The sequence below is a fragment of the Ferruginibacter sp. HRS2-29 genome (assembly GCF_024343615.1).
Classification (GTDB): domain Bacteria; phylum Bacteroidota; class Bacteroidia; order Chitinophagales; family Chitinophagaceae; genus Ferruginibacter.
This window is the reverse complement of the sequence record NZ_RJUB01000156.1, coordinates 173,015-230,685: the sequence shown is the minus strand read 5'-3', so window position 1 is coordinate 230,685 and position 57,671 is coordinate 173,015. Positions and strand designations below refer to the sequence as shown.

The window sequence follows — 57,671 nt, the reverse complement described above, 5'->3', positions numbered from 1 at the left end:
TCTGTGCACCCTGGTAAGATTGCAAAGTGGAAATGCCCATTTTTGAAAACACTTTCAACAGGCCATCGCAGACTGCTTTGATATAATTTTTGCGCAGTTCATACGCCGTATAATCCGTTTCCAGAGTGCCGTTGTATTTCATGCTGCGGATAGTAGACAAGGCCAGGTATGGATTGATGGCCGTTGCGCCAAAAGCGAGCAGGCAGGCGAAGTGATGTACTTCCCAAACGTCGCCGGCTTCTACGATGATACCCACCTGTCCACGCAACCCCTTCCGGATCAAATGATGGTGAACAGCAGCGGTAGCAAGCAATGTAGGAATTGATGCGTGATCGCTATCCACCGCACGATCGGTCAGTATCAATACTTCAAAGCCATCGTTCACCGCATCTTCCGCATAGCGGCACAAACGTTCCAGCCCTTTTTGCAGCGAGCCTTTTTTGCCATCTGCCCGGAAATAAGTCTGCAATGTTTTTGCCTGGAAAATTCCGGTATCGATACTCCTTATCTTTTCCAATTTGTTGTTGCTGAGTATCGGTTGCTTCAGCGCCACGTTGTGGCAATGCAGCGGCGATTCATCCAATAAGTTGCCGATATTTCCTACGAAAATAGAAAGGCTCATCACCATCTTTTCGCGAATGGGGTCGATCGGCGGATTGGTTACCTGCGCAAATAATTGTTTGAAATATGAACTGAGGTGTTGCGGCTGTTCGCTCAATATCGCCAGCGGCGTATCCGTGCCCATTGAACCTATAGGCTCTTTAGCATCCAGCGCCATCGGCTTGATGATGTTCTCGATATCTTCTGTTGTATAACCAAAAGCCTTATGGTATTTAAGGATGGAAGTGTCGGACAAATGCGAAAATGTAACCCTTGGTTCAGGCAGGTCTTCAAGACGTATCTTGTATTGGTTCAGCCAGTCGCCATAAGGCTTTTGCGAGCAGATCGTTTGTTTCAGTTCTTCATCGCTGATGATACGCCCCTGCTCCATATCCACCACAAACATCTTACCCGGCTGCAGCCTTCCCTTTTCTTTTACCAGCGAAGGTTCTACCGGCAATGCTCCTGCTTCGGATGCCATGATCACGCGGTCATCGTGCGTTACACAATAACGCGAAGGCCGAAGGCCGTTCCTGTCGAGCGTTGCGCCGATTATTTTTCCATCGGTGAAGGAGATGGAAGCCGGGCCATCCCAGGGTTCTATCATCGATGCGTGAAATTCGTAGAAAGCTTTTTTCACCGGGTCCATCTGTTCGTTGCCATCCCATGCTTCGGGAATGAGCATCATCATAGCATGTGGCAGGCTTCGTCCGGAGAGCGCCAGCAGCTCGATCACATTATCGAGACAGGCAGAATCGGATTGCCCGTTGGTGATGATCGGAAAAAGCATGTCCATTTCTTCCTTGGAAAAATAAGGCGAAACAAAGCCGTGGGCGCCGGTTTTGAACCAGTTCACATTTCCCTGAAGCGTATTGATCTCCCCGTTGTGCGCAATGAAACGGAACGGCTGCGCCAGTTTCCAGGAAGGAAAGGTATTGGTGGCAAACCTGGAATGTACTAGCCCGAAAGCGCTTACAACCCTTTTGTCGTTGAGGTCCGGAAAATAATGGCGTACCTGTTTGCTGGTGAGCTGGCCTTTATAAACAATGGTTTTGTGCGAAAGCGATGCCATGTAGAAACCGATGGCATCCTGCCTGACAGTATTTGTAACAGTGTGTGTAGCATAATTGCGCAGTATAAAAAGTTTACGTTCAAATTCGTCGGCATCTGTTATATGATCGGGACAGGCTACGAAAACGTGCTCCATCACTGGTTCTACACTTAAAGCGCTTTCGCCGATATCATTGGTATTCACAGGCACTTCACGGTAAGCGAGTATCTGCAGCCCAAGTTTTTCGGCAGAGCGATTAAAGATATCGCGGCATTCTTCGCGTAAGCGGATCTCTTTTGGAAAGAAAATCACACCGACGCCATATTTACCTGAAGAAGGCAAATGAACGCCAAGACGGATACATTCATCGAAGAAAAATTCGTGTGGGATCTGTATCAATATACCTGCACCGTCGCCGGTATTGTTCTCGCAGCCACAGGCGCCTCGGTGCTCCATGTTTTCGAGGATCGTGAGCGCATCCCCGACATGCTGATGCGACTTGCTTCCTTTCATGTTCGCTACAAAGCCTATACCACAGGAGTCGTGTTCAAATGAAGGGTCGTATAAACCTTTGTTTGCAATCATATCAAAAATTTTCAGATCAATAAAAAACGACTTCGCCCAATGGATCAGTCTCATCCAGGCTATGGTTTTTCAAAAGGTAACAGGTAGGAATGGATTTTATTATTGTGTCGTCAGTCGAGATAACGAGTTTCTAAATATAATTTTAGATAGAAGCAATTAAAAACCAACTATTGAAAGATTTTATTATGTGCAAAGCATTTTCGATATCCGGAAACTCTTTATTGTCAGCACTTTCAGAGGATAAACCCAATTATCGCCAACATCAATTTTTTATTTTTCTTACCAAAAAGAAGGAATAATTATTTCCCCACCTTGGCCGCATGTACTAACTTGATGGCTATTCTGACAAATATCACAGCCCACATTTATGCATTTAACACCCAGGGAATCGGAGAAACTATTGTTGTTTTTAGCAGGGGAGCTTGCTGAAAAAAGAAAGGCCCGCGGACTCAAATTGAATTACCCGGAAGCTATAGCGCTCATCAGCAGCCGGTTGCAGGAAGCCGCCCGCGATGGGCAGTCTGTAGCAGCCTTGATGCAATATGGCACTACGATACTTAGCAGGGAAGATGTGATGCCGGGGATACCGGAAATGATTCATGATATACAGATTGAAGCTACTTTTCCTGATGGGACAAAGCTGGTGACGGTGCATGACCCCATCAGGTAGTGAATGGTGAATAGTTAATAGTGAAACCTTCGAAAGTTTATAATTTTACCCAAGTCCATTTAGTATGTTACTCTTAACTTATACCTGATCTGTAGAATGTACAATTCGTATTCGTAATTCGTAATTTTTAATTGAATTTATGATTCCAGGAGAATACATTTTAGCCGAAGGCGACATCGAGATCAATGCCGGCAGGCGTACTGTAAAAATTGCCGTAACCAACACGGGCGACAGGCCGGTGCAGGTGGGTTCGCATTATCATTTTTACGAAATAAACCAGCAGATGATTTTTGATCGGCAGCAGGCGCTGGGTATGCGTTTGAACATTGCGGCAGCAACCGCAGTACGTTTTGAGCCGGGTGAAGAAAAAGAAGTAGAACTCGTGGAATTTGGTGGCAATAAGATAATATTCGGCTTTCAGAATAAAGTGAACGGACCGGTAAAATAATTTTTCTTAACCGCAGAGAAGAGGAGAGAGCAGAGTTTACGCAGAGGTATGTTGGTTTAGAAATTATCTCTGCGTAAACTCTGGCCACTCTCTTTCTCTGCGGTTGAAAATCCTGTAACAATTAAAAAGGATCATGAAAATAAACAGAATTAAATACGCCAACATGTATGGCCCCACTACCGGCGATAAAGTGAGGCTGGGAGATACGGAACTACTTATCGAGATTGAAAAAGATTTTACCGTATACGGAGACGAAGCGAAATTCGGCGGTGGCAAAACGATCCGCGATGGTATGGCACAATCGGCAACGGCTACCCGAAAAGAAGGCGTCCCCGATTTTGTGCTCACGAGTGTGATCATACTTGATCATTGGGGAATTGTAAAAGCGGACATTGGTATCAAAGACGGGAAAATAATTGCGATTGGCAAAGCCGGCAATCCTGATACGATGGATGGCGTTCATCCGCAACTCGTCATCGGCGCTTCCACTGAAGTGCATGGCGGCGCCGGCCTGATAGCTACTGCGGGCGGCATCGATACGCATATTCATTTTATTTGTCCGCAACTGATCGATCACGCATTGTACAGCGGCATCACCACGATGCTTGGCGGCGGCACCGGCCCTGCAGATGGAACCAATGCCACTACTGTTACCCCCGGTGCCTGGAACCTGCAGAAAATGCTGGAATCGGCAGAGGCTTTCCCGATGAACCTGGGTTTTTACGGAAAAGGTAATTGCTCTTCTACATTACCGTTAGAAGAGCAGATTGAAGCAGGAGCTCTGGGATTGAAGATCCATGAAGACTGGGGGTCCACACCAGCCGTTATCGACGCCTCCCTGAAAGTGGCGGATAAATATGATGTGCAGGTAGCCATTCATACTGATACTCTTAACGAGTCAGGATTTCTGGAAGACACTATTGCCGCGATTGCAGGCAGAGTCATCCATACTTTTCACACCGAAGGTGCCGGTGGCGGCCATGCGCCGGATATCATCAAAGCGGCGATGTATCAGAATGTGCTGCCATCGTCGACAAACCCGACAAGACCTTATACAAAAAATACGATCGACGAACATCTTGATATGCTGATGGTCTGCCATCACCTTGACAAGAATGTACCCGAGGATGTATCATTTGCCGATAGCCGCATTCGCCCCGAAACCATTGCCGCGGAAGATATCCTTCACGATATGGGCGTGTTCAGCATGATGAGTTCCGACAGCCAGGCGATGGGAAGGGTAGCCGAAGTGATCACACGAACCTGGCAGACCGCGGATAAGATGAAAAAACAACGTGGGTTTCTGGAAGCGGATGAAAAGAATAAAAATGATAATTTCAGGGCGAAAAGATATGTGGCAAAATACACGATCAATCCGGCTATATCGCATGGTATCAGCGAACACGTAGGCTCATTGGAAGCAGGAAAGTTTGCAGACATTGTGTTGTGGAAACCTTCGATGTTTGGTGCCAAGCCTGAAATGATCATCAAGGGTGGAATGATCATCGCCAGCAGGATGGGTGATCCGAATGCTTCGATCCCAACGCCACAGCCGGTTCTGTATAGGCCCATGTTCGGGGCTTTTGGAAAAGCATTGCACAAGACCTGCATCAGTTTTGTGTCGCAGGTGTCTATTGACAATAACGTAGTAGCAGGTTATGAGTTGCAAAAAATAATATTGCCGGTAAAAAATTGCCGGAATATTTCCAAAAAAGATCTTATTCATAATGATGCTACCCCGCAGATAGATGTGAACCCGGAAAATTATGAAGTGAAAGTGGATGGTGTACACATTACCTGCGAACCCGCTACAGAAGTGGCATTGGCGCAACGCTACTTTTTATTTTAAAAATGCAACGCTGATCTTTATGATCCGGCAGACAAATTATGATCATTCAAAAAAAGACAGGAAATATCGGATCAATTGATATCTCTAAAAAACAGATCGATAAGGTTCAACTGGAATGGTTTGAATCAGGCAAACGTATACTGCATAAAAAAACGAATGCCGGTATAGCTCTCTCTCTTAAATTTTTAAACGAAAATCAGCAGTTGACGGAAGGCGATATTTTATTTGAAGACACGGATACCCTCATTGTTGTGGAAATAAAACCATGTGATGCCATTGTAGTAAATCCTAAATCGATGGAAGAGATGGCTTCCATATGTTATGAGATCGGCAACAAACACCTGCCGTTATTTTATTACAATGATGAACTGCTGATCGCTTTTGAAAAACCATTATATAATTTATTAATGTCGTCTGGGTACGATGTGAAGCAGGCGCAGCGCAAACTTCTGCATCCTTTAAAAACAACAGTATCGCCACATGGCACAAGCGGCGAAACACTTTTTTCAAAGATCATGAAACTCACCGGTTCAGAATGAATACCAATTTGCTCAGTTTATTGCAGCTATCAGATCCGGCCTTGCCGATAGGCGGGTATGCTCATTCTTCGGGGCTTGAAACGTATATCCAGAAAAATATCGTGCATGATATTACTACTGTGAAAGAATTTGTGATACAAATGCTCACGCAAAGCCTCCAATACACTGATGCAGCTTTTGTTTCACTGGCCTACGATGCCGCTAATGAACATGAGTATGAAAAAATAATATCGCTTGACGAAGAATGCCATGCAGTAAAACTAGCTTCCGAAGTGCGTTCTGCCAGTCAGAAACTAGGGACACGATTGGTGAAATTATTTGAAGGATTGACAGAAGACCCCACTGCAAAAAAATTCTCCGGGGCACTTCAGCAGAAAAAGATCATCGGGCATTATTGCATTGCCTTCGGCGTTTACGGCAATGCGTTAGGTATTGATAAAAAAGAACTGCTTACCGGATTTTATTACAATGCTGCAGCAGGATTTGTAACCAATAGCGTAAAGATGGTCCCACTTGGCCAGCAGGATGGGCAAACGATCCTGTTTGGTCTGCAGCCGTTGATCAATCAATTGGTAAATAACAGCATGCATCCTGATCCGGAATTACTCGGCTTGTGTTGCACAGGATTTGATATTCGCTGTATGCAGCATGAGCAATTGTATTCAAGATTGTACATGTCATGATAATTAAGAATTAAGAATGATGGAAAGAAATTATATAAAGATCGGTGTTGCCGGGCCTGTTGGTTCGGGAAAGACCGCGTTGATAGAGCGTTTGTGCAGGCAATTGTATCCGAAATATAGTATCGGGGTGATCACCAATGATATTTATACAAAAGAGGATGCGGAGTTCCTTACAAAGAATAGCCTGCTTCCGGCAGAAAGGATCATCGGAGTTGAAACGGGCGGTTGCCCTCACACAGCCATCCGCGAAGATGCGAGCATGAACCTGGAGGCTGTGGAGGAAATGGCAGGGCGTTTTCCGGATGTTGAAATAATTTTTATTGAAAGCGGTGGAGATAATTTATCCGCTACTTTCAGTCCCGATCTGGCAGATGTCACCATTTTTGTGATCGACGTTGCCGAAGGTGATAAGATCCCACGTAAAGGCGGGCCGGGCATCACAAGAAGCGATCTGTTATTGATCAACAAGATCGACCTGGCACCTTATGTTCACGCCGATCTTTCCGTTATGGAACGAGATGCAAAGCTGATGCGAAAAGGCAGCCCTTTCATATTCACCAACCTGATGAGCCTGCAGGGGCTTGATTCGGTGATCGGCTGGATCCAAAAATATACTTTGATGGAAGAAATTGCAGAACCGGTTTTGATACGATGAAAGCACAACTGCACATACAAACTGCGTTACGGGAAAAGCGAACATTTTTGAAAAGTTCGTTTTTCACTCAGCCATTCAAAGTGGCGAATATCACCGAAGATAAAAACAGTCCGTTATTAAAGCTCATGCTCATGAGTGCTTCGCCGGGAATACTCGATGGTGACGATTATGAAATAAAGATCGATGTGACCGGCAATAGTTCATTGCAACTGCAGACGCAATCTTACCAACGTTTATTCAACATGAAAAATGGTGCTTCGCAAAAAACAGAAGTGCAGGTGGCAGCAGGTGGTTCGTTTTTTTATCTGCCTCACCCATCTGTTCCGCATGAAGCATCATCATTTTTTTCTAAAAATACTATCTGGCTGCAATCAGGCTGTACGTTGCTTTGGGGTGAAGTGATCACCTGTGGAAGAAAACAAAGCGGGGAGTCGTTCCTGTTCTCAAAATTCCATACGCTCACAGAAATTTATGTTTCGGGCAAACTGGTCATCAGGGAGAATGTGTTGATCCAGCCATCAGTCACCAATGTGCATGCACTTGGTCAGCTGGAAGGGTACACACACCAGGCTACGATGATCTTTTTGAAAGAACTATCACAGCCTAAATATCTGATCGCTGCAATTGCTGAATTTTTATCTGAGAAAAAAGAAATTGAATTCGGGATTACCGCAACTCCTGTAGACGGGATCATCCTTCGTTTGCTCGGTTTTAAAGCCGAACAACTTTTTGATGTTTTACAATCTGTGGCAAATACTTTTTTACTGCAAAACCATCCTGCGCATGTCCGCTGAAATGCAAATACTCATCCTTGCAGCCATCTCTATTGCTTGCCTGCACACGGTTACAGGCCCGGATCATTATATTCCGTTCATTGCTTTAGCCAGATCGAGAGGCTGGTCATTTGGCAAAACCATTTTCTGGACGGTCTTTTGCGGTTGCGGCCACGTATGGAGTTCTGTAATATTGGCTTTGGGGGGTGCGGCCATCGGCTGGTCTTTATCAAAGGTTAAATTTTTGGAAGAAGTGCGGGGTGGTGTTGCCGGATGGTGCATGTTGCTTTTTGGATTAGGCTACGGAATATGGGGGCTCTGGCGGGCGAAGAAAAACCAGCCGCACAAACATTTCGACATGGTGGACGATGGCACTTTATATGTTTATGAACACCGGCATGGCCAGCCAGTGGCTGCACAGGAACGGCATAAAGTAACCCCCTGGGTGATGTTCATCATTTTTCTTTTAGGGCCATGCGAGCCGATGATACCGCTATTGTATTTTCCCGCCGCACAAAATTCCTGGTGGGGAATGATGGTGTTGATCATCGTTTATACTATCTGCACATTGCTCACTATGATATTGATGGTTGTGTTGGGCTATTATGGATTTGCATTTCTCAAAACAGAAAAACTGGAAAGATATATGCACGCCATCGGCGGTGCAACGGTTTTTATTTGTGGCGCCGGAATGGTATTCATGGGGTGGTAATCGCCTCTTTTAATCCTGATTATATTGTTCATATATCTTTTCAAACAATGGACTTCCTTGAAAAAAATCCACCGGAATATAGGTCAAAATTTTTCGATCAAGTATACTTTCATACAGTGGGTTATTCAATGGAATCTTTACTGGTGGGAATGAATATTTTTCAGGAGCCATCATAAATAGTGCCCGCTTGCAAAACTCCGAACAGTACAACAAGCTATCTCCATTGTCAAGATCAAACATATTATCAAACTTAGGATTAAGTACCGCAATCCCGGAAACGAATTTCCTGATCCTCTCCCGCTCCTCATTACTCGCAACTGTCTTCCAAATACTCCAATAGTAAATATCATTACCTCTCAAAAAATCTGCTATTGAATCTTGCCGGAAACCTTTATCCGGTTGATCATTCACCATATTGTAAATAATCAGCCTGCCTTTCTCTATCCATCCTAATCCGACATGCGTAATATTTGTATCCCTGAGATTGAACTCTTTGCCTATAATCGGAATTTTCGACCTTGTTCCTTTGCATACCATATACACTGCCATACTTTCCAGACGGCATTTACCAAAATCGACCGACACTGGTTTTTCCTGTGCGTAAATACCTGGTAGCAGATAAATATTAAATACTACAAGAAGATACCAATATCTCATTTCCCTAATTTTCTTGAAAGATTGAGGGTGATATAAGATGCACTGACACGGATCTTATTCTGTTTCAATTTATATACAGCCAATAGATTCTTTGTTCCACCAAAACCCAGATCAACCATACTTTTTTTTCCTAATTGGGTTTTGAAACCTGCAAACACCATGATATCGAGGCTATATCCGCCATTGGTATTTTTAATATCGGTATAGAAAGGGTCTGAGTAATCAACCTTATCTGTAAGTTCATATTTGTTGTATGTTCCAAGTTCAACATACGCCTCAGATTTTTTTGACAAAGACGAATATTTTCTTATTCCCAGCGGAACTGTTATGAATTTTCTATGGCTGAAATATTCCAATCCGCTTTTACTGATCCCATGGTATTGAACTTCAGCATAACCTAAACCTGCCCGGCATCGCCAGAAGTAACTAATCATTTTTTCATAATCAAAATCGAAAAATCTGGCCACTGCCAACTTTTTTCCCTGTTCGAATTCGGCGATTCCAAAACCTGCCAGCGAACCTGAAAATTTTAACTCCTGCGCATTTCCTGCAAAGGAATTCATAAAGATGGCGATCATACAAAAGAATTTGTACATAACTGAAGGAGATATATACCGGATGCCTTTGCACCCGGTATGGTTATAAATAAATTTCAACTTAAGGAAATTGCAGTAGCGACACCTGCAATCACGGCACCACCAAGGCCGCATAAAATACCGCACACACCATTCCCTATCAGAAAGCCAACGGTAGCTGCTGCCGTTACGCACCAGCCGTTATCCATAGGAGCGGTACCCCCTTCATCCTGTACCAGGCATCCCCGGCCTCTCGAAAACTCCATACCGGATATTGATGCAAGGCCACTGATTCTCACATTATAAGCGATAGCCGATAAAGTGTACAATATTTCCCTTTCGTTTTCACTGACTTTAGCAGATGCTATCTCATCATTTTTCCTGACAAGAAAATCCTGGAACCTGGCTTCAGATAATGCTTGCTGATTGCGTACAATTTCAATGATGATCTTTTTACTGGCTTCGGAAACAGTCGCGTTATTCACAACGTCACCAAGTTTGGTCTTGCCACTTTGGATGACCTTAAATACATTGGTTGCTGTATTTATAGTGACCTCATTTTTAAGCGGCACTTTAGACGAATAAAACGCCAGCGTCTTCTCATTCAGCGTTTTGATATTCCCGGCGTCATAATCCTTTTTGATCAGGTTAAATGATTCTACAAATTCCGCCCCGCGTTTTGCAAACGGGTTGTTTTTTTGGCTGTATGCCGTCCCTATGCATAGCAATGCCACTACAGATAATATGAAGTATCTCATAATAAAATAATTGAAAAGATGAATAAATAATACAGGGAACCGGTTTAATTCCCTGCTGTTGAAGTCACGGCCGATGACAACACAAAATTGCAGATCTAAATTTTCAATCCATCTTTTTTGGTCTAATGTAAGTTTAGTGCTACTTGATATAATTTTAGTTACCCGGGTTTCGTGTAGCAGCTGTCAAATGTAGGTGGTGAATCAACATGCAGAAATGGTATTTTTCTGCTCAGGCGATGGTGTTTTTCCCGAGATTGCCTGAGGTAAAAAACAAAAACGCAGATCCTATAACAATAAGATCTGCGCCCGATACATGGTATCTTCTGTAATCAATGGTGTAGAAAAATTTCAGACCAGGTAGCCGAAAGCATTGTCCTGGCTTTTTAATTCGGTATAATTGATCTTGTAGTGATCAAGATTTTTGAGAAGTGCCGTATAATCTTCCTTTGCTTTCAATTCGATGCCAACCAGCGCCGGCCCGGTTTCTTTATTATGCTTCTGCATGTACTCAAATCGGGTGATGTCGTCATTTTCACCCAGCACATGATTGACGAATTCTTTCAAAGCGCCGGGGCGTTGCGCAAAACGGATCAGGAAATAATGCTTCAATCCTTCATATTGCAGGCTGCGTTCCTTTATTTCCTGCATGCGGTCAATGTCGTTGTTACTGCCGCTCACCACACACACTACATTTTTGCCTGCAATTTCCGCCGCATAGTCGTCAAGAGCCGCTATGGACAAGGCTCCTGCAGGTTCCACCACGATGGCATCTTCATTGTATAATTTTAAAATTGTGGTGCAGACCTTCCCTTCAGCAACGAGATGCATATCATCCAGCACATCTTTGCAGATGGAGAAAGTGAGGTCACCCACTTTCTTTACAGCAGCGCCGTCCACAAAACGTTCGATATTATCGAGCATTACCGGGTGTCCTGCTTTGAGCGCTTCGGTCATCGACGGGGCACCTTCCGGTTCGATGCCGATCACTTTCGTTTTAGGGGAAAATGTTTTGAAATACGTTCCTACCCCGGCACTCAGCCCACCTCCGCCAACGGGCACAAAAAGAAAATCGACTTCCGGTTGATCTTCCAGAATTTCGAGTCCTACAGTCGCCTGCCCTTCAATGATCCTGATGTCATCAAAAGGAGGAATGAAGGTCATGTTATTTTCTTCCGTATACTTTTTCGCGGCAGCGGCACAATCATCGAAGGTATCTCCGGCTAATTTTATTTTGATAAAATCTTCTCCAAACATTTGCGTTTGCCGTATTTTCTGATTCGGTGTGATCACCGGCATGAAGACTACTCCTTTGCAATTGAGTTTTTTGCAGGAGTAAGCAAAGCCTTGTGCGTGGTTGCCTGCGCTTGCACACACAACGCCTTGCTGCAATTTTTGCTGGGGCAAACTGCTCATCATATTATAAGCACCGCGGAGCTTGTAAGAACGCACCACCTGCAGGTCTTCCCTCTTGAGAAAGATATTGCATTTGTATTTAGCGGATAAATGCTGGTTGAACTGCAAAGCAGTCCTGTTGACCACGGACCGCAGTTTTTCGGCTGCTGCCGCAAAATCCAGGGATGTTATCGTATGTGTGCTGGTGCTCATTTTTATATTTAAACTATTTAACCGATTCTGTAAATTTCTTCGGATTGAAAGCGTTGAGCGGCTGCTCTGATGGCACCGGCTGATTTTCCGGCCTCAGGCTCCTTACTGTTTTTCCTGCCTGCCACAATTCGCTTTCGCGTAATTCTTTCAATTCTTCTTCCAGTTTTTCGCGGTAATCAGCTTTGCTGTTGCTTTCGATTGATTTAGCTGCTTCTTTACCTTCGGCAACGCTATTGTACAGGTCGTTAAAAACAGGCAAGGTAGCATCGCGGAATTTTTTCCACCAGTCCAATGCGCCACGTTGTGCTGTGGTGCTGCAATTCGCATACATCCAGTCCATCCCATTTTCAGCCACCAATGGCATGAGTGATTGTGTAAGCTCTTCTACTGTTTCGTTGAATGCTTCGGAAGGTGAGTGGCCTTTGGAACGCAACACTTCAAATTGTGCCGCGAAGATTCCCTGGATAGCGCCCATCAACGTTCCCCTTTCACCGGTAAGATCGGAGTACACTTCTTTTTTGAAATCCGTTTCAAATAAATAACCCGATCCGATCGCGATACCCAAAGACACTACGCGGTCAAATGCTTTGCCGGTAGCATCCTGGAAGATGGCATAACTGCTGTTGAGGCCACGTCCCTGCAGGAACATCCTGCGCAGGGAAGTACCACTTCCTTTTGGCGCAACAAGAAACACATCTACATCAGCAGGCGGAATGATACCTGTCTGGTCGTTGTAAGTAATTCCGAAACCATGAGAAAAATATAATGCCTTGCCGGGAGTCAGGTGTTTTTTTACAGTCGGCCACATGGCTATCTGTGCAGCATCGCTGAGCAGGTAACAAATGATCGTTCCTTTTTCAAGGGCTTCTTCAATTTCAAATAAAGTTTCGCCTTCTACAAAACCATCTTTCACAGCCTTATCCCAGCTCTTTGAATTTTTACGTTGCCCAACGATCACATTGATCCCGTTTTCTTTCTGGTTCAATGCCTGGCCAGGCCCCTGAACGCCGTAACCAATCACTGCTACTACTTCGTCTTTTAATATTTCCTGCGCTTTCGCTAAAGGAAATTCGTCGCGTGTTACTACGTTTTCCTGGGTGCCTGCAAAATTTAATGTTGCCATGTTTTGTTTTTTAAATTATTAGAAGTTTTTTATTGTTGTATTGTTTTACAAAAAAATTTGAATAAATACGAACCTGTAAATCGCAAAATATTTCAACCCGAAAACATTCTTAATTTTTAATTCTTACATCGTAAAGATTTCTTCCTGCTGATTCAAAAATTCATTCTCTATCAATTCATCTCCGGGAGCGGACGACTCGTACGATTTTAATTTTTCATGGAATCCGCTGCTATCCTTGATTACAGCGATTCGTGCACTGCGTACAAATTCAATGAGGCCATAAGGCTCCAATGCTTTTATCAATCCGTCTGTCTCCTCGCGGTGGCCGGTGGTTTCGAATACTGTGTAATCTTTACGGATAACAACAGCCCTTGCACCGTACTGGCGAAGCAATCTTTCTACTTTTACTTTTTCAGCAACTTCGTCGGTGGGCACTTTATACAATCCCATTTCCTGCCACACCACTTCGTCTTCTGTGTTGTAAAATGCTTTCAATACATCCACCTGCTTTTCGATCTGCCTGCAAAGCTTCCTTACTACATCTTCTGTTTCATTGATAACGATGGTGAACCGATGTACACTTTCCACTTCTGTTGGCGATGTGTTGAGGCTATCGATATTTATTTTTCTTCTTGAAAAAATGATCGCGATGCGGTTCAGCAAACCGATCTGGTTTTCTGTATAAACGGTGATGGTATATTCCTCTTTATTCATAATGATTTTTTTTTGCGTTGTCAGCCTGAGCCCGTAAGGCTTTTCGTTTGCGATAACGGGTTCGACAAGCTCACCCTGACAATTCGGTTCTTATTTCAATCTGATTTCTGAAACACTGCAACCCTGCGGCACCATCGGAAATACATTATTTTCCTTACCTACCATCACTTCCAGCAGGTAAGAGCCATGGTGATCCAGCATCTGTTTCAATGCATTTTTCAACTCACTCCTTTCCGATATTTTTTTACCTTCTATATTATAGGCCGCCGCCACTTTTACAAAATCAGGGCTTTGGATATTCGTGAATGAATATCTTTTCTCCATGAATAATTCCTGCCACTGGCGCACCATCCCGAGAAACTGATTATTCAGGATAAGTATCTTCACATCAATTCCAGTCTGCATGATCGTTCCCAATTCCTGGATCGTCATCTGCACACCACCATCGCCAATCACAGCAACAACGGTAGTTTCGGGCGCCCCATACTTAGCTCCTATCGCCGCAGGCAAAGCAAACCCCATGGTACCCAGGCCGCCACTGGTCACGTTACTTTTGCTATTGTTATATTTTGCGTAGCGACAGGCTACCATCTGGTGCTGCCCCACATCGGTTACAATGATGGCGTTACCTTCGGTCAGTTCATTTAAAGTCTTGATCACTTCGCCCATAGTGAGGGCTTCGGTTGTTGGATTCAACTCGGGCCTGATACAAGTAGCTTCTTCTTCCTTTGCATAATCTGCAAACTTCTGCAGCCATGCGGAATGATCATTTGCCTGCAACAATTCAGTCAGCAGCGGTAATGTTTCTTTACAATCGCCCCATACGGGAACAGTCGTTTTTACATTCTTATCAATCTCAGAAGGATCGATATCAAGATGAATAACTTTCGCCTGCTTTGCATATTTGTCAAGCCTTCCGGTTACGCGATCATCGAAGCGCATACCTACAGCGATCAGCACATCGCATTCGTTTGTCAAAACATTCGGGCCATAATTTCCATGCATCCCCAACATTCCCACACCAAGCGGGTGATCGGTAGGGATGGCACTCATACCCATGATCGTCCAGGCGGCAGGCAGGTTCGCTTTTTCAAGGAATGCTGCAAATTCTTTTTCGGCTTTACCGAGAATAACCCCTTGCCCGAAGATCACGAATGGTTTTTTTGCAGAATTGATCAATGCCGCAGCTTCCTGCACATATTCCTTCCGTATGATGGGCTTAGGCCGATAGCTCCTGATATGCTCACATTTTGTATACCCCTTGTAATCGAATAACTGCAGTTGCGCATTCTTTGTGATATCGATCAACACCGGGCCGGGCCTGCCGCTGCCGGCAATGTAAAATGCCTTAGCCAGCACCGCAGGAATTTCAGTAGCATCCGTTACCTGGTAATTCCATTTGGTAACAGGTGTGGTAATATTGATCACATCCGTTTCCTGGAATGCATCAGTACCAAGCAAATGAGCGAATACCTGTCCGGTAATGCACACGATCGGCGTGCTGTCGATCATCGCATCAGCAAGGCCTGTAACAAGATTGGTAGCGCCGGGGCCACTGGTGGCAAACACTACACCCGTTCTGCCACTTGCTCTCGCAAAGCCTTGTGCAGCGTGGATCCCGCCTTGTTCGTGACGGACGAGAATATGGTTCAGTTTAGTTTCATAATCATACAACGCATCATATATTGGCATGATGGCTCCGCCGGGATATCCGAAAATGGCCGTTACGCCTTCCGCGATCAACGCTTCCAGAACCGCTACCGATCCGGAAACTTCCACCCCCTCCGCCCCCTGAAGGGGGAACTGAGATGCAGTTTGCTCTGCCTTGATTTCTATTACTTCATTTATCGTCTCCATGATCACATTTTAGATTTGTAGTGATAAAGAAAATTTTTACAATTGCGATGCTCCTAAGTTCCCCCTTCAGGGGGCGGAGGGGGTGTTTAGGCCTCATCTGTAACACACCCTTCACTCGCGTCCTTCACACATTGCGCATATTTGAACAACACTCCTTTTGTTGCTTTGAGTGCCGGTTTTTGCCATTGTTGTTTTCGCTGCGCAATCACTTCATCCGAAACTTTAAGATTGAGCGTATTGTTGACGGCATCGATTTCAATGATATCATTATCTTCCACCAGGCCTATCAATCCTCCGTCGAAAGCTTCGGGTGTGATGTGTCCGACGACAAATCCATGTGTGCCACCGCTGAATCTTCCATCGGTGATCAATGCTACCGATTTGCCCAAACCAGCGCCGATAATAGCTCCTGTAGGTTTCAGCATTTCGGGCATACCCGGTGCGCCTTTAGGGCCGATGTAACGTATCACCACCACATCTCCTGCATGCACTTTCCCTGATTGCAATCCCGCGATCAGATCTTTCTCCCCATCAAACACTCTTGCAGTTCCTTCAAAACGTTCGCCTTCTTTTCCGCTGATCTTCGCCACACTTCCTTTTTCAGCGAGGTTGCCATACAATATCTGTAAATGCCCTGTCGCCTTCAAAGGCCTTTCCAGTGGCATGATGATCTGTTGTTTTTCAAAATCAAGATCCGGCGCATCTGCTAAATTTTCTGCTACGGTTTTCCCTGTTACTGTCAGGCAATCACCGTGCAACAACCCTTTGCTCAACAGGTATTTCATTACCGCAGGTACGCCGCCGTGCTGATGCAGGTCTTCCATCAGGTATTTACCGGACGGTTTGAAATCCGCCAGCACAGGAATCTTGTTGCTGATAGCCTGAAAATCATCCTGTGTCAAAGGGAGGTCCACACTTTTTGCCATGGCAATCAAATGCAGCACAGCATTTGTGCTTCCGCCCAACACCATGATCACCGTGATCGCATTTTCAAAAGCTTTCATGGTCATGATATCTTTTGGCTTGATATCTTTTTCCAGTAATATTTTTATTGCGGCACCTGCTGCCTCACATTCTTTTTGTTTGTCGGCGCTTAGTGCAGGATTGCTGCTGGAATTCGGAAGGCTCAATCCTAAAGCCTCAATCGCACTCGCCATAGTGTTGGCCGTATACATTCCACCGCATGCACCGGCACCGGGGCAAGCATGTTTTACGATCGCTTTAAATTCTTTTTCTTCCAGGTTACCTGCGATCTTCTGTCCCAATGCTTCAAAAGCGCTTACCAGATTGAGGTCTTCGCCTTTGTAATGCCCCGGCGCTATTGTTCCTCCGTACAGCATGATCGAAGGCCTGTTGAGACGCCCCATCGCTATCACCGCACCAGGCATATTTTTATCACAACCGGGAATGGCGATCAATCCATCGTAATACTGAGCACCGGCATTTGTTTCAATACTGTCTGCAATCACATCGCGGCTTACGAGGCTATAGCGCATCCCATCCGTTCCCATGCTGATGCCATCACTTACACCGATGGTGTAAAAACGCAGTCCCAGCAAGCCCTCTGTGGCGTTGACGCTATCGCGGACTTTCGTAGCGAGATCATTGAGATGCATGTTGCAAGGGTTGCCATCCCAGCCCATGCTTACCACTCCCACCTGTGCTTTATTGAAATCTTTTTCTTTAAACCCCACGGCATAATACATGGCCTGGGCTCCGGGTTGGGTTTCGTCCTGGGTGAGTGTTTTTGAATATTTATTTAATTCTGACATGTTGTTTTAGTTTGTTCGAAACTTTTTTAATGGGCAGATTTTCTTCACCGCAAAGAAAGGAGCGGCCAGAGTTTTCGCAGAGGTCTCTGCGTAAATTCTGCGTTCTTTGCTCTCTGCGGTTGCCTTACGCCAACTGCTGCTGCAACCTGAAATCTTTTTCCAAAACTTTATGCTGATAAGCCTGTTGGATTATATATCCCAGACTTTCTTCCCAATCTTTTTTAAATACCGAATTATCCAATGATTCCAGTGCTACAATTTCTGCTGCCGTTCCGCAATAGAAAGCCGCATCTGCTTCACGCATTTCTTCCGCGGTAAATAATTTTTCTTGTACTGCAAAATTCAACTCATCGCATATTTCGAGTACAGTGGCCCTTGTGATACCCGGAAGGATATTGCCTTTCGGAGGAGTATACAATACGCCATTTTTTTCTATGAATACATTGGCGCCCGGGCCTTCCGCTACAAATCCGTTTGCGTCGAGCAATATCGCTTCATCAAAGCCTTTGTCCTTCGCTTCCTGGCAAGCCAGGATGGAATTCACATAATGCCCGCTTACTTTGGCGTCTATGTGGAATGCACCGGGATTAGGGCGGGCGAAAGATGAAGTCATCAGCCGCATCTTGTTGGCGAGGTAGCCATTCGTCCACTCCCACGCAACGATCGTGAGATATGATTCACGTCCTTTTGACAACGACATATTCGGCGAGCAAAAGATCACCGGGCGTATATACGCATTCGTGAAATTATTTTTCTCCAACACTTCATATGTAAGCTTCGTCATTTCTTCGGTACTGATGTCAAAAGGCATTTGCATCACCTGCGCAGAATGACGGAGGCGGTCGTAATGTTCCTTCGCCTTGAATATCCTTGTACCATTGGCAGTTTCGTAAGATTTGATGCCTTCAAAAACCGCATACCCGTAGTGCAGGCTCTGGCTGTAGAGATCCATTTTTGCGTCAGCAGCTTTTACAAATTCGCCATTGAAATAAATGACCGTGTCGTTGTTGTAGTACATAATGAATATTTATTTGTTGATGAACAGGGACAAAAAAAGACCCGCCTTTTTGGAGGCGGGTCGCGTTGTATCTTTTCTTAAAATCTTTATACGATAGCTCCTCCTCCGTGCTGTGCAGGAATAATAATAATGACAACCACAATAATTATCGCAGTTATAACAGTCATTACATTATGTACTTTCGCTGTGCGCATGAAGAAGTATTATAATGCTAATCTACGACTGCCCTGTTTATAAACAAAGAACTTTTTTGTTTTTTTATTTTTTATTTTTTGCCTTCGGCAAAATTTAACTCAACGCGGATAATTATGATGATGATTTATTATGATCTGATCATAATAAATCATAAATCAGCGTTACGTTTTATATGATTGTAGATTTTCTCAATTCAATATTCTCGTTGTTCACACGTTCGAAGAAATTCTTGTTGATATAGTCAATCACCAGTTCTCCAACGGTTGAAGTGAAATAAAAATTGATCGGGTCGATGTCTTTTGTAACGAACCTGTTTTCAATTGTCCAGGTCACGGCATTGCGTACCAGTGCTGCTTCTTCAGGCAAACCGATATGATCCAGCAACATGGCTGCCGACAGGATAGAACCTACCGGATTGGCGATATCTTTTCCCGCGGCCTGCGGATAAGAACCATGAATAGGTTCAAACAAAGCAGTGCGATTACCTACTGATGCTGAAGGCAACAACCCAAGCGAACCACTGATAACACTGGCTTCATCGCTGATGATATCACCAAACATATTTTCTGTGAGAACAACATCAAATTGTTTCGGGTTAAGGATGATCTGCATTGCAGCGTTATCCACAAACAGGTAATCAACAGTGACATCTGCATATTGCGGAGCAATTTCCTGTACCACTTTTCTCCAAAGGCGGCTTGTTTCAAGCACATTCGCTTTATCAACAAGTGTCAATTTTTTCTTACGCTGCTGAGCTGCTTTAAAAGCCAGGTGCGAAACACGTTCAATTTCTTCTTTAGTGTAAGAACAATCATCCGATGCACTTTGTCCATCCTCGCTCAATTCTTTTTTGCCAAAATAAATCCCTCCGGTGAGTTCCCTGAATATCACAAAATCCACATCTTCGATATTCTTTGTTTTTAAAGGCGAAAGAAAATGGAGTGTTGGGTAAGTGGTTACCGGGCGGATGTTTGCATACAATTGCAACGCTTTCCTTAATCCCAGCAAACCTTGTTCCGGCCTTACTTTGGCCGATGGGTCGTTATCATATTTCGGATGGCCGATGGCGCCGAATAAGATCGCATCGCTGTCCAGGCAGATATCGATTGTTTCCGATGGCAGAGGTGAACCTGTCTTGTCGATAGCATCTGCACCGATCAATGCTTCTGTAAAAATGAATTCATGGTCGAACTGTTCGGCAATAGCTTTCAACACTTTTACCGATTGGCGGGTCACTTCAGGCCCGATGCCGTCTCCATTCAATACTGCGATCTTCTTAAACATTTTTCTTTCAGTTATAAATTATGAGTTATGAGATATGAATGAAGCATTAGTATTTCACGCTTTCTTCATACGCTTCGATTTCAGGTTTTATGTTGAGTAAATAATCGATGTCGTCGTAGCCATTCAACAGGCATTCTTTTTTATAACTGTTGATATCAAACCTTTGCTGTTCTCCGGTAGAATCAATGGTGATAGTTTGTTCGGGTAAACTGATGGTGATAGTCGATTCGGTTCCCTCTGCGAATATTTTATCTAAAAAATTTTCGCTCACGGTAATTGGCAATACTCCGTTGTTCAATGCATTGTTCTTAAAAATATCTGCAAAAAAACTACTCACCACCGCAGTGAACCCCGCATCCAGTATAGCCCAGGCGGCATGTTCCCTGGAAGAACCGCATCCGAAATTTTTTCCGGCAACTAATATCTGTCCTTTATATTTTGATTGATTTAAAACAAAATCCGGTTTTGGTTTTGTTTCATCATCATTTTCATAGCGCCAATCGCGGAAAAGATTTTTTCCAAATCCATCCCTTGTGGTACCTTTTAAAAACCGGGCGGGAATGATCTGATCGGTATCCACGTTTTCGATATTCAACGGAACGAAAGTGGAATGGATGATATTTATTTTGTTTTTGCTCATTTTAAACTTTTTCTTTCTGTCAACCTGAACTTGTCAAAGGTGTATCGAGTCTTTAGTAAAAATATCCAGGATGCGAAACCCTTCGACAAGCTCAGGGTGACAACATATTCATTCTGGAATATGAATTTTAATTATGCACTGCCAACATCTCGCTTACATCTGTCACTCTGCCTGTAATGGCGGCTGCAGCTGCCGTTAGCGGGCTTGCCAGTAATGTTCTGGCTCCGGCACCTTGCCTTCCTTCAAAATTCCTGTTGCTGGTGCTGATGCAATATTTTCCTGCGGGTATCTTATCTTCATTCATACCGAGGCAGGCGCTGCAACCTGGCTGGCGCAATTGGAACCCGGCTTCTTCAAATACTTTGTCTATCCCTTCTTCTATCGCCTGTTGCTCTACCTGTTTGCTTCCCGGAACAATCCATACTTCCACATCATCGGCTTTGCGTTTGCCTTTTACAAAATCCGCTACCAGGCGCAGATCTTCGATGCGGCTGTTGGTACAGCTTCCGATAAAAACATAATCCACTTTTTGCCCTTTGATAGCAGTCCCTGGTGCTATGCCCATGTATTCCATCGCTTTCACAAAAGAAGGCCTGTCTTTTTCATCGATCGATTGACCGAGCGGCACGAGCCCGTTTACCCCGATACCCATTCCCGGATTGGTTCCGTAAGTGATCATCGGTTCTATGTCAGCTGCGTTGATGGTGATCTCTGCGTCAAATTTTGCATCGTCATCGCTGAATAATGTTTCCCAGTACTGTAATGATTTTATCCAGTCAACTCCTTCCGGCGCAAATGTGCGGCCATGCACATATTGAAAAGTAGTTTCGTCGGGTGCGATGAGCCCGCAACGGGCGCCCATTTCAATGCTCATATTACACACCGTCATGCGTGCTTCCATCGACAAATTGCGGATGGTGCTGCCGGCATATTCCACCGCGTAACCTGTTGCGCCGCTGGCGGAAATTTTTGATACTATATATAACACGATGTCTTTCGACAGCACGCCATCTCTTAATTCACCTTCCACATTGATGCGCATTTGTTTGGGCTTTGTCTGCAACAAACATTGTGTAGCAAAAACCATTTCTACTTCGCTGGTACCGATACCGAATGCGATGGAGCCGAAAGCCCCGTGTGTACTGGTGTGGCTGTCACCGCAAACGATCGTCATGCCCGGCTGTGTGATGCCGAGCTCAGGGCCGATCACGTGAACGATCCCCTGGTAAGGATGGCCAAGGCCATATAATTCGATATTGTGATTGGCGCAGTTTTTTATCAATGTATCAACCTGCAGCCTGCTGAGTTGTTCTTTGATGGGCAGATGCTGATCCAATGTTGGAACGTTGTGATCGGCAGTTGCTACTACCTGCTGAGGACGGAATATTTGTAAACCACGTTTCTCGATTCCCGCAAATGCCTGCGGACTGGTTACTTCGTGGATCAGGTGTTTGTCGATGTATAATACAGAAGGCCCGTCGTCGATGGTTTTGACGATATGTTTGTCCCAGATCTTTTCAAAAAGTGTTTTTCCCATACCCCTATCCCCTGACGGGGAACTTAGATTGTTAGTGAATAATAAAGTTTGTTACAATTCAACGATTGATTTTTTACGCAACCTGGGTAGCATAAGTTTTTGCCATGATTTCCAGATCTTCATCGCTCACTTCTTTTTTGCTGTCGGCAACTTTTACAAATTCATTGTATAAAGCGTCTACATCATTGCGGGTAAACTGGAACCCGAGTTTTTGAAACCTGAATGCAAGTGCGCTTCGTCCACTCCTTGCCGTTAGTACGATCTTCGAACTGTCGGCGCCCACTTCTTCCGGGTTGATGATCTCGTAAGTGAGTGCGTCTTTCAGGAACCCATCCTGGTGAATACCTGAAGAATGGGAAAAGGCGTTGCTGCCAACGATCGCTTTATTGGGTTGCACCGGCATACGCATCACATCGGATACCGTACGGCTCAATGGATTCAGTTGTTTGCTATCTATGTTTGTGTAAAAACCAAGTGTCTTGTGTGATTGGATAATCATCGCCACTTCTTCCAGCGAAGTGTTGCCGGCCCTTTCGCCCAGCCCGTTGATGGTACACTCTATCTGCCTTGCACCATTGATGATGCCAGCGATGGAATTGGCTGTAGCAAGTCCGAGGTCGTTGTGGCAATGACAGGAGATGATCGCCTTGTCGATGTTAGGAACATTATTGGCGAGATAAGCGATCTTTTCACCATATTGATGAGGAAGGCAATAACCGGTGGTGTCGGGGATGTTGACGGTGGTTGCGCCGGCCTTTATAACGGCTTCGATCACACGCGCCAGGTATTCGTTATCGGTTCGGCCGGCATCTTCCGCGTAAAATTCCACATCATCAACAAAATTTTTCGCCCATTTCACCGCCTGCACCGCCCTTTGCAGGATCTCTTCCTGCGTGGCATTAAATTTTGCTTTAATATGAAGATCGGAAGTACCTATTCCTGTGTGTATCCGGGGACGTTGTGCATACTTCAGCGCCTCCGCAGCCACTTCAATATCTTTTTGAACAGCTCTTGTAAGTCCGCACACAGTGGCATTTTTGATCACTTTGGATATCTCGTTCACCGAAGCGAAATCGCCGGGTGAAGAGACGGGGAAGCCTGCTTCGATGATGTCAACTCCCAGGGTTTCGAGTTGCAGCGCCAGTTCTACTTTTTCATTACTGTTCAGTTTGCAACCGGGTACCTGCTCGCCGTCGCGGAGTGTGGTATCAAAAATGAATATCTTATTATCTGCCATGCTTAAATATTAAATATGTAAAACCGTTGTGCTGCCGTAATTTTGGAGCAGTCGTGTAAAGTAGACCTGTTTAGATACCGGAAGAAATCAAAATGAAGGTTGTTTTACGCCGCCGGAAACACCCGAATGTGTCTGAAAAGCCCGTAAATAAAGGGTTTTACAAAAAAAATTTACGATGCCAAACCACCTAAATGATCCTCTTTTTTTATTGGTAAAATCGCTCGTGGGAGCAGAAAAGCGTCATTTTAAGTTATATATATCCAGGAACCAGGCAAATGAGGAGTCGAAATTCGTACGGCTTTTTGATGTCCTGGACAGTTCTAAAGAGTACAACGAAGAGCAGATCCTGAAGAAAGTACCTTCCATAAGCCGTCAGCAATTACCCAATCTTAAAGCACATTTGTATGGTGAGCTGCTCACCGCATTAAGGTTGTTGCACAGCCTTAAAAACATGGAGATACAGATACGGGAGCAGATAGATTTTGCGAAGATATTGTACAACCGCGGACTTATCCTGCAGGCTTTGAAAATACTGGAAAAGGTAAAACTGGTGGCAAGATCAAACAGCCATTTCATACTCACGCTTGAAATATTGCAGTTTGAAAAAGATATTGAGGCAAGGCATATCACCAGGAGCCTGAAGGGGCGGGCTGCGCAACTGATCGATGAAACGGACTTCAGCATCCGGCAGATCAATGAAGTGACACATCTTTCGAATGTGGCGTTGAAGATGTATGAGCTGTACCTGGAAAACGGGCATGTAAATGATGAAAAACACAGCCATGAGATTGAAAAGGTCTTCCGGAAAAGCATTGAAGGGATCAACGAAGCCCAGATCAGTTTTTTTGGAAAAGCATACCTGCACCAGAGTTATTGCTGGTATTACATCATCCAGCTTGATTTTACAAGATATTACCGTCATGCGGAAAAATGGGTGCAATTATTTGACGAGCATCCAGAAGCAAAAAAAGAAGATCCGTTTTTGTATGTAAAAGCGGTGCACAACCTGTTGAATGCTTTGTTCATCATCGGAAGGCATGAAAAAATGAATTTTGAGCTGAAGCAGCTGGAGAAATTTTATGCACTGGCAGGAGGTTTCAGCGAAAACCTGGAGATACAGACATTCGTGTATTTATATACGGCCCGCATCAATCAGCATTTCCTGGAAGGCACTTTTACCGAAGGGCTGGCGCTGGTAAAACCCATTGAAGAAAAGCTGAAGCAATACCAGCAATACATTGATATGCATCGGGTGCTGGTCTTTTATTACAAGATCGCGAGCCTGTATTTTGGTTCTGGTGATAATGAAAAAGCAGTAGACTATCTCAACAAGATCATTCATCTTAAAGTGGGGCAGTTGCGTACCGACATCCAATGTTTTGCCCGCCTGCTGCACCTGATAGCACATTACGAACTGGGGAATATGGAACTGGTGGAATACCTGATAAAATCGGTATATCGTTTCCTGTCAAAAATGGAAAACCTGGATGCGGTGCTCACGGAAATATTCGCGTTCCTGCGAAGGTCATTATCTTCCAAACCGGCAGATATAAAAAAATCATTCATCGCGTTACGGGATAAGCTCGAAACAGTTTCTACCAGTAAATACAACCGCCGCTCCTATCAATACCTGGATATCGTTAGCTGGCTGGAAAGCAAGATAGACGGGATCCCCGTGCAGGATGTGATAAGGAGGAAGTTTGAGAAGATGCAGTAGAACCGATAACATTTCACCCTTCTTAAATCCTCGATTCATCCGCACACACATTGTTCCTACGGAACAAAATGCATATATGCAATCTTTGGTCTACCCACAAGTTGTTCCTACGGAACAAAAACCGATTATATTTTATTATTCGATAACCGGCCCAGAATATGTGATTGTAATCCTTTGCGTAGAAAAGTCTGTGGATAGATAAACCGGCTATCGTATTCAGTTCCGTGGGAAACGGTGTATTGGTAGAAACAATTATCAATCAGCATTTTCGTTCTATAGAATGACCTGTGGGCATAAAAATGCTTTCGCATTCCGTTCCGTAAGAACGGTATACCGGTAGAAACAATTCAATCCGCATTTTCGCATTCCGTTCCGTAGGAACGGTGTGTAGGTAGATGAAAAATATTATCATATTTCGTTCCGTAGGAACGATGTGTAACGCAAAACCGCCGGGAAAAATAACGGCATTTATCGATGTTTTCACCAATTGTTGAATATATGGCATCGATTATTTTTGGTATAAATAAATGGCATGCCAAACACCTATACACAATTACATATCCAGTTCGTTTTTGCGGTAAAATACAGGCAAGCACTGATATCCAGGGAATGGAATACACAATTGCATAAATATATGACAGCTATTTTCCAGGACAATAAACATAAAATGCTACAGATAAACAGCGAGCCCGTTCATATTCATATTTTATTAGGCATGCGGCCGCATCAATCCATTTCCTCATTAATGCAACTGGTAAAAGGAGAAAGCAGCAGATGGCTGAATGAAAAAGAATTTTGTAAAGATAAATTTGCATGGCAGGAAGGGTATGGAGCATTTTCATATGCAAAAAGTGAGGTGCCGAATGTGATAAAGTACATCCAGAATCAGGAAGTTCATCACAAAAAAGAGAATTTTTTAAATGAATACAAAAGGCTTCTGACAGAGTTTGACGTTGATTGGAAAGAAGAATACATTTTCACACTGCCGGAATAGATAGGCATTTAATTACATCACCACTCGGCCCCCGGATAAGCCCGCTGCAAATATTGAAGATCTGCCAATATGTAGCCAAGGTTTTCAGTATGCACTCCCTGTTTGCCGCCGCTATGCATAAAGACATTTTGCGGAAAAGAAAGCGTAGCTTCTTCCAGAACAGATGTCACTTTTTGTGTCCAGGAATCTTGCAATCCGGCGAAATCGAGCTGCTTTACTGCTGTTTCATAATATGCCGGGTTGAAAAATTCACCGGTGTAGGGCCAAAGATTATCGATTGCCTTATTAATACGCTGATTACTCTCTTCGGTTCCATCACCGAGACGGATCACCCATTCGCTGCTCCATTTGATATGGTAGGAGATTTCTTTCAACGCTTTTTCCGCGATAGCTGCAATTTGTTTATCATTACCTCCCATCAGTTGTGTATATAACAGTTGCGCATAAACGCTGTATACAAATTGCCGGAGAACGGTGTGTGCCCAATCATTGTTGGGAAGTTCAGTGATCAGCAGGTTTTTAAATTCCCGTTCGGCACGTAGATAAGCCAGCGAATCCTCGGTGGTACCATTGCCCAGCAGTATTGCTGCATGCTGATAAAAATTTCGCGACTGCCCGATAAGGTCAAGGGATATGTTGGTAATGGCGATATCCTGTTCCAGAATAGGACCATGCGCACACCATTCCGCATTGCGCTGTGCAAGGATAAGATTGGTGTCCGCGAGAAATAAAGTATAATCAATAAGCTGTTGCTGATCCATTTTAGAAACCTCCTTTGAAAAAATTCTTAATTCTTAATTTTTAATTCTTAATTGACTACATGTGTTTGATCTCATCCGGCAAATCGTAGAAAGTCGGATGGCGATATATCTTGTCCTCTGCAGGTTCGTACAGACTTTCCGCATCATCGGGATTGCTGGCATGTATATATTTGCTTTCTACCACCCATAAGCTCACGCCTTCCTGCCGGCGGGTGTATACATCACGTGCATTCTCAATGGCCATCTGTGCATCCGCGGCTTTGAGGCTGCCGGCATGTTTATGGTCAAGCCCTTGCTTGCTACGGATAAATACTTCCCAAAGCGGCCACGCAGTTGAATCTGCTGTGTATTCTTTCGGGACATTTCCCCCGGTTTCCTCACCGCCGAAATCACCATAATAATTTTTTACGATCGCTATTTTCATACCATTAAATTTTATTTATTCAGCTACGCACGTGGGCTGATGATGCACAGGAAAATTAACCGAATTCGCGATGAAACATAATTTATTCGCCCTTGTATGTAATTCATTCGCTCTTGTTATCATCGAAGCCTCTTTCACTTTTACTTCGGGAAATAACGTCACCGATTCAAATCGTCCACCACCATCGGCCGTCTCAACCATCACCGCTTTTGCCGCATCTTTATATCCTGTCACAATCACTCCTGCCTCCGAACACAAATGCAGATACCACAACAAATGGCAACTTGAAAGCGATGCCAGCAGGAGTTCTTCAGGATTGTGTTTTGTTTTGTCGCCCAAAAAAGCGGAGTCCGAAGACCCTTTTATGATCACTTTATTATCACCCATCACTTCATAACTTCTGCCATAGGTGCGGTAACTATCTGTTCCGGTTCCTTTATTGCCCGTCCAGTTGATGGTTATTGAATAATGATGTGATCGCATGATTTATTTTTTTAAATACCCCCAAAAGGAAATTTTCAAATGAACGCGCCCCTGCTATTCGGCGAGACAAGCACAGGCAATTTCAAATGAACGCACCACAGGCACGCTCCTGCTACGCAGCTTTTTCACGGGCGGCTTTTTTTGCCGCATATGCCAATGCTGCTTCGCGTACCCAGGCTCCTTCTTTATGAGCTTTGTTTCTTGCAGCCAGCCGCTGTTTGTTGCAGGGGCCATTACCTTTCACTACGGCCCAGAATTCTTCCCAGTTTATTTCACCAAAATCGTAATTCTTAGTGGCTTCATTCCATTTCAGATCGGGGTCGGGCAATGTCATTCCCAACAGTTTTACCTGTTCCACAGCCATGTTCACAAAACTTTGACGAAGTTCATCGTTTGTTTTTCTTTTTATTTTCCATTTCATGCTCTGGTCGCTGTTGGTGCTCTCACTATCCTTTGGCCCAAACATCATCAGGCTTGGCCACCACCAACGGTTGATGGCATCCTGGCACATCGCTTTTTGCTCGGGTGTACCCCTGCTTAGTACCAGCAGGCTTTCGAAGCCCTGGCGTTGATGAAAACTTTCTTCTTTACAGATACGTACCATCGCTCTTGCATATGGACCGTAAGAAGTACGGCATAACATGACCTGGTTCAATATTGCGGCGCCATCCACTAGCCAGCCTACTGCGCCCATGTCGGCCCAGGTAAGTGTCGGGTAATTAAAAATGGAAGAGTATTTTGCTTTACCGCTATGGAGGTCATCGATCATCTGTTCGCGGCTTGTGCCCAGTGTTTCGGCGGCTGAATATAAATACAATCCATGACCGGCTTCATCCTGTACTTTCGCGATAAGGATCGCTTTTCTTTTCAGCGATGGGGCCCGGCTGATCCAGTTGCCTTCCGGCAACATGCCCACGATCTCGCTATGCGCATGCTGGCTTATCTGCCGAACATTGGTTTTACGATACGCTTCCGGCATCCAATCCTTCGGCTCTATCTTTATTTCCTTGTCAATCTTTTCCTGGAATTTTTTTTCGAGATCGTGTAACTGCATGGCAATAAATTAAGGCATAAAAATACATAAATAAGCTAACAAGTGTTAGTTAAACATCTGCGCATGCTTAATCCTTTGGTAAATAAGAAATAAGGAATGAAAAATAGGGAATAAGAAAGCGGGGGGCACCCGTTAGTCACCCGATTCCTTATTTTGTATTTCTTATTGTATGTTTCTTATTTTGTGTTTCTTGTTTTGTGTTTCTTATTTTATTTTCCCTATTCTTTAAACCATTTGTTCTGGTAGGCCATATTGATGATCTCTGCCCTCGACTGCACATGCAGTTTTTCGTAGATGTTCGCGATGTGTTTACGTACCGTGAGTACGCTTATGTTCAGCACGGAAGATATGCGTTTGGCATCCCAGCCGTTGACCATATGTTTCAATATCTCCTCTTCCCTCCCGGTGATCTTTTCGGGCAGTTGCTGGTGTGGAGAAGGTTCCTGCGAAAAGGAGGATCTGCTTAATAACTGGAGGGCTTTTCGGGCAATGGCCGGGCTCATGGGCGCTCCGCCAAATTCAAGCACATGGCTGATGGCATCCTGGAGAAATGTTGCCGGCTCGTGTTTCAAAAGATATCCTGAAGCGCCGGCCTGTATAGCCTGGAAAATTTTTTCGTCATCATCGAAAACCGTCAGTACTATAAAATGTATCTGCGGGTACAATGCTTTTGCCATCGCGATGGTCTGTATCCCATCCAGCCCGGGCATTTCAATATCCATGAAAATCACTTTGGGCAACTGTTTCACCGGCGTTCCTTTGAGCGCCGCCAGGCATTCGTTTCCATTGTTTGCAACGAACATCAATTCATAACCTTTCAACAAACCGAATTTCTGCAGGAAAGTATTCCTGTTGATCTGGTTGTCTTCTGTAAGCGCTATCTGTATTTTGTTTGTTGATTGCATCCTGCAATGTGATTGAATAAACGATGTTGTACAATAATCAATTTGTAGTAGCGGGCGATATGCTCACGTTTGTTCCCGGCAAAGTCTTCTTCCAGCTTACTTCCCAGCCAAATTCAGCGGCCCGTTTCTGCATGTTTGAGATACCATTGTTGCTGCCTGCCACGTGCTTTTCGTCAATACCGATACCGTCATCAGCCACTTCGATACTCCACTGTTCCTTTGATGTAAGCGTTACCTGAACCCTTTTGCAACGGCTATGTTTCAGTGCATTGATGATGGCTTCCTGCAAGATGCTGAACAGGTGAAACGCCTGCGACGGCGGCAATAACCTGTCATTTTCTATCTGCTCTTCCACATCCATCGCCACCTGCGGATAACTCCGCTGAACGCGTTGAATGAATATTTTTAAGCGGTCGCTGATGTCAGTAAGCGAAAGTGCATCTTTTTTCAACGCCCAGATAGTATCCCCCAGCTGTGCAACGATCGCCTGCGAATTGTTCCGCAGTTCCTGCAATGGAATAGCGGTAGCTTCATTGAGTTCCTGCAACTCTATCTGATCAAGATTGGAAACGATAGAAGCCGCATAAGCACCCAGGTTGTCGTGAAGATCGGCGGCGATCCTCTTCCGTTCTTTTTCTTCAGCTTCCTTTACTGCAACTCCAGACAATATTTTTTCTTTATACAATGCTTTGTCCATCGCCAGCTTTTGCCTGCGGCGGTAATTCTTAAATAACAACCACGACAAGGTCATCACAAAACCAAGCGTGATCAATGAACCGTAAAAAAGATAATTTTTTTGTGTGAGATCCAGTTTTTGCCGGATGATGGTGCTTTCCTTTTTTTCAAACTCGTATTTTGTCTGCAGTTCCGCAATGGAACGTGAATAATTTTCTTCGTAAAACGCATCTTTGGCGGCGATCAGTTTTTCAAGTGTTTCCTCATAATTTTTATCATCCCCTTTTAGCTTGTAACATTTCGCAAGGCTTTTGTAATACGATATCGCCAGCGGATCCATTTTTTGCACCACAGGATTTTGCGCCAGCGCATCCGTCAGTATTTTGATCGCCTTGTCTGTCTGCATCGCATTCATGTAAATATTGGCCAATGCCAGCTGTTCATTGCTATATTGCAGTTTCCCTTCCAGCTTTTCGCGGATGATGATACAATTCAACATGGTTGATTCAGCGAGGTCGTATTGTTTGAGTTGCTTGTAAATACTGGCTTTTACACGGATAGCATTCGCCAGAAAAAAAAGATTCTCACTTCGTTCACAAAGCGGGATCGCCTTGCTGATATAGTATTGCGCCGAATCAAGCTTTTCTACCCAACGATAGGTTTCTGCAAGATTGATATAAAGTGCCGCCAATGGCGCATCAAATTTTTGTGTGGAAGATGTAAAAGAAATGCCTTTGAAATACCAGGAAAAAGCATCGGGAACATGATCGAGATTGTATTGTATCACCCCCACTGTATTCATGTTTTTTGCCAGCACCAGCGAATCGCCGTGCTGTTCGGCTTCATTGATGATCTTATACAATGCAGACAATGCATCCCTGTAGTTGAATGCGTCTCCGAAGCAATCGATCTTTTGCGCAGCAAGCGTAAAATAAATGGAGCGTGTATTGGTTTTCTCCAGGGGGTTCCTGAGGATTTCCGGTTCTATCAACGTGAGTGCACTGTCTGTTTTTCCCAACCGGAGGCAGGCATTGATGACTGCTACTTCCGCGAGGCTTTTTTTGCGCTCGTTATTTTGTGCGGCTGCATATGACCTTGTCATCACAGCATATTTCCAAAGGCTGTCTTTCTGCATGCTGGCATGCTCTTCGCACAAGCGGATAAGCGCCGTAAGCCTTGCCTCATCAGAAGTGGCGGCCTGCACATTTTTCATGCACTGCTCTATGGTTGCAGTCTGGGCTTTTGCAACCAGCGCATACGCTACGAACAAACCGGTAAACAAAAAGCGGCGTACCATACGAAGTGTTGCAGGTTTTAATTTTTGCAACGGGATAAAAGTAGGGATGATTTTGTATAAGTATGTACTACAAATTATGTATTTATTGATGGCCGCTTTTGCATATACACAAAAAAGAAACGGTTTCTTTCGAAACCGCTCTAAACTAAAAAGGCCTACAAGAGAACCCAGTTTACCCATTGCAAGGCGGCTGATTACACCTGGAACCGCAGCCAGCCCGCAGGATTGATTTTAAGGGACACTTCGCCGGAACTGAAGCCCCGCCGAGGTGCTTTGTAAACCTTTACAGTAAATCTACAGGCAAAAGGATTGCTTCGCAATACCCTGCTCAGGGTATTTAGCGCATCTACTACAAACTATGTATTTCCTCCCCGACAACAAAAAGCAAATTTTGACCTTCTTCCGATATCTCCTGCAGACCAGTTCCTGATCATTTATTTTTTAAACGTTATGAAGATGAAAAAGACAATTTTACTCAGTATCGGTTTTTTAATTGCGATCACCCTGGCAAAAGCACAAACCTGGACGGGATCGATCAGTACGGCATGGAATGTTGCCGATAACTGGTCGCCATCAGGGATACCGGCGGCTACGGCCAATGTTACCATACCCGGCAGCCTTACTAATTATCCCAGGCTGAACGCAGCGGTTACGGTAAACACACTTACCATGCAGGCGGGCAGCAAGCTGGACGTGAATGGCTTTCCTTTTAGTATAGAAACCGTGAACGGTTACACCTCTGTAGTGGGCGCTACCATTTCCAACAGCGATGCCACAAAAGATGTCGTTTTCAATGTTAATACGGGAATTAACGGGTACAACGCCACTTTTTCAAGAGATACGCTTACGGATAATGTGATCTTTAATGTAAGCGGGCAGAATAATTTTTTAGAAGGTGCGGAACCAAATAAATATATGTTTGATGCTACATTTAATTTAGCCAACTCCGGCACCAGTTATATTTCTTACCAGGGCGGAGGTTCGCTTTTTTCGGGCAACCTTACTATCAGCCGAACGGCAGCAGGCAATACTGATATATTTTCCGGCGGCGGTACGGTTACGGGAAATTTTGTTTATAATAATACCACCGGAGGCAACTCTACGATAGGCAACCAGGGCAATATTGTTTCTAATATCGCCGGCACCGTAAACATGAATGTTGCACTTCCCTCCGCCAGCAGCTTTCTTTTACACCGCATAAAAAATCAGACCACCGGCGGAACCATCAGCGTTAAAAATTCAGCAGGTTTTGATGTAAGATTTGATACGCTCAAACTGGCATCATTTATCATCGAAGAATATAAGATTCCTTATGCTTATCTCTTCAATAATAATTTTACCGTTACCGGCCAGGTAAAAATATCCGACGACCCGGCTTTTAACAATGGTTACAATACCACTGTCAATGGCAATACTTTTACCGGCGCTACCAATTTTTTCATCAATGGTACTAATATTTTATATGAAGCCAATGCCGCAAATGCATCCAATACTTACAATGGCGCTACCAGCTTTTCTGCTAATGCAAGCGGAGGTTTGTATTTGGGTTATATTGCCGGATCTGCTTTCAACGGGCCTCTTACGGTTACGCGTTCTATAGCGGGCGAAACCAATATCTTCGGAGCAGGTGATTCGCATGTAAACGGGAACTTCAGCTACACCAATCCTGCAGGCGGCAATACCTCTATCGGCAGGCAGGACCTTGGCTCTTATGTTACCGGAACAGTCAACATCAACACCAACAATGCCAGCACGGGTCTTTTCAGGATGTACCGACTGATCAATCAGGCTACCGGCGGAACAATTTCTATCAACAAGGCCAAGGGTATCGATATCCGGAACGATACGCTGAAACAGGCCTCGTTTAGCGTTACTGGTTATCTTGACGGGTATACGCAACTGTTTAACAATGATATCGCCGCAGGTGACATCAGCATATCCGATGACATAACGTTTGGTGGTGGTTATTCTACAAATACCGGCAGCAATATTTTCACCGGCACCTGCAATTTTACGATCAACGGAACCAACTCTTTTTTCGAAGCAAGTGGCTCCACAACATCCGGCAACATCTATAATGGTACTACAAATTTTTTCGGGGCCGGCACAGGACAGTTCTTTACCGGTCAATCGGCCTTATCTACCTACAACGGCAACGTTAACATCAGTCGTACTGTGGCTTCCAATGGCGCTTATTTTCTCAATGGCGCTACCATCACCGGTAATTTATCGTACACAAATAATACAGGCGGAATTTCCACAACCATAGGATCCCTCGCTGCTAAAACTTCAATTGGAGGCACTTTCAACCTGACAGCAAACCATCCTTCGCAGGGCCGTCTGGAACTATATCGTATCATCAATCAAACTACCGGCGGAACTGTTCTTATACAAAACACCGGTGAAACAAATATCCAAAAAGATACGCTCAAACTGGCTTCTTTCACCATTGCCGGTTACAGAAATGCTTATGCAAGGATCTACGATAACTCTATCACCGGCAATTTTAATTTTTCCGATGATGCCAGCAATGGCGGCGGATATAATACCACCATACATGGTAATGAAATTACCGGCGCAACTTCTTATACATTAAACGGATCAAACATTATATATGACCTGGATAATGAACGCATAAACCGCTACAATGGAAATGTTTCTTATAACAAGGTTGGCGTAGGTACATTTAACATAAGTACCCCTGCTGCAGCCAATGAGTATGCCCGCGACCTCACCTTGAATTCTACAACAGGCCTCAATATCTACAGGGCTAAATTCATTGGCGCAGCCAATGGCATACTCCGCCAGTTGGGAACACAGCCTTTATCTCTCCAGAAGATCATCATGGCCAAATCCGGAACCGGAGGAGTAACATTGAACAGCCCGCTCACCATTACGGATTCCTTATTTTTTGGTGTTGGAAATATTTACGCATCAACCGCTAACATGTTGAATTTTGCAGACAACGCAAAGCATACCGGCAGCAATTCCCTCAGTCATGTTGTTGGCCCTGTATCAAAAACGGGCGACGATGCTTTTACATTTCCTGTAGGTGCTGCCAGCTCTATTGATTCTGTTTCCATATCAGCGCCGGCATCCGTAACCGACCGTTTCAGTGCACAATATTTTTATGCAGACCCAACATTGGCTGGTTATGATACCGCACAAAGAGTAACGGCTTTAAAAAGAGTAAGTGGTTGCGAATACTGGGATGTACAACGCGAAGCCGGTACCAGCAACGTTTCCCTTACATTCGGTTATGACGGCGCCTGCACCACCAGTGGCATGTACATCAACAATCCTGCTGCACTGAGAGTGGCGCATTGGACCGGAACAACCTGGGAAGACCTCGGCAACGGTGGCTCTTCAGGAACGACAACTGGAACTGTAAAAACTGCGGCACCCGTATCAAATTTCAGTCCGTTCAGCATTGCATCTACGGATCTGCTTATCAATCCGCTTCCGCTGACATTAATTTCATTTAAAGGTTTCCGCCAGGGCGTGAATATCAGGCTGTCCTGGCAGACAGAAAACGAGTTTAACCTTTCGCGTTATGAAGTGGAAAAAAGTACCGATGGCATTCGCTTCAAATTCATGGAACTTGTGAAAGCTGTCAATCGTGGCGGTATCCATAATTATTCCGGAACGGATGAAACGCCGGCCAAAGGATTTAATTACTACAGGTTGAAACAGATCGATATCGATGGCAGCTTCACTTACAGTAATGTGGCGAAAATAAATTTCGATGGAAAATTATCACTCAGCATTTCACCAAACCCTGTGAAAGAAAAAATGGTGGTCAGCGAAGCCGTTGCAGGAGATGTGATCCGGATATTTGATGTGCAGGGCAAACTATTGCGCAGCTACCAGGTAAGGTCGGTAAACGAACCAATCAGCACAGCAGGATTACCGGCCGGCGTATATGCATTACAGTTATACAACAATAATTCACTACAAACCATTCAATTCATTAAGCAATAAGTGCGTCTTCTTCATACGAAAGGCCTTTGCCGGTGGCGGCGGGCCCTTTTTTCAATTACGAATTGTGAATTACGAATTACGAATGGTTCTTAAGGTTCGAAATGTTATGAGTGTTAGGGCATTCATAATAAGACGTGCTTCATTCGTAATTCGTAATTCGTAATTATTTCACATCAAAGTCTATTACAACCTTATCCGTAACCGGGTGGCTCTGGCAGGTAAGAATGAATCCCTGTTCCACTTCTTCAGGCTCCAGCGCATAGTTGACATCCATGCGCACTTCGCCTTCCACCAGTTTTGCCCGGCAGGTGCAGCACACACCGCCTTTGCAGGCGAAAGGCAGGTCAGCTCCGTTTTTTAATGCCGCATCCAGGATACTTTCGGTATCAAAGCCAAGGTCAAAATCCACGCTTCTTCCATCTACCTTTATGCTCACTTTACTTTTGGGGCCGCTGTCTGCGGCAGTAGTATTCGTTTTGCTTCCGGAAAATGTTTGTCCGGGAGTAGTAAACAATTCAAAATGTATCCGGCTCTTGTCGATCCCTTTTTGTTTCAAAAAATTTTCTGAAGCAAAGATCATTTTTTCCGGACCGCAAATGTATATGTCGTTGAATGAGCTGAACGGAACCAGGTGCGACAATGCCGAAAGTTTTTCTTCATCGATCCTGCCATAGTTGATATCGGCATCTGTCCGTTCCCTGCTGAGGATATTGATGAAATTGAAACGCTCCATAAATTTATTCTTCAGCCCTTCCAGTTCTTCAAAAAATATGATCGAGCCGCGGGTCTTGTTCCCGTATATCAATGTAAAACTGCTGTCGTCATTGCTTTTCAATATATGCTTGATGATGGATATCACCGGTGTTATTCCGCTACCGGCCGCTATCGCGAGATAATTACCTTTATCGGTAACAGCAGATTTTGCATTGAATTTTCCCGAAGGGGGCATGATCTCCAGCGTATCTCCCGCCTCCAGATTTTCATTTGCAAAGGAAGAAAATAAACCCCCATCCACTTTTTTGATGGCCACTTTTAATTCGTTTTCGTGCGGTGCGGTGCAAATGGAATAGGAACGGCGCAGCTCTTCGCCATTGATGGATTTTCGGATGGTGATATTCTGACCTTCCCTGTACAGGAACTGTTCCTGCAGGTTTTCCGGCACTTCAAAGCTTACTGAAACACAATCCGGAGTTTCGCGTCGGATCTGCCTGATCTTTAATGGATGAAAATGAGCAGCCATATTATTTGGTTATTCCGTTTAACAGGTGTTGAACAATGTTGTTTTCGAGCGCTTTGGTATTTATCTGCTCCTTGTATTTCTGCCAGAATTCCAATCCCCGTACGGCAGAAAGGATCGTCAATACAGTTACCTGTGGATGCATTTTTTTAAATTCCTTATTGTTGATACCATCCTTCACTATCTGCACCATCTTGCTTTCGTATGCCTTCCTTTGGTTCAGGAAATTGGCAAGATGAGGCTCTTCCAGGTGTTTCCATTCGTGGTTGGAAACATACACTTCGTCAAAAGAACGCAGCATCAGTTTTATGTGAAAGCGGATCAGCTGCTCTATCTTTTTTGCCGCGGTGTGCGAACTTACTTCCACCGTTTCAATATGCCTGGTAAAATCATCCGCGATATTGAAACAGATATTCTGCAGCAGTTCACTTTTCGAACCGATATGGTTGTAGAGGCTTGGCGCTTCCACCCCCAGCTGCTCCGCCAGTTCCCGCATAGAAGCAGCCCTGAAACCTTTTTTGCGAAAAAGCCCCGCCGCATTTTTACAGATCACGGCATTCTTGGTAGTATTTCTCGCCGCTTTGATTTTTGACATATGCAAAACTAACGCTTATTAGTTAAAGACGACCGACCACGGACAACCCACGTCGGAAAACGGACTACATACAACGCACGACCGGCATGCCAATCAATATGTCATTCTTTTAAAGTTGGGCAGGATAATATTTCTCCACCTGAAAAAACTTCTGTGCCCGGTGGTCTGTGGTCGGTAGTCGGTCGTCGGTTGTCTGTTCTCCACCAATTTTCATTAATTTTGCATCAAATTATTCAAGCATGCAATTAAAGCCTGTCGATATTGTTGAAAGCATCTCTCCTGAAGATTTCAAGAAGAATTATTACGATACCAAAACGCCATTGATCATCAAAGGGTTGGCGAAGGAATGGCCGGCTTATCAAAAATGGAACTGGGATTATTTCATCGATATCGTTGGCGAGCAGGAAGTTGGGGTGTACAACAATGTAAAAAGTGATTCCTACACACCGATCAATACTGCGGATGCCTATATGAAATTTGGCGACTACCTGAAAAAAGTGAAAGCCGGGCCGCTGGATCTAAGGATCTTCCTTTTCAATATTTTTCAGCATGCACCACAGGTTACGAAAGATTTTACCTGGCCGGACCGTTATATGAGCGGGTTTGTAAAAAAATACCCGATGCTTTTTGTTGGCGGACAGGGCTCTGTTACCCATATGCATTTCGACATCGACATGAGCCATATCCTGCACACACAGTTTGTGGGCAGAAAACGCGTGCTGCTTTTCCCCTTTGAAGAGCAATATAAATTATACCGCAAACCATGGGAAGTGTTAAGCCTGGCAAATTATGCCAACTATTCCGAAAGCTTTGATTATGAAAGTTTTCCTGCGGTAAAACTGGCCAAAGGGTACGAAGTGATCCTTGAACATGGGGATACGTTGTTCATGCCGGCCGGCTTCTGGCATCACATGGAATACATCGATGCAGGTTTTGCCATGAGCCTTCGTGCGCTTCAGAGCGATCTTGGTGGAAAGGTGACAGGGCTTTGGAAACTGTTTGGCATGAGAGGGATCGATACATTCATGAAGAAAACCGCACCACAATGGTGGTATAACCGCAAAAAGAAGCAACTATTGAAATACGCCGAGGACGAATTGAAAAAAAATTAAATAAAATCGGTGAAAAAATTATGATAATTCAATAATTGTAGTACTTTTACGGTCTACCCACGCCACACGGCGTACTCCAATTCTATCTTATCTAAAGCTTACCAGGGAAATCAATTTCCATCTCCAATCATCTTGTCTGACTTACTTTAAGTATTTAAATTTTATTTAATACCCCTATATATTATTATTAATACCTCACAAATTTTTTCTTGTGGTTTCAGAGGTAAGCAAGGCCGGTGATTTTTATCACTGGCCATTTTTTTGTGCTGTCAACCCCGCCAGGATTTAATAAATAGCAGGTCCTCCTGAGCTTGTCGAAGTATTAGCACCTTCTATAAGCTCAGGAGGACAGTTGATAAATTTCAGCTTCTTCAATCTCCCGCCCTGTTCAGAAAATCGATCAGCGGTTTCACCGCCTGAAATGTTTTAGTTACTTCTTTGGTAAAATCCTTTGCGGCAATTTCGGCATCCGAAAATGGCCTGCGTACTACATAACTTTTTAGCTTGAGATATCCGATTGCCGGATTCTCTTCCGAATAACCTTTGGGCGGCCGCACCAGCAAATCGGTTTGGTCGATGCCCGAAGGGAAATGTTTTTTAAATGTGGCGGTATTGAATATTTTTTTCCACTCGTCGAAGTTGTAATCAATTTCCTGGCGGATGCCGGACAATTCTGTGGGTTCAGGTTGCCAGATACCGGCGGCCGCAAAACTTGCGCCCGGCTGGATGTGGATGTAATATCCGGCGCCAGTGGCTTTCTTGCCAGCCTTATTGAAGTAAGCCGACATGTTATTTTTGTAAGGCGCTTTATTTTTACTGAACCGCACATCGCGGTTGATGCGGAAAGTACAATTCTTAGCCAGCAACTCGCCGACAGGCGCATCAAATTTTGCTATGCCGTTTATTACATCCTGGGTAAAAACTAAAAAGTCGGCCTTGGCGGCTTCATAACGGCTTCGATTGGCTTCAAACCACGTGCGTTCGTTATTTTTTTGGAGTTCTTTTAAAAATTTAAGGATGTGTGCAGGTATCATAAGAAAGTTTGAAAAAATTGAAGGACAAATTTACTGAAATAAAAAAGGAAACAGCCGTGGCGGTTTCCTTGAATATTTTTAGATGAATGATAATGTTACGATGATTAATTACTTAAATAAAGACCCGGCTAATTATTGAAACATTTACGCTGAAATTATTGATTCCTAATCCTGATCAGTTTCTTATTTTACCTTCCCCCAGTTTTCGCCGCTTTTGATCCTGTACATCGTCATTTCACTCACCCCATATTTCTCCGCCATCTGCTTGTAGGTAAGTTTTCTTTTAGGATTACCGATCGCTTCCTTGATCGCTTTTACCTGGGTGGCCGTCAACTTCAACCCTGTGCTGCGACTGGCCTGTTTCTTTTTGTAAGCTTGTTTTTCAGGGCTTGCCTGCTGATGACTGCTGGCTTCGGCCATAGTAGCCCATTCAAGGTTTTTATAATTGTTATCCGTTTTATTATGATTCCTGTGAATGACGAATTTCTGTTTAGGCGATTTTTTTGTGCAAAATAGTTTTGCCACTTCACGATGCAGGTAGATCGTTCCATTTCCCGAATCCACATGAAGGTTGAGCGTCCTGTATCCCGAGGTGAGTGAGCCGCTCAATAATTTTCCATCTTCTGTTATATCTGCAGAATAACTGGCAGCACGCCCAAGATTAGATACTGCGTACTTTCGGCGTAGGAGCTTATACCCGTTGAACTGAATCTGTTTCCAAATTTCTCCGGCATTTTTCTTAATCATCGCTGGTGATTTTAAGATTTTAAAAAAGGCGGTCAGGTAAGATTTCCTATAAATATAATATTTTTTTACTACGTGTTGATCATTTCTAAAAATTCATCTTCAGTAAGGATTTTAATGGCAGGGATCTTCCGGGCTTTCTCCAATTTGCTTCCGGCATCTTCACCAACAATGAGGTAGTTGAGCTTGCTACTCACCCCGCTGAGTATCTTGCCCCCGTTCTGCTCCACTTTTTCTTCGGCATCGCTCCGCTTGAGTTTGTTGAGTGTGCCGGTAAAAAGGAAGGTTTGCCCATTGAGGCTGCCTTCGGCAAAACGTACATTTTTACTCCGTTCCATGCTGATGCCCGCTGCCTGTAGTTTATGGAGCATTTTAGTATTGTCTTCATTCTGAAAGAATTCGAAAATACTCCTCGCCACTTTTACCCCTACATCGTCAATCGCTTTTAATTGCTCATCCGTATATCCTGCCAGGTCAAAAATGCCTGAAACAGCCTGCGCCAATGTCTTACCGGTAGTTTCCCCTACATAGCGTATCCCCAGGGCATAGATCAGGCGGTGCAACGGCTGTGCCTTACTGGCTTCGATAGCCTGCAGGAGATTTTCAATGGATTTCGCCCCAAAGCCTTCCAGCTGCTTCAAGGCATCGGCAGTGAGTGCATAGATAGACGGTATATCTGTGATGAGGCCCAGGTCGTAAAACTTGCGCACATTGGCTTCGCCAAAACTGCGGATATCCATCGCATCTTTGCTTACAAAATGTATGATGCGCTCCACCACCTGCGCTTTGCAGTTGATATTTACGCAACGCCACACCGCTTCACCCTCCGGTTTCACCAACTCATCATTACATACCGGGCAGGTTTTAGGAAATACGATCACTTCTTCTTTACCGGTACGCAATTCGGGCAGCGAACGAACGATCTGCGGTATCACATCTCCGCTGCGCTCGATCAATATCGTATCGCCTTTGCGAAGATCTTTTTCTTTGATATAGTCTTCATTGTGAACTGAAATACTACCTACCGTAACACCCCCCACCTGCACCGGCTGTATTTTCGCCACCGGTGTAACCGCACCGGTACGCCCAACCTGATATTCAACATCCAGCAACTTGCTGGTTGCCTGCCGTGCTTTGAACTTATACGCTATCGCCCAGCGGGGGTGATGAGAGGTCATGCCCAGCCTGTCCTGCAAAGCAAGGTCGTTTACCTTTATTACCATACCGTCTATTTCATAAGGCAGGTCATCGCGCCGGGTTTCAAAAGCCTGGATGAATGCTATCACCGCATCGATTCCTTTCAGGATCTTCATTTCCTTCTGCGGACTGCGGAAACCCAGGTTCCACAACATTTCGAGCATCCCGGAATGGGTAACAGGCTCTTTGGTGGCTTGCGGATCATCTGCCGTATTGGTATGATAACTTACATGATAAAGAAAAGCTTCCAGGTTGCGGCGTGCCACCTCCCGAGTATCTTTTATACGAAGGCTACCCGCGGCAGCATTACGCGGATTGGCCAGCGGCGGCAACCCTTCTTCTGCCAATGCATCGTTGTACTTTTGAAAGTTGTGCTTGTTGAGCAACACTTCCCCCCTCAGTTCTACCTGTTGTATACCATAACTGCTGAAGGATGCAGACAATGGAACTGAACGTATTTGTTTTATGTTCGGTGTAATATCGTCTCCCACTTCTCCATCGCCACGGGTAGTGCCGCTGGTGAGCATATCGTCTTCGTACACCAGCGAAATACTGGCGCCATCAAACTTTGGTTCGGCGCAATATTCGATGGTATCGAGGCCACTCAGCTCACGGGCTTTCCGGTCCCAATCGTACAGGTCTTCGGCATCATACGAATTCTCGAGCGATAACATGGGAACCAGGTGCTGCCGCTTGGGAAAATCTTTGATGAGCGCCGCTCCTACCCGCTGTGTAGGCGAGTTGGGGGTGATTAAATCCGGATGCTCATTTTCAAAAAGCTCCAATGCTTTGTAAAGGCTGTCATACTCCGGATCGGTGATCAGGTTATCGTTGAGTACATAATACCTGTATTCGTGAAAACGTAGTATGTTGCGCAGCTCTTCGATGTTTTTTTCAGAAGGCGCTTTATCTTTTTTGGCCAGCCATTCGCTGGAAGCTGCCTGGAGTTTTTTTGTCTGATCGTTGGTGTACATAAAATTTTCCTTGGGCTCAAAGGTAAAATTTTTGAGCGCAGAATAATTATTTACCTGCATATAAGACCAGCATTATTCTATCTGTTCTGTAATGGTTAGCGCTTTCAGCCTTTCTGCCAAAGTAGTAAGACGAAGATTCAACATATCCGCATTCCGGCTTTCTTCATACAGGTTTTGCAATACACTTATCGTAATCTCTATTTGTTTTACATCTATGTTTTTGCCGAGATCTTTATTCTGTTGTAAAATTGTTTTTATCTCATTAAAATTCCCTGAGTAGACCTGCTGATATTCATTGAATAATTTTTGTATCCCATACACTATTTCTTTTGCCGTCTTTATTCCATCCCCTGGATATTTGGTGGCAGATCTTTTATGGATGCTATCTTCCAGGGTTTCCTTGTCCATATATTTCAGCAACAATTCTTCCAGGCCTTTTTGACTTAATGATTCCCTGGAATTTACCTTATATAATACTGTTATCATATCCATCAGATACTCTTTGGTGTCAAACTGAAGCTCAGTCAACCTTGCATTCAGTTTATTGATATCCGCGTCGAAACTTTTATTAGCGGTACTGAGTTTTTCATACTGAATAAAATATTTATTCAGCGTTACTACAAAAGAATCAAGGTCTTGCCGCGATATCCTCTTTTCATGTAGTGCCAGATTTCCAACAAGACTGATCAGCGAACTGAAAATCCCGGTTGTAGCAAACATGCCGGCAATGGGCTGGTTTTTGAATTGGGTATTTATAATGGATGAAACGACTCCTGAAAACTTACCCGTATTCGTGTTTTTTGCTTTATCCAGCAACGGTTTCAGCGCATTTTGTATTTCGGCTTGTAAACTGAACCCTAATTCCGAACTCGCCGGATTATTAAATGCGGTGACTTTGTTGCGATAGCTTTCTTTCTTTATTAAGCTGTTTAGAGAATTGATGGAGTTGATCGCGGCATCAATCAGCCGTGCTGTCGCCAGAAATTGTTTCTGCCCGGGATTAAAATTCAACCCGGTATCTGCATTCACACCCATACAAGCCCCATTTTTATAGCCCAGAAAAATAAAAGAGAGGGTGAAACAAATAATTATTTTCCAACGCATGATGCCCGCTTAAAAAATGATAGATGTTATTTTGATATCTGTTGAATATAAATTGGATCCATGCTGATAATATGCAGATCGCAATACTGCTCGTACTTTTTACATACGTCTGTTATCTCTTTATAAAGACCTTTATAATATGTACCGAAAGCATACATATAGATCAGGATTATCGATAGTTTCTTTTCTCCATTAACAAGCTTTACTTTTTGGTCATCCGCCAATCTTAAAAAATTAAGCCGGGAGAGATTGATCCCTGTATCTTTTGCGAAAGAATCTATCTGCCTGGAAATAATAATATTTTCGATCTCTTTATTGATGCGGCCAATACAGGATTGATTATCCAGCAAAAAATCAGATTTTTTAATCGATACCGAATCATTGATAAAACAGCCGTAATACAGATTAATCGACGAAGAGCTTCCGAAAGGTATATAAGAGGCAGAGTCCGGATATAAAAACAGCGATGGGTCAACCGCGTTTTCTATACTTATTTGCCGGAGATATTCTTCCTTTTTTATATCTCCAAACTGACGGCCTAACTTATACTTTTTCACGGCCATTTTAATGCACCCTGAAAAAATTACAAGTACTGCACACATGGTTATCAGGATTTTCATTTTTGAAATCATAACGGGTAGATTAAAAGGTGAAAAAGGCCGCAGCAATTACTGCGGCCATACTATATTTATTCAAGGTCAATCAGCACTACATACTCATTTTCGATGAGTTTAACCGGGTAAGTTCCTTCACGGTTAGTTTTAAATTTTCCGTCAACAATGCCATTCAGCACGCCTTTATCGAGAGTAAAATCAGACATATCGGAAGCATCCAGACTTGCAGATGTTTTTATACCTGCAGGAATACGCAACTCCAGCTTGCCATTTTTCACTTCCGCAATACAGGTGGCTTTTCCATTTTCAATTTTAGTTCCTACAGGAGTCTTTGAAGCACAAGGGCGGCAACCGCTTTCCTGGCGGCCTTTTATACACAACCCAAACCCTGTTTTACAGTCAGTCCGTGGTCTGTGGAAATTAAATGTTTCAAATATGTATTGCCAATAGGCACAAAATCCGGGCGGGCAACTAGGTACCCCTTCTGAACCTGGTGCATTTTTATTAACCTGGCCAAATCCTGCCTGCGCTCCCGCAATAATCATCACGATCAATATTATTTTTTTCATCTTTAAAATTTGAATGTTTCTTAAAATTGTTACATCATCGGCCAATGATTCCACAAAACTCCATCATAAAAAACCGGCTGCAAAATTTTGACGCTAAACAAACTTTAGTGTTACTGCATATTATTTTTTTGCCCATACTCATTGTATAAAAATACCGCCGGAAGGATGTCTTATCTACAAAAATGCCGGGGATTTTTCTTTCAAAAAGCTGTTGTTTTTCCCTTGTATTTTTCGACAGGCCGGTTTAATTTCGTTCTGGAAATAAGATCATACAGAAAGGCATTTAAACTAATCAGCTATGAGTAAAAAAAACACAAAACTGGCGAAAGCTCCCGTTTCTGTGGGGGATAATATACGAAAATGGAGAGAGCTCCGAAACATCAAGCAGCAGTTACTCGCAAGCCAGCTGGGCATTACCGCAGGAGCGATGAGTAATATTGAAAATAACAAATCAACTGCTAACAGCGACAGGCTACAGCAGATCGCCAGTTGCCTGCAGATCGATGTAGGTATGTTATTTTCCAACCCGATCGATCTGATCAATGCCAGAAGAAGATAAAGCGTATCGCTTCATCCGCCATTGATTAAATTGCATCCCAAAAACCGTTGCCATGTCATCCATATTTCACCATCGTTCATTATTTCTCGCCGGCAGTTTTTTATTGCTGGCCATCTCTTCCTGCAAGTTCCGCCAGAAGGCCGATACCATCATTCATCACGCCATCATCTATACCGCCAACGCCAACAATGATACGGCCGAGGCCATTGTGATCACCGATGGAAAGATAGTGCTCACAGGCAGCAACGATGAGGTGTTGAAAAACTACGAAGCCGATAACCTGGTAGATGCCGGGGGCAAAGCGATATTGCCGGGCTTCATAGATGCCCACTGCCACTTTACCGGCTTTGCCACCGATATGTGGAAATGCGACCTTACAGGTACCCGGTCTTTCAACGACATTGTAGATAGGATAGCCGCTTACAGCGATACCTCGCAGGTGCAATGGATATATGGCCGCGGATGGGACCAGAACGACTGGGAGGTAAAAGAGTTTCCGGACAGGCAGATACTCGACAGCCTTTTCAGCGACAGGCCGGTGTTTTTGAAAAGGATAGACGGGCATGCGGCGCTGGTGAATCAAAAAGCGCTGGACATGGCAGGCATCACCGCCGAAACCAAGGTAGCCGGCGGCAGCATCGAAATAAAGAACGGCCGGCTTACGGGCATACTGATAGATAACGCGATGGACCTGGTAGATACCAAAATACCACAGATACCCGATAGCCTGGCGCAACAGTTTTTCCTGCAGGCTCAGCAGCTTTGTTTTGCGCAGGGGCTTGCCGGGGTGCACGACTGTGGAGTGGGAGAGCACACGATAGAACTGCTGGATGCGGCGCAGAAAGACGGTTTGCTGAAAATGAAAGTATATGCTTTGCTGTCGGACAGCGCACAATATTACGATCGCTGGATAAAGAAAGGGCCTTACATCACCAGCCGGCTGCACGTGGGTGGCTTTAAATTATATGCCGATGGGGCATTGGGAAGCCGTGGGGCCTGCCTGCTGCAGGATTATACAGATAAGCCCGGTTTGAAGGGATTCCTGCTGAGCGATACCGGCCACTTTGCCGATGTAGCGCACAAATTGTTCAACTCAAGGCTTCAGCTGTGCACCCATGCCATTGGCGATAGCGGCAACCGCGCTATCCTGAAATTGTACAGCCAAATATTACCCGCCAATAACGACCGCCGCTGGCGGATAGAACATGCACAGGTGGTGGATATAGCCGATATGCATTATTTTAAAGACCATCGTATCATCCCGTCTGTACAGCCCACCCACACCACCAGCGACATGTACTGGGCCGGGCAAAGGCTTGGGCCCGTGCGGATAAAAGAAGCGTATGCCTATAAACAATTGCTGGAAACCAATAGATGGATGCCACTCGGCACCGATTTTCCGGTGGAAGATATCAGCCCGTTCAAAACTTTTTATGCTGCCGTGGTAAGGCAGGATGCCAAAGGATTTCCGGAAGGGGGGTTCCAGATGGAGAATGCGCTGAGCAGGCAGGAGGCACTCAAAGGGATGACCATTTGGGCGGCAAAAGCAGCTTTTGAAGAAAAAGAAAAAGGCAGCCTGGTAGCAGGAAAGTGGGCCGACCTGGTCATGCTCGACAAGGACATCATGAAATGCAAGCCGGAAGATATTTTGAAAACGAATGTGCTTCGCACTTTCATTAATGGAGAGCAGGTTTATAAGAAATAAGAGCGCTGGTGAAAAATGCGCCAACCAATGCTTGTTGGGTTTCAGTAGATCTGTTATCGTGAAAAGCGGTTGACTAAAGCTATTTGCGTTTATCTTGCCAGACCAGTTTTTCGTTGCTTCTTTCCTTTGTAAAATCGGGAAAATTGCCATCGCCCCTGCCCCAAAATCCGCCATCCGGGTGGCCAAGTAACGTGCAGCCGGCATCGTAGAGGTCGCTGAATTGATCGCAACATTCAGGTTGTACATAGTATACAGTGCGGTTTTGGTACGTATAGCTCCATATTTTCCGCGGCGGATTGCCAACGGGAACTGCTGTAAAACCGGCTATCATTTTGCTGATGCAGGCCGGGATGCTATCGTTGCCCATTTTTTCGTCGGGTGCAGGCAAAATAGCCGTATCTCTGGCTATCAGAGTAGTATCGGCATTTTTTATGGGAGATTCCGCAGTTTTTTGGGTGGCGCAACTTACCAGAATGATAACCGTGGCTATGAACGTAACTATTTTCATCGGTTGAGTTTAAGTGCAAAAATACAGCAGTGCGAAAACCCTGCCATTTTAAATTAGCGATGCGAGACCGGCTTATGGATAAAAAAACAGAACTTTGCGCCAATGGAAAGATCAAATTTTGTAGACCAGATCAAGATTTTTTGCCGTACAGGCCATGGTGGCGCCGGCAGCAAACATTTTTTACGCAATAAACTTACTGCACATGGCGGTCCCGATGGGGGCGATGGTGGCCGTGGCGCACATATCATATTAAAAGGCAACGCCCAGCTCTGGACCTTGCTTCACCTCCGTTATTACAAAAACGTATTGGCCGAAGATGGTGGCAATGGCGCAGGGAACCATTCCAGCGGAAAGAACGGAAAAGATATTGTCATTGAAGTTCCGTTGGGCACCATTGCCCGCGATGAAGAAACAGGAGAGAAAGAAGCCGAGATCCTGCACGACGGCGAGGAGATCATCTGGCTCAAAGGTGGCCGTGGCGGACTTGGAAACAGTAACTTCAAATCGGCTACCAACCAGGCTCCCGAATATGCCCAGCCTGGGGAAGAAGGGGTAGAAGGCATCAAGGTACTCGAACTCAAAGTATTGGCCGATGTAGGACTGGTTGGTTTTCCCAACGCAGGAAAATCCACTTTGCTGAGCAGCATTACCGCAGCCAAACCAAAGATCGCCGATTACGCATTTACAACACTGGTTCCCCAGCTTGGCATGGTGGACTACAGGGATGGCAAAAGTTTTTGCATCGCCGATCTGCCGGGCATCATCGAAGGCGCCGCCGAAGGAAAAGGCCTCGGGCATCGTTTCCTGCGACATATAGAACGCAACTCCATCTTGTTATTCCTCATCCCGGCTGACAGTAAAGATCATGCTGCCGAGTTTGAGATTCTCAAAAGCGAACTGGAACAATACAATCCCGATATGCTTCAAAAAGATTTCGTGATCGCTATCAGCAAATCGGATATGTTGGATGACGAGCTGAAAGAAGCGATCGAGCAGGAACTGCCGAAACATATTCCTCATATTTTCATTTCATCCGTAACCGGAAGCGGCCTGCCCCAGCTTAAAGATATTTTGTGGAACACACTCAATACGGCCATCGCGTAACCATCACCCTATGATATATTTAAAATGAAGGAAGATTTTTCTGTCGTCTTTAAATATATCCGTTCGTTTGCCAAAGGCCTGAAATGGCTTTACCTGCTGACGATACTGGCCATGATGGCCGGATTGATATGGTTGAATTATTATGGCCGACTGCCAAAGTTCTACGGTTCAGGCAATCAATGGCAAAATGATTTCATCTCCTCTTACCTGTTGTATTCGCTCCCCTTTGCGGCAGCTTATTTTTTACAGGGATTGTTTTATAACGGTAACGGCTACCTGAAAAACAAATGGCTGCTCCTGATGCTGCTATTTGCCCCGGCTATTTTTGCCTTGCGGGTTAATTTTACATTACATATTCCCCTGGTTAAAAAAATTTTTCAAGGTGATGAATTGTTGTTCTGGCTTAAGTGCACCAACTGGCTGATACGTGCGGTTTTCGTCATACTCATAGTCTGCTTTATTGCGTTGCGAAATAAAATGGCGAATGTTTACAGCATAAAAGGGCTTACTAACAGTAAGGCATACCTGCTTTTAATAGCCCTCATGCTTCCGTTGATTGTAATAGCCGGCACACAACCTTCTTTTTTACATACTTATCCCCGGGCCCAGGTGATAGCCCCGCTGGATATTCCTTTCAAACCTTTGCGCTACCTGCTTTTCGAGCTGAGCTACGCATTTGATTTCATCAGCATCGAATTCTTTTTCAGGGGATTCCTGATCGTCACTTTCATCCGCATCTGCGGAATGCGCTGCATCATTCCGGCGGCCTGTTTTTATTGTTGCATTCATTTTGGCAAGCCCATGGGCGAAGCGATCAGCAGTTTCTGGGGCGGCATGCTGCTGGGCATCATCAGTTATCACACCAAAAATGTATGGGGCGGAATATTGGTGCACATCGGCGTCGCGATGCTGATGGAACTGACAGGCTCTTTGGCGCACGTTTTATAAAATACCCAATGGCAGGTATTTGAATTATGGGGTCTGGGTTATACTTTTAACAAAACTAAAAAGTCATGAAGAAATTATTTGTAGTATGCCTGCTGGCGGCGGCTTCGCTGTCGTCATCGGCCCAGAAAGCCTCCCTCCAGGAAACGATGATCCTCCAAATGCCTACCGATCCAGGGGCGAGGGCATCTTCCATTGCCTGGCACCCGATCCTGAAAAGATATTATGCGCCTAAATCGGGCAACGCTTCTTATTCCATGGGCATTTTTGACCCGAAAGGAAACCTTGTTTCTCCACCGAACCTGAAAACGGACTTCGATATCAGGGGTTTTTGGTACAATCCAAAACTCAAAACTTTTTCTGCCAACGGATACAACGATTATGGCTGGGCCACTTACACACTCGACAAATATGGCATCCCTACCGGTCTTACACACGATGTGGAATACATGAATCAGCCGGATGTGCATAGCGTTGGCTCTTTCGATGCAAAAAATAACTACGTTTATTTTCTCAAAGGCCAGTGGGTGATCGCTTACAATGCCAGCAAATTTGATGAGGCTAAAAAAATAAGGCTGTATGTAAATGCTAAAAATGAAAGTGAAGCGGATGTCTGGGGCGCATTATACGACTCGGACACAACACCTGAAGACGTAAATTATACGACCGTTATCTATACAGGCATTCCAAAAGCTGAATTTGCCTTGCTGAATGTCACAGAAAAAACGATCGATTTTTACGATTCCAAAACAGGCTATATGACCAAAAGTTCGAAGCTGCCGGAAGATGCACCTGCAGAAAATATGCTTTGCTTCAGCTATGCCAACGATATCTTCTGGTTGTTTGACATCACCAATAAGATCTGGCATGGATATAAATAATGGATAATGGATAACTAATGAATGGATAATGCTTTCGGCTTAAAGTGAGTCTCAGTGACAGTTACATCTTTAAGCCGAAAGCATTATCCATTATCCATTATAACATTATCCATTACACTATATCCGTTGTTTATTGTTTATTTTGTGGATATAAATCGATTGGATATGCCACAAACAAGAATTGCCGGGATCGGCTATTACGTCCCTTCCAATGTTGTTACCAACAACGACCTCCTGAAATACATGGATACTTCCGACGAGTGGATACAGGAACGAACAGGCATCAAAGAGCGCCGATATGCACATCGCACCGATGAAACCACTACTACCATGGGTGTGGAAGCCGCGAAGATCGCGATTGAGCGGGCGGGCATCACAAAAGACGATGTAGATTTTATCATTTTTGCTACCATCAGCCCTGATTATTATTTTCCGGGATGTGGCGTGCTGCTGCAGCGTGCAATGAAGATAAAGGAGATAGGTGCGCTGGATGTACGCAACCAATGCAGCGGTTTCGTGTATGCCTTATCGATAGCCGATCAGTTTATCAAGACCGGCATGTATAAAAACATTTTACTGGTGGCCAGCGAAAAACATTCTTTCGGGCTCGACTTCAGTACCCGCGGCAGAAATGTATCCGTGATCTTTGGAGATGGCGCCGGCGCTGTGGTATTGCAGCCAACCGAAAAAGAAAACCAGGGAATACTCAGCACACACCTGCACAGCGATGGAGAAAGCGCCGAAATACTGGCGATGTTCAACCCGGGTACGCACGGCAATCATTGGGTGCCGGAGCCTGTGGCCGATTTTGCGGATGCGCCTATCGGCGAAATGTTTATGAGCCACGAGATGATCGATAAAGCACAGAACTTTCCCAACATGGATGGGCCCGCGGTATTCAAAAAAGCGATCGTCAAATTCCCGGAAGTGATCGTCGAAGCTTTGGAAAAAAATAACCTCAAGGCGTCTGATCTCCACCTGTTGATCCCGCATCAGGCCAATCTGCGCATTGCGCAATATGTACAACAAAAGCTGCAACTGACCGATAGCCAGGTTTACAACAATATCGAACGTTATGGCAACACCACGGCCGCATCCATACCGATAGCATTGTGCGAAGCATGGGAGCAGGGAAAAGTGAAAGAAGGAGATCTGGTTTGCCTGGCCGCTTTCGGAAGCGGGTTTACCTGGGGAAGCGCTTTACTGCGATGGTAGGGAAGTGAATGGTGAATGGTCAATGGTGAAACCTTCGAAGGTTTGCTATTTTCAGAGCATTTTTTATCTCAGTAGTTTTAAGATGCGGATATCATGACGTTTTACTTAATAAAATAGTACAAAGCTTTCACCATTGACCATTCACTATTCACTAAATTGCATGCTCAGTAAAGCGCCCTTACATGCAGAGGAAATTTGTCTATTTCATCAACCCCATCTCCGGTACAAAAAATAAGGACGAATTGTTGGCGCTCATCAAAAGGCGGACCGACAAAAAAAACATCCCGTTTGAAATACTACACACAAACGCCGAAGGCAGATACGATTATCTTCTGGAAAAGATCGCTACAGAAAAAATAACCGATGTAATTGTTTGTGGCGGCGATGGAACTGTGAACCAGATTGCGGCAACCCTGCAAGGCACTGCAGTAAACATCGGCATCGTCCCTATGGGCTCAGGTAACGGACTCGCTCTTGCAGCGGGCATAAAACGTAGTCCCGATAAAGCATTGGATATTATTTTCAAAGGCAATGCTGCCCCTATCGACAGCTTTTATATCAATGGAAATTTCAGCTGCATGCTTTGCGGCCTGGGCTTTGATGCGCAAGTGGCCCATGATTTTGCGAAGCAGAAAAAACGCGGCCTCATCACTTATATCAAACAAACGATCAAAAACTTCATCCATGCAAAAACCTATAATTTCATTTTGCAGATCAATGATATGACGGTAACCACAGAGGCTTTTTTCATCAGTATAGCCAATAGCAACCAGTTTGGAAACAATGTCACAATCGCCCCAAAAGCCAGCATCAGCGATGGTTTGCTGGATATTGTTGTAGTGAGCAAGATGAGTAAGATGAAACTTTTATACGCCATCGCCAAACAGGTAACAGCCGGACAGGTAGATGGTGCACATCAAAAAAAATACAGCGCCAAAGATATTTATTACTACCAGGCCAGGGCCGTAACTATTCAAAACCCTGAGCAGGCTCCGCTGCACATAGATGGCGACCCGGCCAATACTGCAGAAAGTTTCGAAATAAAGATTATTGAAAAAGCATTCAACCTACTACAGCCGTAAAATGGTTAATTAAAAATTAAGGAATCGAACCTTCGAAATATCTTCAAGGGTCAAGTCCTGTTAATTTTTAATCTTTAATTTTTAATTCCCTATCAACGCCTCGATCTTCTTCAGAGCCCCGGAGTTCATCGCATTATTAAAGGATTGTTTCACATCCCGCTTTTCCTGGTTGGTAAGATGAAAATTCAATGCTGCGGTTTTTTCCTCTTTCTCCGCCAGGTACATGATGGTTATTTTTTGCAACATCGAATCGGCGGGAGTTTTATAATAACTAAACTGATCCGTTTGAAAATAATCCTGCAGTTTGAACCAGTTATGCTGCAGCATCGTAGCCGGGGTAACGATCATATCCGTTACTGATTTCGTTTCAAAAGGCTGGATCCAATTATCCGTTGCCCGGTCGCGTATCTGTAATATCAACACGCCACGTGTGTTCTGTTGTATCCAATCCCTGAAATTATCCAGGAAACGCAACGTGGTTTCCTGCCCGTAATTATCCCGCAAGCCCGCATCCATCACATCAATTACCGGGTTGCTGGGAAGCCATACGTTTGGCAACACATAAGGGAAAGTAGCATTCATGCGCAGAGCGGTGAGCATACGCAGGTGCATCGGATCCTGGTATTTGAACAACGCCGCAAAGTCAACCGCATCGGGGCTTACAGTGGTATCGTCCTGAAACTCCTGCGCCTTCATCATAAAACTGAGTGGCTGGGTGCTTACCATCATCTTTCGCCCGTCACTTTTTATCACCGAATTAAAAATGATTAGCGGCACATTTGCCGCAGACTCGTCAGCAACGAGGTCTTTCATCTGTACATCCAGCACACCTTCGGTGTTGGCGGCCAGTTTTTTTTCAAATGCATATCCACGGTCTTTCACATAACGGTAATCCCCCACCGAAAATTTTTGTGTGGGCGTGAGAAGGTCACGCGCCATCAATGAAGTAAAAACCGGGTTGAGCAGATCGCCGGCGATATGATCCGTATACTTCGTATCGTGGAGGTTAAATGTTTTTCCATGAAGATTATTGCGGTACAACTCACGGTAATAGGTAGCCGCTAACATGCCGCCGCTGGCCCCGCTGATGAGGAACGTCTGTTTCATCAGTTTTCCTTTTGTAATGCTGTCGATCTTTTGAAAAGTATTCATCACAAAAGCTGCACTCCGCAAGCCACCGCCGCTGACATTCACAAAGATCATAAGCGGTTTTTCTTCCTGTTGTTTCGCTTTCCAGTTGTTGAGAATATTGATCATATTGGCTTTGTCGGCCGCCAGCTTTTCTGGCATACAAAGTTGCTGCAAAGAATGTTTGTCATATATCGCCCGCTTTTCTTTGTTGATATAATTCAAGCCATAAGCTTTGTTCCGCGGATCGATGATCTCCTTTTTATACAGGTAATTGATAAATATAATGAAGATGATGGCCACCGGCAGGCTCCAGCTTTCGAGGAAATAGGATAATGCACCGATCAATGCGATCATCAGTCCGAAGAATACCAGGATGCTGGCTGCAGCGGGCATTTCAAACAACCTGTGGTCAAGAAAAAAGCCAACGGTGAAAAGAAAAATGAATGCCAGCAATATGCTGGCTATCGCCGCGAGGTGATGCCTTTTAAAAAGCGCATCGATGAATGCCTGGCGGTAATGCCCCACGCTCCTCACTTTATTGATGCCCAGTGTTGCGTTGAGATAATATTTTACTTTCAGCCCGAATTCATCGCGGATGCCCCGTGAACCGTATGTTTTCTTAAATAATTCCGGATTGGAAATGATAGGCGCCATTGTACGTTCGATGGTTTTTCCTGCACCAAAAAAATATCCAAAGGAAACCATCACCAGGGTGACAAAACCAATGATCACACCTAATATCATGATGAACACATCTTTTGTTTCCATCAGTTCTTTTTCAGTATTGAACATATAAAGCCGCACAAAATAATAGAACAGGAAGATCAGCGGCAGTATGGCATTGTTGATACAATATTTTAAGAACGGGTTGGAGGTAGCAGCGAGGAATTTAAATCGTTTGCTATGCAAAATAAATGTGGTGATATTCCAGCTCATCATATAAACACCGAGCGCAACCCCTACAATGAGCGCCCCGACTATATTAACCTTACCAAGATATTCGGGTGAAAAGAAAAGCGCATCAGCGCCGAATGTTTTCATGAAGCCGCTCGAAATGGTACTGAATAATACATACCAGAAGATGAGTAATACCTGGAATTTTCTGAAATGCAGGATAAAGAGCTGCACAGGTAATGAATAATAGATGTTTTTTATAAGCAGCTTCATATAAAATCGTTGCTTAAAAATACGATTAATCCCGCAGCAATTTATGTGGTATTGATGTTTGGAATTTAAACCCGTCAAAATTTTGTCAGGCTGGCAACTATTTTTCCACACTAGGCGATTTCTGCGGCTGCCTCCTTTGTTCTGAGTTGCAATAGGATATTGAGCACCTGCGTAATGCCAAGCGTTGCCAGCAACAGGTGCAATGGCTGCGCCACTGCCGGCATATCCAGATAAAATAATATGATGCCGGTAGCCATGCTCAGCAGGATAATTCCTGTAAGCAGAAAGACCTTGTTTTTTATGGCAGAAAAACTACGGCAATACCAGGTATATGCGAGCGTAGCCAGCAATACAGCCCATGAAAAACTGCGGTGGATAAGGAACGCGACAGGTGTAGATGCCAGCCAGGTTTCACGCTGCTGGTAATCGAGGTGTTTGGAAATATCGTCTATGTATATGCGCACCATCGTTCCCAATACGCTCTGGAATACGAGGAGCACCAGTAACCCTATCAGCAACTTTTTTATTTTAGCTGGTACCGCCAGTGTTTTTACTTTATGCTTCACGCTCAATACCAGCGCCAGCTGCAGCTGCGTGAGGATCAGTGCGAATAACAAATGCACCGAGATGCTGAAATGAGCCAGGTTGAATTTTACCACCAGCGCACCAAACAGCCCGGTAAGGATAACTGTTACCAAAAAAGCGATCGCCAGCCGGTAAGCCGGTTTCATCACCGTTTTTTTGCGGAACAGCAAGGCTACCTGGATGATGGCAAACACGCCGAGCAATGCCCCGAACAGGCGGTTGAAATACTCGATCCAGGTGTGGTATACATTAAAAGTATGATCAATATCCTGCTTGCTGAGGTAGCGTTCAAAATCGGCGGGCAGCTCCGAGGCATTGGTTGGCGGAATCCATTTGCCAAAACACCTTGGCCAGTCCGGGCAGCCCATTCCGCTTTGAGTTGTTCTTACGATGCCCCCGGCAATGATCACAAGAAAAGTCAATATGAAAGTAGCCAGCACCCAGTTTTTGATTGCACGCATGTTGATAAAATTGCTGCAAAGTTAGTAAAGCCATGATTGTTTTTAACAGATATTTGCAGCCGGTATGTTGGAACCCTATTTATATAAAACAAAAGTAGAAGCCGGGCTGGATGAAGCCGGGCGTGGTTGTTATGCCGGGCCGGTTTTTGCGGCAGCGGTCATTCTCCCCAAAAAATTCCATCACCCGTTGCTGAATGACAGCAAACAACTTTCTGAAAAAGAACGCGACCTCCTCCGTCCTGTTATCGAAAAGGAAAGCATCCATTTTGCGGTAGCCTCGGTAGACAATGATGAGATAGACTCCATCAATATCCTGCAGGCATCTTTTAAAGCGATGCACCTGGCGCTCGACAAACTGATGGCCGTTCCGCAATTGCTGCTGGTGGATGGCAACCGGTTCAAGCCTTACAGGGATATTCCTCACCGTTGCCTTATACAAGGAGATGGAAGATATGCGTCCATCGCGGCGGCAAGCGTACTCGCCAAAACTTACCGCGACGAGCACATGTTGCAACTGCACAAAGAATTCAGCCACTACGGCTGGGATACCAATAAAGGATACGGCACGGCTGTACACCGTAAAGCCATTGAAGAAACGGGCATTTGTAAATATCACCGCAGGAGTTTTAATATCCTCAACCCGCAGATAGGTTTATTTTAGGTAGGGAACAGGATCACAGATTTCAAATTGATTAGGCGATTACACAGATTGTTTTGCTTCGCAAAACGAAAAATGCAGTTCATCAAATTTTAAGCTCAGAACAATTCCCCATATTTTACAAGCTGCATTTTGGGGTTTCACGCAGTGAGACAATCTGTGTAATCCCCTAATCAATTTGAAATCTGTGATCCTCTTTCTTCTCTTTTTAAAAATCTTCCTGCCATTAAACTTTTTTAAAAGGCATTGGTCTTAACCCCGCCCAGCACTTTTGCTGATAACTTTTAAATAAAAAACATCATGAAACTAACAAGAATCCTTCTCGCATTTTCATTTTTATTGATGATCGCCGTTTCTGCCAATGCACAGGCTCCGCAGGTTTCGGACAAAGCCAAGATCGCCAACGGCGTAAAAAACGGGGAACTTACCAAAGGGGAAACAAAAAAGCTGGTACGTCAGCAGCGCCGCATACGCCGCACCAAAGTGGCTGCCAAAAGCGATGGAGTAGTTACCGCTGAAGAAAGACAAGACATCCATGCAAAAAAGAAAAAAGCAGACGCTAATATTTACATCAAGAAACATAATAACCGCGACAGGAATTAATCACAGATTTCAGGTGATTACGCGGATTTCGCAGATTGTTTCACTGCGTGAAACTTAAA

Annotated in this window: 52 protein-coding genes (1 of these 52 cut by a window edge); 21 read left to right on the top strand and 31 right to left on the bottom strand. The window is 44.5% G+C overall.

Annotated elements, in window-relative coordinates:
* A protein-coding gene (gene gltB, locus EGI32_RS18735; RefSeq protein ID WP_255157109.1) for a glutamate synthase large subunit crosses the window boundary here: on the bottom strand, nt 1-2,236 show its beginning. Its footprint begins 2,282 nt before the window's first position; the window shows 2,236 of its 4,518 coding nt (coding positions 1-2,236); its start codon is at nt 2,234-2,236; its stop codon lies beyond the left edge, outside the window.
* A 367-nt stretch (nt 2,237-2,603) separates the two neighbouring features.
* Here gltB and ureA point away from each other — a divergent pair, with 367 nt between their 5' ends.
* From ureA to EGI32_RS18695, 8 genes are all read left to right on the top strand, one after another.
* On the top strand, nt 2,604-2,906 hold the full coding sequence (gene ureA, locus EGI32_RS18730; RefSeq protein WP_255157107.1) for an urease subunit gamma: 303 nt from the start codon (nt 2,604-2,606) through the stop codon (nt 2,904-2,906).
* Between the two features lie 139 nt (nt 2,907-3,045).
* The gene (ureB, locus tag EGI32_RS18725) at nt 3,046-3,354 is read left to right on the top strand and encodes an urease subunit beta (protein WP_255157106.1); all 309 of its coding nucleotides are present in this window, start codon (nt 3,046-3,048) and stop codon (nt 3,352-3,354) included.
* Nucleotides 3,355-3,487: 133 nt separating this feature from the next.
* Complete coding sequence (ureC, locus tag EGI32_RS18720) at nt 3,488-5,203, top strand: urease subunit alpha (protein WP_303626673.1); 1,716 nt, start codon at nt 3,488-3,490, stop codon at nt 5,201-5,203.
* Nucleotides 5,204-5,241: 38 nt separating this feature from the next.
* A complete protein-coding gene (locus EGI32_RS18715) occupies nt 5,242-5,742 on the top strand; it encodes an urease accessory protein UreE (RefSeq protein WP_255157104.1) in 501 nt (166 codons plus the stop codon).
* On the top strand, nt 5,739-6,425 hold the full coding sequence (locus EGI32_RS18710; RefSeq protein WP_255157102.1) for an urease accessory protein UreF: 687 nt from the start codon (nt 5,739-5,741) through the stop codon (nt 6,423-6,425). The genes EGI32_RS18715 and EGI32_RS18710 overlap by 4 nt, the downstream gene beginning before the upstream one ends.
* 16 nt (nt 6,426-6,441) lie before the next feature.
* The gene (ureG, locus tag EGI32_RS18705; RefSeq protein ID WP_303626672.1) at nt 6,442-7,080 is read left to right on the top strand and encodes an urease accessory protein UreG; all 639 of its coding nucleotides are present in this window, start codon (nt 6,442-6,444) and stop codon (nt 7,078-7,080) included.
* 47 nt (nt 7,081-7,127) lie between these two features.
* Nucleotides 7,128-7,874, top strand: coding sequence for an urease accessory protein UreD (locus EGI32_RS18700; protein ID WP_255157100.1), 747 nt, complete (start codon nt 7,128-7,130; stop codon nt 7,872-7,874).
* Nucleotides 7,864-8,565 (top strand): sulfite exporter TauE/SafE family protein, encoded by a 702-nt coding sequence (locus EGI32_RS18695; RefSeq protein WP_255157098.1) that lies wholly within the window; start codon nt 7,864-7,866, stop codon nt 8,563-8,565. Before EGI32_RS18700 ends, EGI32_RS18695 begins: the two co-directional genes overlap by 11 nt.
* A 9-nt stretch (nt 8,566-8,574) precedes the next feature.
* Here EGI32_RS18695 and EGI32_RS18690 read toward each other — a convergent pair whose 3' ends face one another.
* The 13 genes from EGI32_RS18690 to EGI32_RS18630 all read right to left on the bottom strand — a co-directional run bounded on the left by EGI32_RS18690 (nt 8,575) and on the right by EGI32_RS18630 (nt 23,537).
* Nucleotides 8,575-9,222 (bottom strand): hypothetical protein, encoded by a 648-nt coding sequence (locus EGI32_RS18690; protein WP_255157096.1) that lies wholly within the window; start codon nt 9,220-9,222, stop codon nt 8,575-8,577.
* The gene (locus tag EGI32_RS18685; protein WP_255157095.1) at nt 9,219-9,689 is read right to left on the bottom strand and encodes a hypothetical protein; all 471 of its coding nucleotides are present in this window, start codon (nt 9,687-9,689) and stop codon (nt 9,219-9,221) included. Before EGI32_RS18685 ends, EGI32_RS18690 begins: the two co-directional genes overlap by 4 nt.
* A 185-nt stretch (nt 9,690-9,874) precedes the next feature.
* Nucleotides 9,875-10,555: a hypothetical protein gene (locus EGI32_RS18680; protein WP_255157093.1), complete on the bottom strand. Its 681-nt coding sequence runs from the start codon at nt 10,553-10,555 to the stop codon at nt 9,875-9,877.
* Between the two features lie 348 nt (nt 10,556-10,903).
* A complete protein-coding gene (ilvA, locus tag EGI32_RS18675) occupies nt 10,904-12,160 on the bottom strand; it encodes a threonine ammonia-lyase (protein WP_255157091.1) in 1,257 nt (418 codons plus the stop codon).
* Between the two features lie 13 nt (nt 12,161-12,173).
* A complete protein-coding gene (gene ilvC, locus EGI32_RS18670; RefSeq protein WP_255157089.1) occupies nt 12,174-13,283 on the bottom strand; it encodes a ketol-acid reductoisomerase in 1,110 nt (369 codons plus the stop codon).
* Nucleotides 13,284-13,406: 123 nt separating this feature from the next.
* Entirely contained in the window at nt 13,407-13,997 is a 591-nt protein-coding gene (gene ilvN, locus EGI32_RS18665) for an acetolactate synthase small subunit (RefSeq protein WP_255157088.1), read from the bottom strand.
* Nucleotides 13,998-14,087: 90 nt separating this feature from the next.
* Nucleotides 14,088-15,854: a biosynthetic-type acetolactate synthase large subunit gene (ilvB, locus tag EGI32_RS18660; RefSeq protein WP_255157086.1), complete on the bottom strand. Its 1,767-nt coding sequence runs from the start codon at nt 15,852-15,854 to the stop codon at nt 14,088-14,090.
* Between the two features lie 86 nt (nt 15,855-15,940).
* Nucleotides 15,941-17,626, bottom strand: coding sequence for a dihydroxy-acid dehydratase (gene ilvD, locus EGI32_RS18655; protein ID WP_255157084.1), 1,686 nt, complete (start codon nt 17,624-17,626; stop codon nt 15,941-15,943).
* A gap of 124 nt (nt 17,627-17,750) precedes the next feature.
* Entirely contained in the window at nt 17,751-18,644 is an 894-nt protein-coding gene (locus tag EGI32_RS18650; protein ID WP_255157082.1) for a branched-chain amino acid transaminase, read from the bottom strand.
* Nucleotides 18,645-19,007: 363 nt separating this feature from the next.
* Nucleotides 19,008-20,123 carry a 3-isopropylmalate dehydrogenase gene (gene leuB / locus EGI32_RS18645; RefSeq protein WP_255157080.1) on the bottom strand — a complete coding sequence of 372 codons (1,116 nt, stop codon included), beginning with the start codon at nt 20,121-20,123 and terminating at the stop codon, nt 19,008-19,010.
* Nucleotides 20,124-20,169: 46 nt separating this feature from the next.
* Nucleotides 20,170-20,763 carry a 3-isopropylmalate dehydratase small subunit gene (leuD, locus tag EGI32_RS18640; RefSeq protein ID WP_255157079.1) on the bottom strand — a complete coding sequence of 198 codons (594 nt, stop codon included), beginning with the start codon at nt 20,761-20,763 and terminating at the stop codon, nt 20,170-20,172.
* Nucleotides 20,764-20,890: 127 nt separating this feature from the next.
* Complete coding sequence (leuC, locus tag EGI32_RS18635; RefSeq protein WP_255157077.1) at nt 20,891-22,300, bottom strand: 3-isopropylmalate dehydratase large subunit; 1,410 nt, start codon at nt 22,298-22,300, stop codon at nt 20,891-20,893.
* A 73-nt stretch (nt 22,301-22,373) separates the two neighbouring features.
* Nucleotides 22,374-23,537, bottom strand: coding sequence for a 2-isopropylmalate synthase (locus tag EGI32_RS18630; RefSeq protein WP_255157075.1), 1,164 nt, complete (start codon nt 23,535-23,537; stop codon nt 22,374-22,376).
* A gap of 175 nt (nt 23,538-23,712) precedes the next feature.
* Here EGI32_RS18630 and EGI32_RS18625 point away from each other — a divergent pair, with 175 nt between their 5' ends.
* Nucleotides 23,713-25,254, top strand: coding sequence for a hypothetical protein (locus tag EGI32_RS18625; protein WP_255157073.1), 1,542 nt, complete (start codon nt 23,713-23,715; stop codon nt 25,252-25,254).
* 532 nt (nt 25,255-25,786) lie between these two features.
* Nucleotides 25,787-26,248: an IS200/IS605 family transposase gene (gene tnpA, locus EGI32_RS18620; RefSeq protein WP_255157072.1), complete on the top strand. Its 462-nt coding sequence runs from the start codon at nt 25,787-25,789 to the stop codon at nt 26,246-26,248.
* Between the two features lie 17 nt (nt 26,249-26,265).
* Here tnpA and paaC read toward each other — a convergent pair whose 3' ends face one another.
* From paaC to EGI32_RS18590, 6 genes are all read right to left on the bottom strand, one after another.
* Nucleotides 26,266-27,009 (bottom strand): 1,2-phenylacetyl-CoA epoxidase subunit PaaC, encoded by a 744-nt coding sequence (gene paaC, locus EGI32_RS18615; RefSeq protein WP_255157070.1) that lies wholly within the window; start codon nt 27,007-27,009, stop codon nt 26,266-26,268.
* 55 nt (nt 27,010-27,064) lie between these two features.
* A complete protein-coding gene (gene paaB / locus EGI32_RS18610; RefSeq protein ID WP_369681684.1) occupies nt 27,065-27,433 on the bottom strand; it encodes a 1,2-phenylacetyl-CoA epoxidase subunit PaaB in 369 nt (122 codons plus the stop codon).
* 15 nt (nt 27,434-27,448) lie between these two features.
* Nucleotides 27,449-27,916, bottom strand: coding sequence for an OsmC family protein (locus EGI32_RS18605; protein ID WP_255157068.1), 468 nt, complete (start codon nt 27,914-27,916; stop codon nt 27,449-27,451).
* Nucleotides 27,917-28,028: 112 nt separating this feature from the next.
* Nucleotides 28,029-28,970 carry a 1,2-phenylacetyl-CoA epoxidase subunit PaaA gene (gene paaA, locus EGI32_RS18600; RefSeq protein ID WP_255157066.1) on the bottom strand — a complete coding sequence of 314 codons (942 nt, stop codon included), beginning with the start codon at nt 28,968-28,970 and terminating at the stop codon, nt 28,029-28,031.
* 218 nt (nt 28,971-29,188) lie between these two features.
* Nucleotides 29,189-29,875, bottom strand: coding sequence for a response regulator transcription factor (locus EGI32_RS18595; RefSeq protein WP_255157064.1), 687 nt, complete (start codon nt 29,873-29,875; stop codon nt 29,189-29,191).
* 37 nt (nt 29,876-29,912) lie between these two features.
* The gene (locus EGI32_RS18590) at nt 29,913-31,877 is read right to left on the bottom strand and encodes an ATP-binding protein (RefSeq protein ID WP_255157062.1); all 1,965 of its coding nucleotides are present in this window, start codon (nt 31,875-31,877) and stop codon (nt 29,913-29,915) included.
* 426 nt (nt 31,878-32,303) lie between these two features.
* On the opposite strand from EGI32_RS18590, the gene EGI32_RS18585 reads away from it, so the two are divergent.
* Nucleotides 32,304-35,828, top strand: a complete 3,525-nt coding sequence (locus EGI32_RS18585) for a T9SS type A sorting domain-containing protein (protein WP_255157060.1) — start codon at nt 32,304-32,306, stop codon at nt 35,826-35,828.
* A 163-nt stretch (nt 35,829-35,991) separates the two neighbouring features.
* On the opposite strand, the gene paaE is transcribed toward EGI32_RS18585, so the two are convergent.
* Both paaE and EGI32_RS18575 read right to left on the bottom strand, forming a co-directional pair.
* Nucleotides 35,992-37,068 (bottom strand): 1,2-phenylacetyl-CoA epoxidase subunit PaaE, encoded by a 1,077-nt coding sequence (gene paaE, locus EGI32_RS18580; protein WP_255157058.1) that lies wholly within the window; start codon nt 37,066-37,068, stop codon nt 35,992-35,994.
* Between the two features lies 1 nt (nt 37,069).
* Nucleotides 37,070-37,660, bottom strand: coding sequence for a TetR/AcrR family transcriptional regulator (locus EGI32_RS18575; RefSeq protein ID WP_255157048.1), 591 nt, complete (start codon nt 37,658-37,660; stop codon nt 37,070-37,072).
* A gap of 239 nt (nt 37,661-37,899) precedes the next feature.
* Here EGI32_RS18575 and EGI32_RS18570 point away from each other — a divergent pair, with 239 nt between their 5' ends.
* On the top strand, nt 37,900-38,772 hold the full coding sequence (locus EGI32_RS18570; protein ID WP_255157046.1) for a cupin-like domain-containing protein: 873 nt from the start codon (nt 37,900-37,902) through the stop codon (nt 38,770-38,772).
* Nucleotides 38,773-39,143: 371 nt separating this feature from the next.
* On the opposite strand, the gene EGI32_RS18565 is transcribed toward EGI32_RS18570, so the two are convergent.
* From EGI32_RS18565 to EGI32_RS18540, 6 genes are all read right to left on the bottom strand, one after another.
* The gene (locus EGI32_RS18565; RefSeq protein ID WP_255157044.1) at nt 39,144-39,806 is read right to left on the bottom strand and encodes a DUF2461 domain-containing protein; all 663 of its coding nucleotides are present in this window, start codon (nt 39,804-39,806) and stop codon (nt 39,144-39,146) included.
* 183 nt (nt 39,807-39,989) lie between these two features.
* A complete protein-coding gene (locus EGI32_RS18560) occupies nt 39,990-40,553 on the bottom strand; it encodes an HNH endonuclease (protein ID WP_255157042.1) in 564 nt (187 codons plus the stop codon).
* A 68-nt stretch (nt 40,554-40,621) separates the two neighbouring features.
* Nucleotides 40,622-42,721 carry an NAD-dependent DNA ligase LigA gene (gene ligA / locus EGI32_RS18555; protein WP_255157040.1) on the bottom strand — a complete coding sequence of 700 codons (2,100 nt, stop codon included), beginning with the start codon at nt 42,719-42,721 and terminating at the stop codon, nt 40,622-40,624.
* Nucleotides 42,722-42,793: 72 nt separating this feature from the next.
* Nucleotides 42,794-43,825: a hypothetical protein gene (locus tag EGI32_RS18550; RefSeq protein WP_255157038.1), complete on the bottom strand. Its 1,032-nt coding sequence runs from the start codon at nt 43,823-43,825 to the stop codon at nt 42,794-42,796.
* Between the two features lie 26 nt (nt 43,826-43,851).
* Nucleotides 43,852-44,445, bottom strand: coding sequence for a hypothetical protein (locus EGI32_RS18545; protein ID WP_255157036.1), 594 nt, complete (start codon nt 44,443-44,445; stop codon nt 43,852-43,854).
* 68 nt (nt 44,446-44,513) lie between these two features.
* Nucleotides 44,514-45,062 carry a hypothetical protein gene (locus EGI32_RS18540; protein WP_255157034.1) on the bottom strand — a complete coding sequence of 183 codons (549 nt, stop codon included), beginning with the start codon at nt 45,060-45,062 and terminating at the stop codon, nt 44,514-44,516.
* A gap of 244 nt (nt 45,063-45,306) precedes the next feature.
* Between EGI32_RS18540 and EGI32_RS18535 the strand changes: the two genes are divergently transcribed.
* A complete protein-coding gene (locus EGI32_RS18535) occupies nt 45,307-45,567 on the top strand; it encodes a helix-turn-helix domain-containing protein (RefSeq protein WP_255157032.1) in 261 nt (86 codons plus the stop codon).
* A 52-nt stretch (nt 45,568-45,619) separates the two neighbouring features.
* On the top strand, nt 45,620-47,272 hold the full coding sequence (locus EGI32_RS18530) for an amidohydrolase (RefSeq protein WP_255157030.1): 1,653 nt from the start codon (nt 45,620-45,622) through the stop codon (nt 47,270-47,272).
* A gap of 79 nt (nt 47,273-47,351) precedes the next feature.
* Here the strand turns inward: EGI32_RS18530 and EGI32_RS18525 are convergent, their stop codons facing one another.
* Nucleotides 47,352-47,780 (bottom strand): hypothetical protein, encoded by a 429-nt coding sequence (locus EGI32_RS18525; protein WP_255157028.1) that lies wholly within the window; start codon nt 47,778-47,780, stop codon nt 47,352-47,354.
* A gap of 102 nt (nt 47,781-47,882) precedes the next feature.
* Between EGI32_RS18525 and obgE the strand changes: the two genes are divergently transcribed.
* The 5 genes from obgE (at nt 47,883) to EGI32_RS18500 (ending at nt 53,007) form a co-directional block, all read left to right on the top strand.
* Entirely contained in the window at nt 47,883-48,884 is a 1,002-nt protein-coding gene (gene obgE / locus EGI32_RS18520) for a GTPase ObgE (RefSeq protein WP_255157026.1), read from the top strand.
* A gap of 24 nt (nt 48,885-48,908) precedes the next feature.
* Complete coding sequence (locus EGI32_RS18515; protein ID WP_255157025.1) at nt 48,909-49,832, top strand: CPBP family intramembrane glutamic endopeptidase; 924 nt, start codon at nt 48,909-48,911, stop codon at nt 49,830-49,832.
* A gap of 65 nt (nt 49,833-49,897) precedes the next feature.
* Nucleotides 49,898-50,710 (top strand): hypothetical protein, encoded by an 813-nt coding sequence (locus EGI32_RS18510; protein ID WP_255157023.1) that lies wholly within the window; start codon nt 49,898-49,900, stop codon nt 50,708-50,710.
* 165 nt (nt 50,711-50,875) lie between these two features.
* Nucleotides 50,876-51,925, top strand: coding sequence for a 3-oxoacyl-ACP synthase III family protein (locus EGI32_RS18505; RefSeq protein ID WP_255157021.1), 1,050 nt, complete (start codon nt 50,876-50,878; stop codon nt 51,923-51,925).
* A gap of 182 nt (nt 51,926-52,107) precedes the next feature.
* Nucleotides 52,108-53,007 carry a diacylglycerol kinase family protein gene (locus tag EGI32_RS18500; protein ID WP_255157019.1) on the top strand — a complete coding sequence of 300 codons (900 nt, stop codon included), beginning with the start codon at nt 52,108-52,110 and terminating at the stop codon, nt 53,005-53,007.
* Nucleotides 53,008-53,088: 81 nt separating this feature from the next.
* Here EGI32_RS18500 and EGI32_RS18495 read toward each other — a convergent pair whose 3' ends face one another.
* Entirely contained in the window at nt 53,089-55,305 is a 2,217-nt protein-coding gene (locus EGI32_RS18495) for a hypothetical protein (RefSeq protein ID WP_255157017.1), read from the bottom strand.
* A 110-nt stretch (nt 55,306-55,415) separates the two neighbouring features.
* Complete coding sequence (locus EGI32_RS18490) at nt 55,416-56,351, bottom strand: heme A synthase (protein ID WP_255157015.1); 936 nt, start codon at nt 56,349-56,351, stop codon at nt 55,416-55,418.
* A gap of 64 nt (nt 56,352-56,415) precedes the next feature.
* Here EGI32_RS18490 and EGI32_RS18485 point away from each other — a divergent pair, with 64 nt between their 5' ends.
* On the top strand, nt 56,416-57,012 hold the full coding sequence (locus tag EGI32_RS18485) for a ribonuclease HII (protein WP_255157013.1): 597 nt from the start codon (nt 56,416-56,418) through the stop codon (nt 57,010-57,012).
* Between the two features lie 297 nt (nt 57,013-57,309).
* Nucleotides 57,310-57,612 (top strand): hypothetical protein, encoded by a 303-nt coding sequence (locus tag EGI32_RS18480; RefSeq protein ID WP_255157011.1) that lies wholly within the window; start codon nt 57,310-57,312, stop codon nt 57,610-57,612.
* The last annotated feature ends 59 nt before the right edge of the window (nt 57,613-57,671 follow it).

Excerpts from the sequence above, each read along its gene's own strand:
- ureA (WP_255157107.1), top strand. The coding sequence starts at position 2,604 with ATGCATTTAACACCCAGGGAATCGGAGAAACTATTGTTGTTTTTAGCA.
- ureB (WP_255157106.1), top strand. The coding sequence starts at position 3,046 with ATGATTCCAGGAGAATACATTTTAGCCGAAGGCGACATCGAGATCAAT.
- ureC (WP_303626673.1), top strand. The coding sequence starts at position 3,488 with ATGAAAATAAACAGAATTAAATACGCCAACATGTATGGCCCCACTACC.
- EGI32_RS18715 (WP_255157104.1), top strand. The coding sequence starts at position 5,242 with ATGATCATTCAAAAAAAGACAGGAAATATCGGATCAATTGATATCTCT.
- EGI32_RS18710 (WP_255157102.1), top strand. The coding sequence starts at position 5,739 with ATGAATACCAATTTGCTCAGTTTATTGCAGCTATCAGATCCGGCCTTG.
- ureG (WP_303626672.1), top strand. The coding sequence starts at position 6,442 with ATGATGGAAAGAAATTATATAAAGATCGGTGTTGCCGGGCCTGTTGGT.
- EGI32_RS18695 (WP_255157098.1), top strand. The coding sequence starts at position 7,864 with ATGTCCGCTGAAATGCAAATACTCATCCTTGCAGCCATCTCTATTGCT.
- EGI32_RS18690 (WP_255157096.1), bottom strand. The coding sequence starts at position 9,222 with ATGAGATATTGGTATCTTCTTGTAGTATTTAATATTTATCTGCTACCA.
- EGI32_RS18680 (WP_255157093.1), bottom strand. The coding sequence starts at position 10,555 with ATGAGATACTTCATATTATCTGTAGTGGCATTGCTATGCATAGGGACG.
- ilvA (WP_255157091.1), bottom strand. The coding sequence starts at position 12,160 with ATGAGCACCAGCACACATACGATAACATCCCTGGATTTTGCGGCAGCA.
- ilvC (WP_255157089.1), bottom strand. The coding sequence starts at position 13,283 with ATGGCAACATTAAATTTTGCAGGCACCCAGGAAAACGTAGTAACACGC.
- ilvN (WP_255157088.1), bottom strand. The coding sequence starts at position 13,997 with ATGAATAAAGAGGAATATACCATCACCGTTTATACAGAAAACCAGATC.
- ilvB (WP_255157086.1), bottom strand. The coding sequence starts at position 15,854 with ATGGAGACGATAAATGAAGTAATAGAAATCAAGGCAGAGCAAACTGCA.
- ilvD (WP_255157084.1), bottom strand. The coding sequence starts at position 17,626 with ATGTCAGAATTAAATAAATATTCAAAAACACTCACCCAGGACGAAACC.
- EGI32_RS18650 (WP_255157082.1), bottom strand. The coding sequence starts at position 18,644 with ATGTACTACAACAACGACACGGTCATTTATTTCAATGGCGAATTTGTA.
- leuB (WP_255157080.1), bottom strand. The coding sequence starts at position 20,123 with ATGTTTAAGAAGATCGCAGTATTGAATGGAGACGGCATCGGGCCTGAA.
- leuD (WP_255157079.1), bottom strand. The coding sequence starts at position 20,763 with ATGAGCAAAAACAAAATAAATATCATCCATTCCACTTTCGTTCCGTTG.
- leuC (WP_255157077.1), bottom strand. The coding sequence starts at position 22,300 with ATGGGAAAAACACTTTTTGAAAAGATCTGGGACAAACATATCGTCAAA.
- EGI32_RS18630 (WP_255157075.1), bottom strand. The coding sequence starts at position 23,537 with ATGGCAGATAATAAGATATTCATTTTTGATACCACACTCCGCGACGGC.
- EGI32_RS18625 (WP_255157073.1), top strand. The coding sequence starts at position 23,713 with ATGCCAAACCACCTAAATGATCCTCTTTTTTTATTGGTAAAATCGCTC.
- tnpA (WP_255157072.1), top strand. The coding sequence starts at position 25,787 with ATGCCAAACACCTATACACAATTACATATCCAGTTCGTTTTTGCGGTA.
- paaC (WP_255157070.1), bottom strand. The coding sequence starts at position 27,009 with ATGGATCAGCAACAGCTTATTGATTATACTTTATTTCTCGCGGACACC.
- paaB (WP_369681684.1), bottom strand. The coding sequence starts at position 27,433 with ATGAAAATAGCGATCGTAAAAAATTATTATGGTGATTTCGGCGGTGAG.
- EGI32_RS18605 (WP_255157068.1), bottom strand. The coding sequence starts at position 27,916 with ATGCGATCACATCATTATTCAATAACCATCAACTGGACGGGCAATAAA.
- paaA (WP_255157066.1), bottom strand. The coding sequence starts at position 28,970 with ATGCAGTTACACGATCTCGAAAAAAAATTCCAGGAAAAGATTGACAAG.
- EGI32_RS18595 (WP_255157064.1), bottom strand. The coding sequence starts at position 29,875 with ATGCAATCAACAAACAAAATACAGATAGCGCTTACAGAAGACAACCAG.
- EGI32_RS18585 (WP_255157060.1), top strand. The coding sequence starts at position 32,304 with ATGAAAAAGACAATTTTACTCAGTATCGGTTTTTTAATTGCGATCACC.
- paaE (WP_255157058.1), bottom strand. The coding sequence starts at position 37,068 with ATGGCTGCTCATTTTCATCCATTAAAGATCAGGCAGATCCGACGCGAA.
- EGI32_RS18575 (WP_255157048.1), bottom strand. The coding sequence starts at position 37,660 with ATGTCAAAAATCAAAGCGGCGAGAAATACTACCAAGAATGCCGTGATC.
- EGI32_RS18570 (WP_255157046.1), top strand. The coding sequence starts at position 37,900 with ATGCAATTAAAGCCTGTCGATATTGTTGAAAGCATCTCTCCTGAAGAT.
- EGI32_RS18565 (WP_255157044.1), bottom strand. The coding sequence starts at position 39,806 with ATGATACCTGCACACATCCTTAAATTTTTAAAAGAACTCCAAAAAAAT.
- EGI32_RS18560 (WP_255157042.1), bottom strand. The coding sequence starts at position 40,553 with ATGATTAAGAAAAATGCCGGAGAAATTTGGAAACAGATTCAGTTCAAC.
- ligA (WP_255157040.1), bottom strand. The coding sequence starts at position 42,721 with ATGTACACCAACGATCAGACAAAAAAACTCCAGGCAGCTTCCAGCGAA.
- EGI32_RS18550 (WP_255157038.1), bottom strand. The coding sequence starts at position 43,825 with ATGCGTTGGAAAATAATTATTTGTTTCACCCTCTCTTTTATTTTTCTG.
- EGI32_RS18545 (WP_255157036.1), bottom strand. The coding sequence starts at position 44,445 with ATGAAAATCCTGATAACCATGTGTGCAGTACTTGTAATTTTTTCAGGG.
- EGI32_RS18535 (WP_255157032.1), top strand. The coding sequence starts at position 45,307 with ATGAGTAAAAAAAACACAAAACTGGCGAAAGCTCCCGTTTCTGTGGGG.
- EGI32_RS18530 (WP_255157030.1), top strand. The coding sequence starts at position 45,620 with ATGTCATCCATATTTCACCATCGTTCATTATTTCTCGCCGGCAGTTTT.
- EGI32_RS18525 (WP_255157028.1), bottom strand. The coding sequence starts at position 47,780 with ATGAAAATAGTTACGTTCATAGCCACGGTTATCATTCTGGTAAGTTGC.
- obgE (WP_255157026.1), top strand. The coding sequence starts at position 47,883 with ATGGAAAGATCAAATTTTGTAGACCAGATCAAGATTTTTTGCCGTACA.
- EGI32_RS18515 (WP_255157025.1), top strand. The coding sequence starts at position 48,909 with ATGAAGGAAGATTTTTCTGTCGTCTTTAAATATATCCGTTCGTTTGCC.
- EGI32_RS18510 (WP_255157023.1), top strand. The coding sequence starts at position 49,898 with ATGAAGAAATTATTTGTAGTATGCCTGCTGGCGGCGGCTTCGCTGTCG.
- EGI32_RS18505 (WP_255157021.1), top strand. The coding sequence starts at position 50,876 with ATGCCACAAACAAGAATTGCCGGGATCGGCTATTACGTCCCTTCCAAT.
- EGI32_RS18500 (WP_255157019.1), top strand. The coding sequence starts at position 52,108 with ATGCAGAGGAAATTTGTCTATTTCATCAACCCCATCTCCGGTACAAAA.
- EGI32_RS18495 (WP_255157017.1), bottom strand. The coding sequence starts at position 55,305 with ATGAAGCTGCTTATAAAAAACATCTATTATTCATTACCTGTGCAGCTC.
- EGI32_RS18490 (WP_255157015.1), bottom strand. The coding sequence starts at position 56,351 with ATGCGTGCAATCAAAAACTGGGTGCTGGCTACTTTCATATTGACTTTT.
- EGI32_RS18485 (WP_255157013.1), top strand. The coding sequence starts at position 56,416 with ATGTTGGAACCCTATTTATATAAAACAAAAGTAGAAGCCGGGCTGGAT.
- EGI32_RS18480 (WP_255157011.1), top strand. The coding sequence starts at position 57,310 with ATGAAACTAACAAGAATCCTTCTCGCATTTTCATTTTTATTGATGATC.